Raw genomic sequence first — 57671 nt, 5'->3', positions numbered from 1 at the left:
GAAAGAGTTGCTGAAGAAACACAGGAGCTTTTTCCTCAAGCACAGTTGTTGATTCTTTCAACTGATCTTCAAGGTGGGATTGGTCAGTTGCGGCGCGAATTACAGGCTATTGCCAATGGCGAAGTGGACATTATTATTGGAACACAATTGGTTGCCAAGGGGCACCATTTTCCTAGACTATCGTTGGTTGGGGTTATTGATGCCGATCTTGGTCTTGCCAATGGTGATTTACGTGCGGGAGAGCGTACCTTTCAACTTTTGTCTCAAGTGACTGGGAGGGCAGGGCGTATGGGGTTGGAAAGTCTGGGACTTTTGCAAACTTATCAGCCTGATCATCCGGTGATAAAAGCTCTGCTTTCACAAAAAGGTGAGGATTTTTATGCACATGAGATTGCTATGCGTGAGCATTATCATCTTCCACCTTATGGGCGGTTGGCTTCTTTGATTGTTTCTTCAGAAAAACGTCAAATGGCAGAACATTATGCACGCGCATTGCGCCAAATTGCACCACGAGATAAAAATATTTCGGTTATGGGACCAGCAGAGGCTCCATTGGCTCTTATTCGGGGGCGTTATCGTTTTCGGTTGTTACTTCAGGGACAGCGTTGTTTTGATATACAAGGGTTTATTCGTGTAATGCTTGCGAATGCTCCCAAAATGCCTTCTTCTGTTCGGGTTCAGATTGATATTGATCCACAAAGTTTTCTTTAGAAAAATACAAGAGAGTATTTTCTGCAAAGACGTTTTGGGTTGTCTCTATGGATTGTGTTGTTTAGAAAAGCATTAAACAGCAGAATATTATGTGTGGGGAGTATGCCAAGTTGCTTGGGGGATAAAATCTTAGTCATGGTGCTAGTAGAGGCTCCACTGGCTCTCATTTAAGGGCGTTATCATTTTTGGTTGTTACTGCTTTTTTGTTTTTTTAGGGGAACAGCGTTGTTTTGATATACAAGGGTTTATTCGTGTAATGCTTGCGAAATGCTCCCAAAATGCCTTCTTTAAGTTCGGGTTTATATGGTACTGGTATTTTCTCAAAACAATACGCTTTAGCAGGGGGATTTGCTTTAAGAATGCGTTTTAAAAGAAAAGAGTTGGTGGGATATTTTTAGATAAAGAAGGGAGATTAAAAAAGATCCATTTTTTCTTTATTGTAAGGTGAATATCCGTTATTATTGCTTGCTTATAAGTTTGAAATAACACATTTTTGCGGTAGCGGTAGCCATCCGCCCTAATTTTGCTCTTGATGTCAAAAAAGAGACTTGAAAAATTGAGTAAAGAATGGCAAAAAGAAACATAGGCTAACTGTAGTAATAACCTGTCTATTCTGAAAAATCCTTTTAAAAAATATTTTGAATATTTTCGTTGAAATTTTCAGAAAGCATCAATTTGGAGTGTTGCGAGTCGGTTATGTCTATGCTAGAAACCAAAAAGTTTTTTTATTCTGGGTTTTAAGAAGGGCATTCTTAGAATTTGGAGTGTCTGTTTTATTTCATCTGATAACTATCAGAGAGTCGCTCAAGGGAAAGAGGCGGTATTTCGTGTCGGATTCATTTTCTCTTATACCGCTGCCATTGGTAGATCAACGCTATGCGCAAGCGCTTTTTGATTTCGTACAAGAAGCAGGAGCGGTGGAAAAGGTTGAAAAGGCAGTCGCATCTTTTTTGCTTGTCTTGGATCAAAATGAAGACTTAAAACGCTTTGTGCAAAGTCCGTTCTTTTCAGTAAAAGAGCAGGTTGAAGTGGTGCGTTCTGTTTGTCAGAGCATCAAATTTGCTGATAGGAGCGCTGGTCAGATCATTGAAAACTTCTTGCATATTATCACAATAAATCGTCGGCTTTATGCCTTGTCCGGTATTCTACATGCTTTTCAGCGTCGTGTTGCCCTTTCTCGCAGAGAAACTGCGGCGCAGATTATTTCTGCTCGCCCTTTAAGTTCTCACCAAGAAAAACAGCTGCGTGTGGCTTTGGAAGGTATTGTGGGGGGAAAAGTTTTGCTAAATATCTGTGTCGATCCAACAATTCTTGGTGGATTAATCATTCGTGTGGGGTCGTCTCAAATTGATACGTCTCTTGTAACAAAATTGTCTTCGCTTAAGCTTGCATTGAAAAAAGAGGTCAGCTGATGGATATTAGACCATCTGAAATTTCAAAAATTCTAAAAGAGCAAATCAGAAACTTTGACCAAAAGGCTGAAGTTTCAGAAATCGGTTGGGTTCTCTCTGTAGGGGATGGTATCGCCCGTGTCTATGGTTTGGATAATGTCCAGGCAGGTGAAATGGTTTCTTTTTCAAATGGCGTACGCGGTATGGCTTTGAATCTGGAAATCGATAATGTCGGGGTGGTGATTTTTGGTTCTGACCGTGATATCCGTGAAGGTGATAGTGTTAAGCGGTTGGGAACTATTGTGGATGTTCCTGTGGGACCTGCTCTGCTTGGTCGTGTTGTCGATGCACTGGGAAACCCTATCGATGGAAAAGGTCCGCTTAAAGCAACAGAACGTCGTCGTGTTGATGTAAAAGCACCAGGAATTATTCCCCGTCAGTCTGTGCATGAGCCTATGTCAACCGGATTGAAAGCTATTGATGCACTCATTCCCATTGGACGAGGACAGCGTGAATTGGTAATCGGCGATCGTCAAACAGGAAAAACAGCGATTTTGCTCGATACATTTTTAAATCAGAGACCTTTCCACGAAAAAGATTCTGGGCGCGAACAGGATAAGGTTTATTGTATTTATGTTGCTATCGGTCAAAAACGCTCAACAGTCGCACAGTTCGTGAAAGTTTTAGAAGAGCGTGGTGCGCTTGAATATTCCATTATCGTTGCGGCTACTGCTTCTGATCCTGCTCCCTTGCAATTTCTTGCTCCTCTTGCGGGATGTGCAATGGGTGAGTATTTCCGCGACAATGGGCAACATGCTTTGATCGGTTATGATGATCTTTCTAAACAAGCAGTGGCTTATCGCCAAATGTCTCTTTTGCTTCGTCGCCCACCAGGCCGTGAAGCTTATCCCGGTGATGTCTTCTATCTTCATTCACGCCTTTTAGAGCGAGCGGCAAAGCTTAATGCAGAGAACGGTTCTGGATCTTTGACAGCTTTACCAGTCATTGAAACACAGGCAAATGACGTTTCCGCTTATATTCCTACCAATGTCATTTCTATTACGGATGGGCAGATTTTCTTGGAAACCAATTTGTTCTATCAAGGAATTCGTCCTGCGGTGAATGTTGGGCTTTCTGTGTCGCGGGTTGGTTCTGCTGCGCAAATTAAGGCGATGAAGCAAGTGGCTGGATCGATCAAAGGGGAATTGGCACAATATCGTGAAATGGCAGCTTTTGCACAGTTTGGTTCTGATTTGGATGCTTCAACGCAGCGTCTTTTAAATCGTGGTGCACGTTTGACAGAGCTTTTGAAGCAACCACAATTTTCTCCTTTGAAAACAGAAGAGCAGGTTGCTGTCATTTTTGCTGGGGTGAATGGTTATCTTGATCCTCTGGCTGTCTCCGATGTTGCGCGATTCGAACAGGGGCTTTTAACACTCTTGCGTAGTGATCACCAAGATCTCTTAAAAGCAATTGCTGAGCAAAAACAGCTAACCGATGAGCTTAAGGATAAGTTGCTTACTGTTCTTAAGTCTTATGCGAAGAATTTTTCGTGATGAAGTGATGGAATGCTTAAATGGCATCGTTGAAGGATCTTAGAGACCGTATCGCCTCGGTTAAGGCAACACAGAAGATTACCAAAGCTATGCAGATGGTTGCAGCGGCAAAGTTGCACCGTGCACAAGAGGCCGCTCGGTCCGCGCGCCCCTATGCACAACGGATGGCGGATGTTTTAACCAGTGTTGCTGCTGATGTAGATAATATTGATGCTCCTCCCCTTATGCGGGGAACTGGTCGGGATGATGTTCATCTTTTGGTGGTTTGTACTGCTGAGCGTGGATTGTGTGGGGCTTTTAATGTGCAGATTGCACGCCGTGCACGTGAGCAGATTAAGACTCTGCTTGCTGCTGGTAAAATCGTTAAGATTTTAACCGTGGGGAAAAAGGGCGCAGATATTTTATCGCGTGATTATAAAGCTTTGATGGTTGATCACATTGATTTGCATGCTGTAAAGCGGGTTGGTTTTAATGAAGCAGCAATGATTAGCCAAAGGATTGTTGCGTTATTTAATGAGGGTGCTTTTGATGTCTGTACGCTATTTTATTCGGAATTTGTTTCCGTGATTAATCAGCGTCCAACGGCTTTCCCTTTGATCCCGATGGGTTCTACCAAGGGAGCTATGGAGACAGACAATGTTGTTGAAAAGGCAGATAAAAACAAGAATTTACAGTCGATTGTTTATGATTATGAGCCCGATGCTGCTTCTCTTTTGGAGGCGCTTGTACCATGCAATCTTTCCGTGCAAATCTTTCGCGCTTTGCTAGAGAATGTCGCTGGTGAAATGGGTGCGAAGATGACTGCTATGGATAATGCATCGCGCAATGCGGGTGAAATGATTAATAAATTGACGGTGGCTTATAATCGTCAACGTCAGGCACAGATTACAACTGAATTAATCGAAATTATTGCGGGCGCTGAAGCGCTTTAAAGTGAAAAGGTAAAGATTGATGGTAAAAGCAGTGACGTCAAGTAAGGAAGCAGCAAAAGTTGAGAAAAAGAAACCAGCTGCTCGTTCGGGCGTGAAAAAAGCCGCCTCGAAATCTCAAGTGGATGTAAAGGATTCCTCTGTGTCTGCGCAGGGCTCTTCTAAAAATACCCCTGTAAAAGAAGAGAGGCATGTAGCAGGTGGTGTTGGTGAGATCAAACAGGTTATTGGCGCTGTTGTGGATGTGCAGTTTGAAGGTGCATTGCCTAATATCCTTAATGCATTAGAAACCGATAATTTAGGGAATCGTCTGGTTTTGGAAGTTGCTCAGCATTTGGGCGAAAATACTGTGCGTACTATTGCTATGGATACCACTGATGGTCTTGTCCGTGGCCAAAAGGTTTTTGATACGGGAACACAGATCAGTGTGCCGGTTGGAGAGGCAACACTTGGTCGTATTATGAATGTCATTGGGGAGCCCGTTGATAATGTGGGACCAATTGTGACAGCCAAAAAACGCTCTATTCACCAAGATGCTCCTGAATATGTGGAACAGTCGACGGTCTCAGAAATTCTTGTCACTGGTATTAAAGTCGTTGATTTGTTAGCACCTTACTCTAAAGGTGGTAAGATTGGTTTGTTCGGTGGTGCTGGGGTTGGTAAAACCGTGCTTATTATGGAGCTTATCAACAATATCGCAAAAGCACATGGTGGATATTCTGTGTTTGCTGGTGTGGGAGAGCGTACACGTGAGGGAAATGATCTTTATTATGAAATGATTGAAAGCCGCGTAAATGTGAATCCAAAAGAAAACAACGGTTCAACAGAAGGGTCAAAATGTGCACTCGTTTATGGGCAAATGAATGAACCACCAGGAGCACGTGCTCGTGTGGCGCTTTCAGGATTGACTATTGCAGAAAGTTTCCGTGATGAGGGACAAGATGTTCTTTTCTTCGTGGATAATATCTTCCGTTTTACCCAAGCAGGAGCTGAAGTGTCTGCCCTTTTAGGGCGTATCCCTTCTGCTGTGGGATATCAGCCAACTTTGGCAACGGATATGGGGGCTTTGCAAGAGCGTATTACCAGTACAAAAACAGGCTCTATTACCTCTGTTCAGGCTATTTATGTTCCAGCTGATGACTTGACAGATCCAGCACCCGCAACGTCTTTTGCCCATTTGGATGCAACAACGGTTCTTTCCCGTTCAATTGCAGAAAAGGGAATTTATCCAGCTGTTGACCCCCTCGACTCTTTCTCGCGTATGCTAGATCCATTGATCGTGGGCGATGAGCATTATACGGTTGCTTGTCAAGTGCAAACCATTTTGCAACGTTATAGAGCACTACAGGATATTATTGCCATTCTTGGAATGGATGAGCTTTCTGAAGATGATAAGTTGCTGGTGGGACGGGCGCGTAAAATTGAACGTTTCCTTTCGCAACCTTTCCATGTAGCGGAAGCTTTTACCGGCTCACCTGGAAAACTCGTGCCTTTAGAAGAAACAATCAAAGGCTTTAAGGGCCTTTGTGCTGGCGATTATGATGATTTGCCAGAAGCAGCTTTTTATATGGTTGGTTCGATTGATGAAGCCATTGAAAAAGGAAAGCGTCTCATTGCAGAGGCTTCTTCATAAGAAGAAATCTGTAATAAATGCTTGGTGTAAAGAGGATAAAAAGTCCTTGTAGCAGGCCTCGTGGAGATTTTTGTGGAATACAATAGAGAAGAGCATTTTTTGTTTGAACTGGTATCGCCTGAAAAAATTGTATTTTCAGAGCAGGTGAATTCCGTTGTTCTTCCTTCAGCATCAGGTGTTTTGACGGTGATGGCGAATCATGCACCGCTGGTGGCGAGCGTTGTGTTGGGGAGTGTGCTTGTTCGCACCCCTTCAGGAGAGAAGCTGTTTGCTGTTTGTGGGGGCGTTGCCAATATTACCTTTTCAGGATGTTCTCTTTTGGTGGAGCATGTTGTTGTTGTCGAGCATCTCTCTTTTGAAGCGCTAGAACAGCAGATTTTGCAAGTTCGAGCAACGTTAGATGCCGGGACAAATGATGAAACAAATTATAAGCTTGAAGAATTTTTTGATCAATTGACAGCTGCTGGGGCTGGGGTGACAGAGGCGTAAAGGGTTATACGGGAAAGGCGACATGGGCGGAAAAAAAAGTACGGTTATGTCTGCTAAAAGAGGAGGTAAGCCTTTTCCATATCCAGGCCGCGTTTTTGCGGGTCCTTTGCCAAAGTGTTTCGTCTATATTTTTGCCTCTTTTATCTTGCAATGGGCTTATGGTCTGGGGGCAAATGTTGTTCAGTCTAATATTGTCCATCTTACCGGTGATTTCCATGCAACTTTGACCGAAACAACGTGGTTGGTTGCTGCCTATATGGCACCAAATGTAAGCGTTGCCATTATGTTGATCAAAATTCGCTACCAATTTGGGTTGCGTGCTTTTGCTGAATTATCAATTCTTGGTTTCGTTTTGGTTTGTGTCTTACAACTTCTTGTTACAGATTTGCGTTCTGCACTGATCATTCGCTTTTTTGCTGGTATTGCTGCAGCGCCTTTGGCTTCGCTTGCACTGCTTTATATGATGGAGGCTTTTGCACCAGCAAAGAAATTTACCATTGGTCTTAGTTTGAATTATATGAATGCTGCTCTTGCTGCACCCTTATCACGTTTGATCTCGCCTGGATTGCTGGAAAATGGTGGTTTTTCAAGCCTTTCAGCAATGGAAATGGGGTTGGTTCTGATTAGTTTGGGATGTATTTATGCTTTGCCACTAACCCCTGTGGTACGCAATAAGGATATTCAAAAATTAGATTGGCTTAGTTATGGTTTGATTGCTCTTGGTCTTGGACTCAATGCTGTAATTATGTCTGTTGGTATCTTGTATTGGTGGTATGAAGCACCATGGATTGGCTGGGCTTTTGCACTTGCTGTTTTTTCTTTGGTCATTGCAATTATTATTGAACTTAATAGAGAAAAACCATTGATTGATTTGCGCTGGATTTTCAGTAAAGAAATGATACAATCTGTTCTCATTTTATTGGTCTTTCATGTTTTCCTCTTAGAACGATCAACTTTAGCAGTGGGTTTTTTTAATCTGTTTGGTTTGTTAAATCGTGAGATGGCACCCATGAATCTTGCGATTATATTGGGTGCTCTTTTAGGAGGAGCGGTTTGTGTGTTGTTCTTACGTGTTGGGCGCGAGGATTATTTTTATCTTGTCTCTCTGGGCTGTTTGGCGCTTGGGACTTATTTAGATAGTCATGTGAACCATTTAACACGTCCACAAGATATGATGCTCAGTCAAGGGTTGGTCAGTTTTAGTTATGCACTTTTTTTACCGCCTGCTCTTTGTCGCGGATTTGTGGTTTCCGGTGAGCGAGGGCCACGTTACGTTTTGAGTTTTATTGCCGTCTTCCTGCTTACGCAAGTGACTGGCGGATTGATGGGATCAGCCCTGTTTGGCAGTTTGCAGTTTTTTTTCGCCCATAAGAACTTTGAGTCTTTAACACAAAATATTGTTGTTACGGATCCTCTTATTTCAGGAGAGGCTAACACCTTATTTTCTCCTTCTTATGGTGCTTTTGTTCCTCATATTTTGGGAGATGAGCAAAGCACATCTGGAGTGATTGAAAAGTTTAAATTAACAGCAAATATTTTGGCTTATGATGATGTTTTCCGGCTTTATTTTTATATTGCTGTGGTTGTATTCACTGTTTTTCTTATGAAAATATCTGTACAGTTATGTTCTATTCGTGCATTCAAAAAACAGTCTTATGTTGGTGAAGAGGGGTGCAAAAAATGATAAAAGCATTACGCGCAAGAGCAACACTTGTTGCATTCCTCTCAGGAATTACAGGTATTTTGTTAATCTTGTGGGCTTGGAAGCTGCCGCCTTTTATAAGTAATATTCAAATCACTGATAATGCTGCCATTAAGGGCGATGTTACTCTGGTGAGTTCACAAATTTCTGGGGTTATTGCACGGATTTATGTGCAAGATTATCAACGTGTTGAAAAAGGAATGCTGCTCTTTGAACTCGATGCTGCTCTGTTTCGCCAACAGTTGGCACGTGCACAAGCTGTTCTCGATTCAAAAAATGCAAAACTTGCAAGTGTTATATTGCAGGCTCAAATTCTACAGGGAGAAGTTAATGCTGCAGAAGCAGAATTGGCGCGCTCAAAAGCATTTTCCAATGTTCTTCCTGAAAACAAAAAGCTAGGCTTTGGGGATAGTTCGAATATTGTTTCTCGTCCTCTTTCACAATTGTTGACGGCGCTTGAAACAAAACGCCAATTGCAAAAACAATTGGATCTTGAACGCCAAAGTTTGCAGTCAGAGGTCGCAGGAGCAAAGGTTGGTGTTGAATTGGCTAAGCTTAATCTTGATCGTACGAAGATTTTATCTCCTAAAACGGGCTATATTGGTTTGGTTGGTGCGCGGGTGGGACAATATATTTTGCCTGGTGCGCAATTGGTGTCGGTTATTTCAGATGATATTTGGATTATTGCCAATTATAAGGAAACGCAACTTTCTCAGATGCGTGTTGGGCAACCGGTTATTTTTTCTGTTGATGCATTGAATAATAAAAAATTGACAGGACGTGTGGTTCGTTTCGCACCTGCGACGGGTTCAGAATTTTCTCTATTAAAAACGGATACGACAATTGGTAATTTTATTAAAATTGCACAACGTATTTCGGTGCGTATTGCTTTAGATCCTGGACAAGAGGGGGCTGAAAAGCTTATTCCTGGTATGTCTGTTGTTACGTATGTGGATACTTCCCAGCGTGCCGATTCTGGAGGGTGAATTTTGGGTATTTTCAGTTTGATTTTTATACCTTTTTCTTATAGCAAGTGGGCATTTACTTTAGAGGATTTCGTTTGGTTTGTCATGTTACATCTCTTTAAACTTTTATCTGTTCTGCTGTAAGAGAGTATCCTTCAGGAGAGTGAGATATATTCATTGCATAGGAAAAATAACAGGAGCGCTTTTTACTGATTTTAGTTTTCTTTTGCATCAATGAAGGGAGAAAGTGTTATATTGAGGAGAATATTTAAAGCAGGGCTGGTTCAGTGAGCTGATAAGCGAATTATATAAAATTGTCAAACATACAGGAAATCTGCTTTTAGCAGGGGTTTTCTGTAGGTTATTCTATAATAAGATCTTTATGAATATGACAAAACAATTGGTGTAATTACTTGTAAGAATAGGTAAATATAATACCGGATATGCTTGTTGTCTTGCAAAGTGTTGTACAAAAAGTTGCTCTATTTTCTAATTTATGACAGGGAAGTTTATGGCTTTATGATGTTGTTATGCCTCATAAAGAGCTTATTGCCGCTGATAAAGCGCTGTCTTCATCTAGTGCCGTTGCATGTTTGAGACAAAGATTGAGATGGTTTAGTACTTTACGCATGATAGCAGCTTTTTTATGCTAAATGAGGACAATATAGTGCATCAATCTGTTTTTGTTATCCCTGAAATGGGGAAGTATCTTCATTAGGGGGGCGGGTGTAACGGTGTAAACAAGCTTCTCTTTTTGCTGCGTTTTTTTATTCGCCCTTTATGGTTTGTAAAAGGGTTTAAAGCAATATCTTTTAAATAATGGAGGTTATATATTGCCTCATGCTTTTGTGGCTGTTATTCTTAAATGGGATTATATTCCTCACGTAAAATGGAATGCTCGCATGTCGCTCATGCGTGCGTTTTTTTAAAAAGCATTTCTCAATGTTGTTAAATCCATTTCACGACGGTGTGTATGAAGAGTATAAAGCTGTACCATCATCTTTATGCTTATGGATACTATCATATTATCTAGCTGTTTCCAATGTTGCGATAGATTTTGTCTTTGAAAGCGTTCAAGCATATTTCCTTTTTTCTTTATGGTTTTTATTCACATGCTCATGCTGCTTATAAGGTGCAAGAAAGCAATTTTAATGGGGCTAATATAAGAAAATTCAGGCTGAAACTTATCGGATTCATGGTGATGATAAAAATTGAAAATGATGATTATAGTATGATGATAATTCAGTCTATTATATATTTTAGCATTATCTTCTTATGCCGTAAAATAGCGTCGTTCGAGCTGTTGTGGTATAAAGCATATAAGATTTTACGCATTCAGTATTTCTAGAGTGTATTTATGTGTATTCAAAGCAGGATTTTTTCATAGAGCCTTATAGAAGTGGATCATATAAATAGTTAGCAGATGGAATCTACTCGACAAGAAAACATTGGATTTTTGCAGACCGGTATAGGTGAGAATCTTTATCTTTAAGGTGTGAGGAGGAGGGCGATAGCAAATTGACAGCTTGGAGGCTTTGTCAATCTTTTGGAAATGTGGGGAGGTTATTTAAGATGCCGCTGCTGGTTTCTTATGTTTCTTAAAGTTGTCGTCTGTAAGCTATAAAAGAATGCCCGATTTAAAGCGGGCATTAAAGGGAGGAATATTTTAATTTTTGCGTATCAGCAAGAAGCCAGCCAAAACTAATCCTGCCGCTAATGCGAGGGTTGTTTTAGGGTGTTCTTTTGCTTTTTTCTTCAATTCCGTAGCATGCTCGTTGAGATGGTAAAGCGCATGGCGCCCTTTTTGTTTCCATGTGTCAAGCATGTCAGAGATGTTTTCAAAATTGTCACTATGCGAATGCCAACGACTTACAGGGACAAGTTCACTTTTTAATTGTGCAATGCGTTTTTTAATTTTGGCATTTTTAGAGTGGGTTGAAAATAGACACATTTGTTGACTCCTTCATGTGTTATACTGTTTCACGAAAATTGGAATTATGTTGGGGCTTTGCTATAACGGCTTGAAAATTGAAAGGTTGCATTTGTGCTCTTGGTCGATGACGTGAAAGAGGAATCATCAGTGAGTTGATTTTCTCAAACCTAATGGATGGTACTTCTTCCAAGGTGCCAATTTGTGTTAGACGACTCTATGACTAAGAGGATTGCAAAGTCCAAGGATTTTTGTGGAATGAAGTGGTATCTTTTCTAAAATTGTATTGTGACAAGTGTTATCTGTAGTGCTGTAAAATATTATTTTTTAAAGGATCATATAAGACAGATAAATACAGTGTCATCTTTGTTTGATTTCAGTTTTCTTTTGAATGAACCAAGTGTAGAAGTGTAAAACTAAAGGGGATATTGAGGACAAAACTGATCTGATGATTCTATGAAGTGAATGACAGCTATGAAATAAATGACGTAAGTGCTAGCAGGTGAAAACCACTTGAGAAAAATCAATCTGTCATTAGACTTGTGGCTTGTAGAACATCTTATCCCTTGAGATTATGGAGAAAGCCAACATAAAAGATGATCGACAGGCGCTAGGTTGTGAAAATTTGAGGACTTGATGAGCACGGCATATTTTTTATCTAAACCTCTTGAACGTCGTCGATCTGTTGGTGTTGCGGTGGGCGATGTTGTGGTTGGTGGTGATAACCCCATTGTTGTTCAGTCCATGACCAATACAGATACTGCCGATGTTGATACAACTGTTGCGCAAACTGCTGCTCTTTGGCAGGCTGGTTCTCAATTGGTGCGAATTACCGTTGATCGTGATGAAGCGGCTGCTGCTGTACCAAAAATACGCGAGCGATTAGAACGATTAGGCTTTTTTGTGCCATTAGTGGGAGATTTTCATTATATTGGTCATAAGCTTTTATCAGAATATCCTGCTTGTGCAGAGGCTCTTGCAAAATATCGGATCAATCCTGGAAATGTAGGGTTTGGTGCAAAAAAAGATCGCCAGTTTGCGGAAATTATTGAGATTGCTTGCCGCTATAATAAGGCTATTCGCATTGGGGTGAATTGGGGATCTCTTGATAATGCGTTGTTGACACGGCTTATGGATGAAAATGCAAGGCAGGAAAATCCCTTATCTGTTGCTGAAGTGATGCGGGAAACTGTTGTTCAATCGGCTCTGCTTTCGGCTGCTTTTGCTGAAGAGTTGGGATTGGGGCGGGATAAAATTATTCTTTCTGCTAAAGTGAGTGATGTCCAAGATCTTATTGCTGTCTATAGCAATTTGGCAGCGCGTTGTGATTATGCGCTCCATTTGGGTTTAACAGAAGCAGGAATGGGAACAAAAGGTGTGGTTGCTTCTTCTGTGGCTTTGGGAATTTTGTTACAGCAAGGAATTGGCGATACCATCCGTATTTCCTTAACTCCAGAACCTGGTGGAGACCGGACGCGAGAAGTAAAGGTAGGGCAAGAGCTCTTACAAGTCATGGGGTTTCGGCAATTTTTGCCTGTGGTTGCGGCTTGTCCTGGATGTGGTCGTACAACCTCGACAGTGTTTCAGGAATTGGCACAAAAAATTGAAGCAGATTTACATAAAAATATGCCCATCTGGCGTGAAAAATATCCTGGTGTTGAAAGTTTAAAGGTGGCCGTGATGGGCTGTATCGTCAATGGACCGGGAGAATCAAAACATGCCGATATTGGTATTTCATTGCCTGGAGTAGGTGAAAGCCCAGCGGCACCTGTTTTTATTGAGGGGCAAAAGGTAAAGACTTTGCGCGGAAATCATATTGCTGAAGAGTTTGAAGCACTTTTAAGTGACTATATTCATACTCGCTTTGGGCAAGGTTAAAAAAATCATCACATAAACTGAAGTAAAGAAAAACTTTTTTATATCTTGTTGTCTGTGTTTTATTGTGTGGTGGTGCGTTCTTTATTGTTGCTTATTGCGCTAAAGCCGGTGGTTTATTGAAGTGGTGGTGCTTTGCTAATTTACGCGCTTGTTTTAAAGAGATATCTTTTAAGGCACCAAATCCCATTTCGCGACGACGCCCGTGAATGCTATAGCGATAAAGCCATTGAGATCCCTATATTTACGCTTATGAAGAAGCAAACCGGCACAATCATTATATTTGCCAGCTCCCAATATTACGGCAGTCCTTGCATTTGAGAGCATTCATAAAAGGTATTTTTACTCCTTTCTTGTCTAGTTTTTACCCACACACCAGCCCCGCTTTTGACGTGCAAGAAAGTGATATTGATTGATGCAACATAGACAGATTTGAAATAAGAGAATCCTACGATATTCAGCTCTCTCATTCAATATACAAAATAGTAAATTATCATTATAAATCAAAATGTTATTGCTGAAAAACGAGAAATTATTGTTCTGTTTTTTGCTTTGATTCTTCTTTATGTATGTGTCAGGTGGATGAGGCTATTAATTTTTGCGTTTTGCGCTAAAATGGGCAGCGTCTAGGAGTGGTTTTGCTTTGGCACCAAAAGGGCGTAAAAGAGCTTCTGCTTTGGTGATGAGTTCACCTCGTTTTTTTCGTGTTTCTTCAATGCCATAAAGACGAACAAAAGTGGCTTTTTGTGCATTTTCATCTTTACCAGCAGTTTTGCCTAGAACTTCGCTGTTGGCAGTTACATCAAGAAGATCATCCGTTAATTGAAAAGCTAAACCAAGATATGTTCCAAAAGAAGCAAGTTTTTCCGTTAATTCTTTAGATGCATGGGCGATGATTGCTCCTGCTTGGCACGCAAAGCTTATCAGGGCGGCTGTTTTCATGCGTTGTAGAGTGAGAATATTGCTGCTCTCTTGCAGTTTTTTTTCTGCTTCAATGTCAAGCATTTGACCGCCTATCATACCAGCAAATCCTGATGCTTTTGAGAGTGCCGTGATAAGCTTTATTCTGGTATCAAAAGTAAGTGCATGGGCTTTGTTAGCAATGATTTCAAAGGCAAATGTTAAGAGGGCATTGCCGGCAAGAATCGCTGTTGCTTCATCAAAGGCTATGTGAACGGTTGGTTTTCCGCGTCGAAGTATGTCATTATCCATGGCAGGGAGATCATCATGAATGAGCGAATAACAGTGAACACACTCTAGGGCACAGGCAATATCAAGAGCGTGTTCAGCAGGAATATCAAAAAGGGCACTACTTTCAAGCACAAGAAAAGGACGTAGCCGTTTTCCACCATTCAATACACCGTGACGCATGGCTTTAATCAAGATTTTAGGACGGGCAATTTCATCCTTTTCAACTTGTTCACTGAGCAGTGTGTCAAGTCGACTTTCAACGCTGCGCCCATGCTTTGCAAGAAGGGTAGTAAATTCGTGCATTCTTGCTTCCTTATATTTTGGCAAAATGAAATTTTCGAACTTGTAACAGAGAAAAGGTTGTTTTTCTTATTTTTTTCAATTTGCTTTGAGTGTTTGTTAAAAAATTAATTGTTCTTTTGATACTTATTCTCACTCTATGCAAGAGTCTCTATTAAAGACAAACAAAAATTGAATGAAAGAATCATGAAAAGACGTTTAATCAGTGCATAAATCTCTCAATTCTTGGTAATACTCTTGTCGTTTCTAACATCAATTTTGCTCATTGTGGTAACAGTATTGTCATTTTGACATTGCCTCTTCTGTTTAATCAGTGTATAAGGTAATCAACTTTTATAGTGTTTTTGATAGAAGCATTGTCATTTTTTGGCATTGCTTTTTCTGTTTTAATGGATTTGGAGTGTCTCTTTATGGCTGTACCTAAACGAAAAACCTCTCCATCAAAGCGGGGTATGCGCCGTTCGGCTGATGCCCTTAAGGTGCCAACTTATATCGAGGATAAAAATTCTGGTGAACTGCGTCGCCCTCATCATATTGATTTGAAAACAGGGATGTATCGTGGACGTGTAGTTCTGGTACCTAAAGATTGAGCGTTTTGTCTTTTTATTAAAATAACATCCATTTGATATGTGCATAAGTGCGCAGAGAGGTGGTTGTGCTCTTCTGTACTCTCTTCATTGAGCATATTAAGACCAAAATTTTCTCCTTTTGTGAGCTATTGGGGTTTTCTTGTTATCTAGACTGGTAGAAGAAATGTCTTGGTGTGTATTTTGTGTGATGTATGCTCATTAAAGGGAAATGCTAGAAAAGATCTTTGATGCTTTTGATGAGCCAAGTTTTTTAGAAAATTATTTGCTTTAATATGTGAAATGGGAATAAAAAGGATGTCAAGAAAGAGTGAGATATCGATTTCTTGAGATATGAAGGCACAATAATACTTATATCGCGTTCATTCTAGCAATATATTACCGAATAAAAATCCTTGGCAAATTTTCTATTCAATATTCTTCTACTATGGATAGCTTAATAAGAAAAAAATAAAACCAGCAATATGCTGGTTTTATTTTATGGATTATTTGTTATGCTGCATAAACGGCTTCATCACTTACATTTGCTTCATCTCTCTTCGCTTTCAATTCACGCTTTGGTTTGTTTGAGAGATGCATTTCTATGAGATTGATGGCTTCTGTTTCAGAAAGACCATTAATCACTGCAATTTCACGGGCCATTCGCTCAAGTGCTGCAGTATAAAGTTGACGTTCAGAATAAGATTGCTCGGGTTGTAGGTTTGAACGAAAAAGATCACGCACCACTTCAGCAATACAAATAAGATCTCCCGAATTGATTTTAGCATCATATTCTTGAGCACGACGTGACCACATAGTGCGTTTAACACGTGCTTTTCCATGAAGAATTTTTAATGCACGTTCAACAGAATCAACAGCAGACAATTTGCGCATTCCAACAGAAAGAGCTTTAGCAATGGGCACTTTAACATCCATTTTATCTTTCGCAAAATGGATGACAAAAAGTTTCAATTTATGTCCTGCAACTTCTTGATCTTCAATTGCTATAATTTGTCCCACGCCGTGGGTAGGGTAGACGATATATTCAGAGGTTGCAAATCCTTTATAATTGGAGGACGTTCCGTGTTGGGATGCCATATTTTCGTTTACTCCCTTTATGACCAACAAATGTATCGGAAAACAGGTTATAAACCTGAGGGTTGAGTGTTCTTAACCAAGTATATTACACTAATTGAATGAGCATAAAAGTCGAGTACTTTTAAATTCAACAAAAAATACATTGCTTCATTAAAAATAAGCAAAGAAAAATACTTAGAAAGAGGATCGTGTTAAAATAACATTAACATCAAAATTCAAAAGAATCAATCATTTCGCTTAAGAATTTTTATTTTTACAAGAAAATGCTCTCAATTTTTGCAGGTGCATGATGTGTGTTGTATCGTTATTTATCGACGCTTCTTGGATTTTTTTGAAAAATACTTTCTATTTCTTTTACTTGGGGTTGAAGGTCTTTACGGGTGATTAAATGAGGCCATTTGTTTGCATAATGGAGATTTAAGTTCTAACCACTTTTTAAGTTTTAGCTCTGTACCAGCTTGAATAGCTTCTGTAGATTATTTTGTAAGTGCGTGTTGTGAGGTTATTCGTCGCCGCTTCCTGGATTTTCTGAAAAATATTTTTCTAATTTGTTCGGAACACCATCCATTTCTTTTGCTTGAGGAAGAGGATCTTTACGGGTGGTTAAATTAGGCCATTTGCTTGCGTAAAGAAGATTAAGTTCTAACCACTTTTCTAATCCTGGTTCTGTATCAGGGACAATAGCTTCTGCTGGGCACTCTGGCACACAAACACCACAATCGATGCATTCATCGGGGTGAATGACAAGCATATTTTCACCTTCATAAAAGCAGTCAACAGGGCAAACTTCAACGCAATCTGTATATTTACAGTGAATGCAGTTGTCGGTTACTACGTGGGCCAAGATCGAACTCCATTGTTTATTTTAGTGATCTTTGGAGGAAACTGTGTCTTTATTATTTCTGAGTTGATCACGAAGTGCCGCTAATTTTGCAAAAGGTGAATCTGGATTAAGCTGTTTTTCTTTTTGAAAGGGTTTATGACTCGTGCGTTTGTTGTGAGGGGTGTTAGATTTATAAGAATGTTTTGTGTGTGATGTGGCTTCTTGAGGACTCTTCTCATTCGTTTTTGCCTCTTTTTTAAACGCTTTTTTTGCTTTATTTTGCCACTTATGTCCCGATTTATCACGTTTTTTTTGTGTGTGATGGTGAAATTGATGATTATAGCGCCACAATAAAATAACTTTATCTTCTGTGGTAGCGCGTTTTTGTTTGGCAAAGTCACCAACAAGTTCTGCATCTGGTAAACGACTTATAGTATTTTGTTGTGTATCATTACAAGTGGATATAGCGCTTTTTTCTTCTTGGACTGTTTCTAAGGTATGCATTGTTTGCCATTGATCGCCAACGCATTCTGCTGCAGGAACATCAAGGACAGTTGTTGTCGTACTACTGGTGTTAGAAGGTGCTTTGTCGGCAAGGAGATGTTGTTCAAAAACAGCATTGCTTATGGCATGCGATTGATAACCTAGCCCTTTGAGAATTTCTTCCATATCGCTCCCATTGGCTCCAAGAATCGACATCATTTCCGATGTAACAAAAAAGCTTTTGCCATCATAAGCGCCTTCGGGTTTAGGTTCATTGCCTTGTTTCCAATGAAGTGCGGGGCGGATTAGATTTGCAAGACGTTCTAAAATATCAATGCGTACAGCACGCTGCCCCAAAATTCGGTAACCGGCTAATTGATAAAATTGTCGGTTATAAGTAGAATCAACAACCAATGAGGTTCGTCCAGCAGATAATGCTGCAAAAATTTCTCCCAAACCAGTTTGGTCATGACCCTCGTTATGCAAATTCCATAGCAGGGTAATGGCTTGAACCGGAGCTGGTTTAAGCATTCCTGCAATATAGATATGAAAAGCGCCAAAACGCACCCCTAATCGTCGCAGAACAGAACGTGATTCTTGGTTAAGATTTTTAACCTCTTCGGCAACTTCTCGACGTGGTAAAACTCCTAAAGAGTGAACTAGTTTTAAGGCAAGACTGCTTGTTGAATCCGTTAAATTCTCAGCATTGCGCAGGTCAAACAGTGGTTGTAAAGCGATGTCAAAATAAAAAGTTACAAAGCGCTCCAAACGTTTTACTACGCTCTCACGTGCCTCCCCCGTTAATTGTGTATCTGCTAAAACAATAAGCTTTGGTTTAAAAAAATCTTCTCCTCCAACAAGTTGCCCTACCGGTTGACCAATCCAACGCACAATTCCATCAGAACTGAGGGTGAAATCTTTATTGGCACAAGCAGAAAAACGCATCGCACGTTTGGAAAAAGCAAGAATCAAATTTTCATTCTCTATCGAATTTTGCACACTTGCTGCTTGATCATTATTGTTCTTGTTGGCATAAAAACGAAAACCTTCGAATTTGCCATTACCGTGTTTTTCAATAAGAATATCATCCTGAAAAATGTTATTCTGTTGAACAATCTTGCTATCCATGATTATTTTCTTTCTCAGTGCTAGACTGGTAAAAAGCTTATTCTTAACAATTCTATCATTGTGCTGCTCCTTTAGCACGTTTGTTGCATTTTCTTCAATCATTCTTGTAGCTTTTTGGCGCTTCTTTTTGCTCCTTATAATTTGAATATTTTCTTTTTATTTATCATAGATGCTTCATAAAAGGTCATTACACGTATTGGTTGTGTTGTAAAGCTGAAAGCATAAAAGTAAGCTCTTCATTTAAAATGATAGTTAAGTAAATCATTAAACAAAACAGCATTTATTTTCTCTGATCTTATTATTTTTTCTGTTCTGTTGCTCAAATATGACAAGAAAGCTTTTTCGCATATTTTTTGCCGGCAAGAAGCATATATTATATCGCCGTTTTATAGGCAAAACTGTGTCTTGTGATCATAAGTTTTACAATTCTGATAAAAAAAACAATTGCGATTATAAAAATACACGTTAAAGTAGCGCTGTACAAACAAACAACTTTTGCGTTCTTTCTTGAAAAGAACAGTGATGTCGTTACCAAATCAGTTTTGATAATTTTAATCGCAAGGGGTTATTATGGGTAATCTTTCAAATGCTGTTTATAAAGGCAGTAAAAATTATAGCGATGCAGATAAAAGCTTAGGACGTGATATGATGCGTTCTGCTATGCAAGCGCCTTATCTTGAACGACAAAAAGAGCATGATTTGGCTCTAAGGTGGAAAGATAAACGCGATGATGAAGCTATGCATCAAATTGCAGCAGCGCATATGCGCTTGGTGATTGCGATTGCTAACCGTTTTAAACGTTTCAAAATGCCGTTGGGGGATCTGGTACAAGAAGGTTATGTGGGACTATTGGAAGCGGCAGCGCGTTTTGAACCTGATCGGGAAGTGCGTTTTTCGACTTATGCAACATGGTGGATACGCGCTTCTATTCAGGATTATATTTTACGAAATTGGTCTATCGTTCGAGGAGGAACCAGTTCTTCGCAAAAAGCACTTTTCTTTAATCTTCGTCGCTTGCGAGCAAAATTGGTGCAAGATGATAGTGCTCTTTCAAAACAGGATATCTTTCGCACAATCGCTGAAAAGCTTGGCGTTTCCGTGCGCGATGTGGAAACGATGGATTTTCGTTTTTCCAGTTCTGATAATTCTTTAAGTGGCTCTATTTCTGAAAATAGCGATAATCCTATTGCCAAAATGGATGTTCTGGTGGATGAAAATCCTCTGCCGGATGCTTTGATTGAGCAAACAATTGATGGTCAACGGCGGACACAATGGCTGTATGATGCATTGCAAATTCTCAATGAACGAGAGCTTGAAATTATCCGTTTTCGTCGCTTGAATGAAGAGGGAGCAACTTTGGAAGTGTTGGGCGAAAAGCTGGGAATTTCCAAAGAGAGAGTGCGCCAAATTGAAGCACGGGCTTTACAAAAATTGCGTTCTGCTCTCTTAACCGTTCATTCAGCAGATGCTTATGATATATAGCTATTGAAGACCCCTTGAGAGGTCAATTTGTTACGGGCTATGGTGTGTGGGAATGTTGTGATTGATGGCAAAGGCTAAACAAATTTAGGGGCGGGAAATGCTTCAAAGTTTAGGAAAAAGAGGATAGGAAGAAGGAAAAAGTGCCCAAAATAATAAAAGAGCTCTTCTTATTCCATAATAATTTTAACATCTGTACCTACGCGTAAGGTTTGAGTGGGTGAGAGCGCGTTGAGAATGCGAAAGAGTGTTTCTTTATGCGTTGCTGTTTGCATTTTATTGGCAAGGCTTGCAACGCTTTCTCCCTGCTGAACGCGTACAACACGGATTCTCAAAGGCTTTAGCTTCTTAAATTGTGATGATGAGAGAGGGTGAAAACTTTGTATCGTTTTTGTGGCAATCTCTTCAAAATTTTGAGAATGAAGTGGGGCGGCAGTCAAAAAACGAAAAACGTGGTTTTTGAAAAAAATGATAACCACATCAAATTGCCAATGCGCATTGGCTGCTTTTGCACGCGCTCCAGAAAGACCTTGAATTGTGAGGGGATGCACGGATGATTCGTCCAACCCGACAATCCATCCGCTTTTTAAATAATCACTTGCAGATATTGCAAAAGGTCGCGGTAGGGTATCAAAACGAATGGCAATATTGTCTGGTCCACTGGCCCAAACAGTGTGTGCTGAATTTTCTATGGTAAAATTATCGGGAACAGCAAAAGTGATTCCCAAATGCTGGTGAATAAATTGATTGTCTCGTACAAAACCTGTAGGAAAGCTTCCACCAAAAATCATGCCATCAATGCTTTTGAGAAAAGAATCATGGTTCGTGTTGCTTGTGTGCGCTATACTCATTTTACGTGCTTTTTCTCTGACAAGGCGAATCCGTTGCGGAGTGGTGGGATGGTTTGCTAGAAAGTCTGAGGAAGTATTTGTTCTAATCAAGAGATTATGAAAAACGCTATAGGCTTCCATTGATTGGAGAAAGCGTAGAGAGGCAAACGGATCATATCCTGCTTGTTTGAGCATTTCCAAGGCAATGGAATCTGCTTCTAGTTCCTGATTGCGTAAAAATTGTGCAAATTGTTGTTTGTCTTGTATAGAATTGTGAGGCTTGTCTTCCTCATGAGAGAGAGGAGTTGATGAGGGGGTATGCGTTGCCTTCAATTCAGCTTGTTTTTTTAGCCGTAAAATGCCATGATTGGCAGTAATATGAGCTATTTCATGCGCTAAAATTGCTGCAAGTTCTGAGGAATCATTGGCTAAGGCAAGCATGCCACGGGTGATGTAAATAGAGCCATTGGGTTGAGCAAATGCATTGATGCTTTCTGAGTTTAAGATTGTTACAGAATAGCGTTGTTGAGGATTTTGTGAAACAATAGCAAGTTTGCCTACAATCTTTGCTAACAGACGTTCAAGTTTTGCATGAGAATAAGCACCACCATATCTTTGTAAAATACGGGGGTGTTGCAGATTGCTTAATGTGACATAAATATTGTGCTTGCTGGCATGTTTGATTGTTCCAGAAGAATCTGAAGAAAGCATATCATTTGAGGAGAGATGCCTATGACAAGCAGAAAGGAGAAGCATGAGGCTTATGAGAGATGCTCTATACACTTTGGTGCGAAAGGAAAAATTTCGTTGAAAAAATTGGTGTCGTTGACTCTTAAGCACTGTATTTTCAGGGCATATTGTGGCAAATTTTATTGGCATCTTTGTATGTGTTTTTACAAGTAAAAAGAAGTTTTTTGGGAAGGAGCTTTTTGATAAGGATTCTTTTAGCTATAGCACGGTTATTGTCCATAAGAAACGGCTCTTTTTGATAAAAAGATGTGAGGAAAGATTACGGAAGGCAGAGTATAGCATGACCACATTTACAATATTGTTAAATGGAAATGTTTGTATCACGGATCGTTTGCTCACTCAAATTCATAATAGCCGTGTGATTGCTGCTGATGGTGGAATGCGTCATGCAGCAGCGCTTGGTGTGATGCCTGAGTTGTGGGTGGGAGACTTTGATTCATCAGATCAAACTTTAATCAACACCTATACGCATGTGCCTCGTGAGGTTTTTCCTTCTGATAAAGATATGACCGATAGCGCTCTGGCATGTGAGAGAGCTCTGCAAAAAGGTGCCAAACACCTTATTTTGTGTGGTGCTTTAGGAGGGGAGCGGAGTGATCATAGTCTGTCTCATATGACATGGGCACTGATGATGGCAGAAAAAGGTATTACAGTGTTGTTGACAAGTGGTTGTGAAGAAGGATGGCCGGTCTTACCAAAGCCTTTTTCATATGATCTACCTGATGGATGTTTGTTTAGTATTATCGGTTTTTCTGATTTACAAGGCTTAACACTTTCTGGTGTGAAATGGCCCCTTTGTGATAAAAATGTGTCATTTGGCTCGTCTTTGACACTTTCTAACCGTATTTGTGGAACCTTTTCTTGCCATTTAGGTTCTGGAAAAGCTATATTGTTGGCGTCTGTACCTATTCCGTAAAGCTCTTCCGGTATATTTGAATAAGGCAGAGGGGGGGGCAAAAGATGAAGTGCCGGCATGAATGATATATTTATGTATTAATGTAAGGAGAGGTTTTAATATGTTAAAATCATTTTTGAAAGTGGCAGTTGTTTCAGCCATTGGTTTAAGTACTGTGGCTTGTACTACAAATGATCAGCGCGTTGCACAGTATGGTGTAGGAGGAGCAGCAATAGGGGCTTTGGCGGGAACTGCAATTGCTGGAAGCACTCCTGGAGCAGCACTGACAGGTGCCGCATTTGGCGCTCTTGCCGGAACAGTAACAGGTGCTGCTGTTAATCAGCAAAAACAACAAAAACAACAAAGACAAATTGTTGTACATCAAGCACCGCTGTGCACTTATCATAACCGTAAAGGTCGAGTGTACCATGCACCTTGTGCACAAAAAGTGCAAACACCACAATTATGTACTTACCGAGATGGAAGAGGCGTGATGTATAAGGCACCTTGTCCGCGCCGCGTTCGTTAATGGTGCTGCCGCTCTTGCGGCTTGACCGCGTTTTTCTAACCTTTGGAACAACTCCCTTGCTCAACCAAGCTTTCTTATCGGTTGAGCAAGGGGCGCGTATTGCCTTGGTGGGACGCAATGGTTGTGGAAAATCAACGCTGTTAAAAATTGCCGCAGGAATGATTGAGCCTAGTGGTGGGGAAATTTTTCGCCACCCTAGAGTCACAATACGGTATGTTTCACAAAATCCGGATTGTTCAGGATTTGAAGATGTTCATACCTTTGTAGAAGCGGGGTTCGATAATGTCCCTGATATACCATGGATAAACACACTTCGCACCAATTTGGGTTTTTCAGGAAATGAAAAGTTAGAAACTCTTTCTGGGGGAGAAAAACGGCGTGTCTCTTTGTTGCGCGCTCTTGCCGCAAAACCAGATATTCTTCTGTTGGATGAACCAACAAATCATCTCGATTTGCCAACCATTGAATGGTTGGAAAGGACTTTATGTTCTTTGGCTTCAGCAATTGTGGTGATCTCCCATGATCGGCGTTTTTTAGAAAATGTTACACATTCAACCCTATGGCTTGATCGGGGTATCACCAAAAGATTGGAAAAGCGCTTCTCAGAATTTGAGAGTTGGCGTGATAAAGCGTTGCAAGAAGAAGCTCTCGAGCAGCATAAATTAGGCCGACAGATTGCACGCGAAGAACAATGGTTACGTTATGGGGTGAGTGCACGGCGTAAACGGAATGTGCGCCGTTTGGGAGAACTAAAAGAACTGCGAAAACTTCATAAAAACTATAAAGGACAACCGAGAAGTGCGCTTTTGACTGCTGCTCAAAGTTCTCATTCTGGCCAATTGGTCCTTGAAGCAAAGCGAATTTCAAAGTCTTACGGGGAGCGTGTTATCGTCAAAGATTTTTCTTTGCGTATTCAGCGTGGTGATCGAATCGGTTTGATTGGTCCCAATGGTATCGGCAAGACAACATTACTTTCTACATTGATCGGGCAAGAAGCCGTTGATAGTGGAACGGTGAGACATGGATATAACCTTGCCATGGCGTTTCTTGATCAACAGCGTATTCTCAATGAAGAAGAAACATTAGCACATTATCTAACAGGGGGGAGGGGAGAGACTCTTGTGATTAATGGGCAAGAGCGCCATGTGGTTTCTTATATGAAAGACTTTTTGTTTTTACCCGAACAAGCACGTACACCACTTAAAGAATTTTCAGGAGGAGAAAGAGCACGTCTTATGTTGGCGCGGTTGCTGTCGCGTCCGGCAAATTTTTTGATTCTTGATGAACCTACCAATGATTTGGATATGGAAACTTTGGATTTGTTACAGGAATTTATCGCTGATTTTGCTGGAACAGTGTTATTGGTAAGCCATGACAGAGACTTTTTAGATCGCACTGTGACTCATATGTTGGCAGCAAAAGGCGATGGACATTGGATTTTGTATGCTGGTGGTTATAGCGATATGATAGCACAAAACAAGCATGCTGTATCATTTGGGCACAAAGATAAAACGCTATCACAACGGAAAGCACCTGCAAATCCTCGTCTAAGGGAAAATGAAAATCCCATTGCAAAAGATCATGACTTTAGGGAGCGGGGAAAAATAAAACCGCGCAAACTCTCTTATAAGCAGGTTTATGCATTGGAAAAATTGCCTGAACAAATCGCTGCTTTGCAGGACGAAATCAAAAAAATTGAACAAGAACTCTCTGATCCAACACTCTATAGTAAGGATAAAGAGCGTTTCGAACATTTATTAACAGTACTAGAAGAGAAAAAAAAGAGTTGTGTGAGCAAAGAAGAAGAATGGCTAGAACTTGAATTGTTGCGTGAAGAAAATGCGTGTATACAATCATAAAAACGCTTTAGCGTTAATTCCTTGCAAGGGTATCTTTATCGATTTCAATAGTCGCTTTTTTATTTCTTCTTTGTTTTGCTTCATTCTGTATGGAATGCGTGGGTGTACTGGAGAGGAAAAAGAGTTACGGATAAAGGAAGGATGGTGAGAGTTTGCACTTTATATGTGAGAACAGTGAAAAAGAAACATTTTCACAATCTTGTGAGGCTTGATACGATTCTCTTTTAACATCTGGTGAAAAGACCTTATAACGCTTTATGTTCATTTTTTGGTCTATGGGGATCATGAATTCGAGAAGTGAGAATGTGAACTCTCCATTTTCCAGAAATCATTAGATAATCTCTCGCATAGCCTTCTTTCTCAAAATTAAGGCGTTCCAATAAGTTTCCGCTTCTGGTATTTTCAGGCATATAATTAGCCATCACACGATGGAGTTGATAAACATCAAAGATATGAGGTATCAGAGCAGATAAAATCTCGAACATGAGACCTTTGCCTTGCTGTTTTTCATCAACAGAAAAACCAAGATGACAGGCTTGAAAAACACCGCGAACCACATTTGTAAAATTCACGGTGGCGATGATTGTATTGCCGTTTTTCAATCGTGTAGCGTATCGATAGGCGTATCCTTGTGCACTCTCATGAGCGAAAACTTCTACGCGTGTTTTCCAAGATGTTAGGGTATTATAATCAGCAGATCTTACCGGTTCAAAGGGGCGGAGATGGTTTTCATTACGTAAGTAATAGGAAGACAGTTTAGCTGCATCTTCTGGACCAATTAAGGTGGAAATTGTGCGTTTTGTTGTGATAGCCATAATTTTTCCCCCATAGAAATATACGAGTTTACAACTTTCTTCTGCAATTTTTCACATAGCTTATTTTTTGCTGAATTCCATTGCTAAGTATGGGATGTTGATTATGAATTTTAGAAAAAACAATAAACTTTGCAGCAAGGTGTGGAATGGAGGGGAAAAGTTACCAATTCAGAGCTTATTTTGCAATTGATCGTCGTACTTTATTGCATTTTACAATGGTTTTTTCTTTTAAATTCCTCTTTTGCACAAAAACTATGCACGCACGCTAAAGCATAAAGCTTATTCTTTGATCATTGATATGATTTTTTCTTCCTGCACAAAGTGTTTGATAAATTATAGAAGGCAATGAATGTGGTGTGCACAAACTTGCAATGCCCAATCTGTTGCAATTTGAAGCACCATCCTGTGTTGGTGGTGTGAGGGTTCCGTGTTTTTTCCCTTCAAAGATTGTGCAATTTTTGTTCAATTATTTTCTTCTGCTTTTTCATGATATCCTGTTTTCTGGTCTGCAATTATAAGAAGTTTGCTAAGTTGTTGAGTTCGTTTTTTTACGATGAGATGTTGAGCTGCTCATGTGCCATTTGTTTTGTGCAAAAGAGGGCATGATGCATGATAGGTGCACATTGCTTTGCTGTTTTCATCTATCGGTTTCTTGGATCTTGCAGCTTAACAGTGGCATGAGGGAGAAGAAAATTTTTTGCTACAAGAGATGTGATGCTTTCTCAAACAACTAGGCATCAATGAGTCATATATTGATTTATAATGATAATTTTTTGCATACAAATTGAGAATCTTAAATATGGGAGGATTTTCTGATCGCAAATTTGTTTATGATGAATCAAGTAACATCATTTTCTTGCAGGTCATAAATGGAATTGGCCTGAGGAGTGAAAGTAATTATAGATAAGGGCACTTGTTATGAATATTTTCAGGAACCAAGGTTATCTGCAAGATTGGGGAGGAAAGAGTATGATGGTGCGGGTGCAAGATTGGTGTCTCGTGGTTTTATCGTTATAGCCTTGTTGTGAAATGGGTATGAGTGCATTGAGAGGAGCTTGTTTAAAACAAGCGCGTAAATTGGCAACATAAGAGCATTTTGTGGTGGCTCTTTTGGCTAGCACTTTTTGTGGCGCGCTGTTTTGTATCAGAGGCGTAAAATACAACATGTCTCTGATATTATCGTTACAAGCTCCATGCACCGCTCATTTCTGATAAGAAATTGAGGAGTATGATCATTTTCTCTGTCATTTTGAGAAAATATCTGACGTCATTATTGTTATGAATGGTGTTAACTCATTCCAAGTGCATCTTTATAGAGTTGGATGATGGCTTCTTCTTCTATACGTTCATGCTCTTCTTTTTTACGTAATCGTATAATGCTTCGCACAGCTTTACTATCAAAACCTGAGCCTTTCAGTTCGGCATAAACTTCTTTAATATCATCAGAAATCGTTTTTTTCTCTTCTTCTAATCGTTCAATACGCTCAATAAAAGCGCGCAATTGATTTACGGATATCGCATGTGTTTCATCGGTTACTGTGTTCATTACATTTTTCTCCGGACTTCATGTTTTAAGCTATTGTTATTAGCGATAAATTTTTATTGAAAAAGCTTGAAAAACAAGAGATCAATCAAGCTATATTGTTTTTTACAAATTGACTTTAAATATTTTGTAAAATTTTTAAGATATATGCCTTGATAAAAAGGCACTAAGAAGCCAAAAAGAAAAAAATATATTTTTATAGATTTGTGGAGAGATGTAAAAGACTTTTGAAAAAGAAAAGGGCTTTATGCTTTGTTTTAATCGCTTACATAATAAAGGAAGTTTTGTGGTTGCCAAAAAACAGGAATGGTTTTTATTGAAAAAACTAAGAGTTTTTTTCTTGAGTGTTCTGTTGTCGTGCTCATTTGTTGGTTTGGCAAAGGCTGATTTTAGAGTTTGTAATTCCACTCAACAGTCTGTTGGTGTTGCCCTTGGCTATCGTACATTTTCAGGTTGGGTGAGTGAAGGGTGGTGGGTTGTCCCTGTGACAGAGTGTAAAACTTTAATTGAGGGACCACTTTCTTCACGATTTTATTATTTTTATGCGGAGGGTGCACAGAAAAAAGGCAATTGGGCAGGGTCTATAACGATGTGTGTGCAAGATAGCCAATTTACCATTCAGGGAGTTCATGATTGTTTTCCACGAGGCTATCAAAAAGCGGAGTTTAAGGAAATTGATACGGGGAATCAAACCAGTTGGATGGTACAATTAACCGATGAGTCCTTGTTGGGGGATTCGATTATACATTCTCCTTCGCTTTTAGGAGGTTCTCCACCGTGAAGCGTGCACGTAAAGTAAAAATTATTGCTACTCTTGGTCCGTCTTCTTTTTCCATTGCGATGATTGAAAAGCTTTTTAGGGCGGGAGCTGATGTTTTTCGTTTGAATATGAGCTATACGGACTGTGAAACAATGGCTGATTTGGTTCAGCGCATACGCGAGGTTGAAAAAATTGTTTGCCGGCCCATTGGTATTTTAGTGGATCTCCAAGGACCAAAATTGCGCGTTGGATCTTTTGCTAAAGGGCAAGAAGAACTGCATATTGGGCAAAGCTTTACATTGGATAGTCATAATGATCTAGGGGATGGACAGCGTGTTTATTTTCCCCATAAGGATGTGTTGTCTGCTGTGAAACTAGGGGATCGGTTGTTGATTGATGATGGAAAGCTGGAACTGCGTGCACAATTGTGTGGTGGCCATTTTGTTGAATGCTGTGTGGTTGCTGGAACCCATATTTCTGATCACAAAGGTGTCAGTTTTCCCGATACCATTTTGCCTTTTGGTTCGATGACTTCAAAGGATAAGGCTGATCTTCAAGCTGTTTTGCAACAACCTATTGATTGGATTGCTCTTTCTTTTATCCAGCGTCCAGAAGATATTATAGAGGTGCGTCGGTTGACGAAAGGCAAAGCGGCTTTGATGGCTAAAATCGAAAAACCTCAAGCTTTGGAGCACATAGAGAAAATTATTGATGTTTCTGATGGCATTATGATTGCACGGGGAGATCTTGGTGTAGAAATGCCCTTGGAAAAGATTCCTGCACTGCAGATAGAACTCATAAAAGCCTGTCGTTTAGCAGGAAAACCCGTGGTAGTGGCAACACAAATGCTTGAGTCTATGATCTCCTCTCCTGTTCCAACACGTGCAGAAGTTTCTGATGTTGCTACAGCGGTTTATGCGGGGAGCGATGCAGTGATGTTGTCTGCTGAATCGGCTTCTGGTCTTTATCCTGAAGAAGCTGTGCTTATGATGGATCGCATTGCTCGACAAATTGAACAAGATCATACTTATGAGGTTATGGTTGGAGCACAGCATCCTGCACCAGAGTCAACGGGAACCGATGCCATTTCTCTGGCAGCGCGGCAGATTGCTGAAACACTCGCATTAGCAGCTATTGTTGCTTATACCGCTTCGGGCACAACGGGTGTGCGTGCTTCACGAGAGCGCCCAAGCAGACCCATTATTGCTTTGTCACCCATTGTCGAAACAGCGCGGCGATTGGCTTTGGTGTGGGGGCTACATTGTGTGGTGAGTGATGATGCACGAAATTTAGAGGATATGGTTGACCGTGCCGCAGCCATTGCTTTTCAAGAAGGCTTTTGCAGAAGTGGAGACCGCTTTCTTGTCACCGCTGGTGTTCCGCTTGGTACGCCTGGTGCGACAAACCTGTTGCGTATTGCGGCTGTTTCTCAAGACGGTACAAAGGGCGTGTAATAAAAACGTTGTGGCGTGTTGTTTTGGAGAGCAGACATTGTTCGTTATCTGTCTGATATGTGCAGAAATCTCTGATGTTACTATAGTAATTTATGCGGGCAGAGCCATGGGATAATATTATCTCTTAAATCAGCATCAGATCTTTATTGTAAAAAAAAGCAGTGTCAAGCGATGCTGTTTAGACAATCAAGATATTAGGTTGATAATAATTCAGTATTTTGTCCTTTTAAAAGTTCTAAATAAGCAATGTTTGCTTATTTTAAATCCTCTTGGTTTAGAGGAGAAAAATGTTTGCTTTATTGTTCATTTCATGAAGAGCTGGTGGGTGAAGCCAATGGGTTGAAAAAACAGCCAATGTCTTTCTTATAAATCATTTAAATGCAAGAGCCGTGATGAGATTGTTAAAAGAGAAAGGAGGAACGGCTAAAGAGAATGGTGATGTTGGTCTTTTTCTTGATAAGTGTAAAGACGGAGCTGTTCAGAGATTTTTCATAATATTCTTCATGAGAGGTGTTTGCTTGTGAGACAACAACAGTTTATGCAAAATACACACTGCTTTTTAGAGCAATATAGCTTTTGTTTGTTGTTGCAGTATGCGCGATTCTTTACAATTATATTGATTTTTTACAGGTGTTATTGTTGAAAAATAGAGTGCTGGTTAGTTTGAGAACGAGCGCGTGTTTATGGGTTTTCGAGTTCTTGAACATCAACACTCGTTTGATTATCTTTGAGTAATTGATTGGTGAGCTTTTCAATACGTTCTGTTGTATTGCGTACAATTCTTCCCATGGTGCGGTCTCTTTCATTGTGTAGCCGCAAAAGAGCGTCGTAATCTTCTTGTAGTTTTTTATTTTCTCGTTGGATTTCTTCCATTTCATCGATAATCATAATGCCAGCCATGACAGATAAACGATGATCGCCAATTTCACCAAAATTTTTCTTCAAATGGGCGATATATTGGTCTAATCGAGCCGCAAGTTCAATAAGATGGCTTTCTTGTCCTTTATTGCAAGCCATGCGATAAACTTTACCATCAATGGTGACGGAAACAGTTTCCATAGATTCAAACCTTTATCTATCAATGACAACGCGAATTGTTTCCATCGCTTTAACTAAACGTTTGGAAACTTCTTTGTTTACTGCCTCTAACCGCTCAACTTGAGCTTCAGCTTTGTCAAGTGCTTGGGCAAGATGGCTACGATCAGTGTTCATTCGTTGAATTTCTTCTTCCCATTCGTTATTTTTATCAATAACGGCATTGCGGTTTATAATGGTGATCTCTAAGGTTCTTAGTGCTTTTTCTAATTGCTCTAAAGCGTGTGGAAGAACCGTAGTTTCTTGATTCATGATATTTGTATCCTCCAAGTGATTGTATCCTTTATCAGTTTTTTATACAAAAACGAATCACTCATTTTCTTTTTTCATGTGAATTTTATTTTTAAGTATGTAGGACATTTTAGCAAGCATGGCAGAGAATACATATTTAATTAAAGGCTAGATTTTTTAAGAGTATTGGCATAAATGATATGTGCACAAAGGATGTGTGAGGGGAATGGTATTGGTATTACTTACGTGGCGATAAAAGATCTTACCCTAGGAATGAAAAAAGTGTTTCTCAAAAAATTTAAGAGAATACGCAAGAAACAACAAAATAACCTGTTTAACGAAATGGTTTATCATTTATGACAAATACTGAACAACAAAATCAGATGGCTAATGCTATCCGTTTTCTTGCGATTGATGCAATTGAAAAAGCAAATTCTGGTCATCCTGGCTTGCCAATGGGCGCAGCCGATATTGCAACCGTTCTTTATACAAAGTTCCTTGCCCATGATCCTAAAAATCCTTACTGGCCCAACCGTGATCGCTTTGTGTTATCGGCTGGGCATGGGTCTATGTTGCTTTATGCCTTACTCTATCTTTCTGGTTATGAAGATATCTCTCTTGAGGATCTTAAAAATTTCCGCCAACTAGGCTCAAAGCTTGCTGGGCATCCGGAATATGGACATGCTGTGGGAATTGAAACAACCACTGGGCCGCTTGGACAAGGGTTGGCAAATGCTGTGGGGATGGCACTTGCTGAGCGTTTGCAAAATGCGCGTTTTGGTGATCTCATCAACCATTATACTTATGCCCTAGTTGGGGATGGCTGTCTTATGGAGGGGATTTCTCAAGAAGCACTCTCCCTTGCTGGTCATTTGAAACTCAATAAGCTTATTGTCTTGTGGGATGATAATAATATTTCTATTGATGGTGAAATCTCTCTTGCTGATAGCACAGATCAGATTGCCCGTTTTAAAGCGTCTGGATGGAATACACATAAAGTCGATGGGCATAGCCAAACAGCTATTGCCAATGCCATCAAAGAAGCACAAAATTCTGATAAACCAACTTTGATTGCTTGTAAAACAACCATTGGCTTTGGAGCACCAAATAAAGCGGGAACCAATAAAGTTCATGGTTCCCCTCTGGGAGCACGGGAAATTGCTGAGACTCGTATCGCTTTGAAATGGGGAGCCCAGCCTTTCGTTATTCCCGCTGATATTCTTGATAATTGGCGCTTGGCTGGTCTTAGTGCTGCTAAAGGGCGACAAAAGTGGGAAGAAAAATTGGCTGCTCTTCCCGTGTCCGAACGCGTAGAATTTGAAAGGTTGATGCGAGGCGATTTGTTGGGTGGATTTGACAGCGCTATCGATGCTTATAAACAAAAAATCGTCGAAGAACGCCCTGTGGTTGCTACCCGTAAGGCTTCGGAAATGGCTCTTGAAGTGATTAATGGAGTTGTTACGGAAACCATTGGTGGTTCTGCTGACTTAACTGGCTCTAATAATACAAAAAGCAGTCAGATGAAAACCATCTCTGCTGAAGATTTTTCAGGACGCTATCTCCATTATGGAATTCGCGAACATGCCATGGGCGCTGTGATGAATGGTCTTGCTCTTCATGGTGGCTTTATTCCTTATGGGGGAACTTTTTTATGCTTTTCTGACTATATGCGTCCTGCCATGCGCCTCTCTTCTTTGATGGGATTGCGGGTGATTTATGTCATGACTCATGATTCCATTGGTCTTGGTGAGGATGGACCTACCCATCAACCTATAGAACATTTGGCTTCTTTGCGCGCAATGCCAAACCATCTTGTTTTCCGCCCCGCTGATGCTATGGAGACAGTGGAATGTTGGCAATTGGCTTTGAAAGCGCGTGGCACGCCTTCTACTTTGGCTTTAAGCCGGCAAAATTTACCGCTGTTGCGTCAAGAGTATGAAGAAGAAAATCTCTGTATGCTTGGCGCTTATGAATTGCTCACCGCGGGTGATGATGCGAGGGTGACCCTGTTTGCTTCGGGTTCAGAATTGCAAATTGCCGTACAAGCACATGCGCTGTTGGAAGAAAAGGGCATTCCAACCCGTGTGGTTTCTGTGCCTTGTTTTGAACTCTTTGCTCAGCAATCTCTCTCCTATCAGCGGGCTCTTATTGGTGATGCACCGGTTAAAGTTGCCATTGAAGCTGCTGTGAGGCAAGGATGGGAGCGTTTTATTGGCTGCGATGGTGTGTTTATCGGTATGGATGGTTTTGGTGCAAGTGGAACGATGGAGGCGCTTTATACACATTTTGGCATTACTTGTGAGAATGTGGTGGCTCACGTTGAAAAAAAACTGGAAGAAATTACTAAAGAAAATGTCAAATGAGTCTTCATGGTGCAATGAAGAGTTTTGATCATATTGAATATAGTCTTTATTTTTTGCACAGTTGTGGATTACGTGATTGGTTAAGATATTGAAGTTGTGGTTATGAATCATTAAGGACTATTGAAAGTAAGTGCCCATTTGTTGCGCTCTAAAGAGAAATAAAAACAATATGAAATGACAATTCGCGTTGCAATGAATGGCGTTGGTCGTAATATTTTACGGTCATTTGTTGGTTAACTGATTGATAAAGATATGGAATTTTGTCTGTGCATCATTAAGGACTATTGGAAATAAATGCCCATTTGTTGCACTATAAAGAGATGAGGAAAATGTGAAATGACGGTTCGCGTTGCAATTAATGGGTTTGGTCGTATTGGTCGTAATATTTTACGAGCAATTGTAGAAAGTGGACGCAAAGATATTGAAGTCGTGGCGGTTAATGATTTGGGATCAGTGGAAACCAATGCCCATTTGTTGCGCTATGATTCCGTCCATGGGCGTTTCCCAGGTCATGTGAAGGTGGTTGGTGATGCTATTGATGTTGGGTGTGGTTTAATCAAGGTATTAGCAGAGCGTGATCCAGTACGGTTACCATGGAAAGATTTGGATATTGATATTGCGTTGGAGTGTACCGGCATTTTTACGGCGCGTGATAAAGCAAGTGCTCACTTGGATGCGGGGGCAAAACGTGTTCTGGTGTCCGCTCCCTCTGAGGGCGCAGATCTCACGGTAGTTTATGGAGTTAATCATCACTCTTTAAGCAAAGAGCACCACGTTGTTTCAAATGCTTCTTGTACAACTAATTGCTTAGCGCCTGTGGTGCAAGTTTTGCACAATACAGTGGGTATTGAAAAGGGCTTTATGACAACAATTCATTCTTATACGGGTGATCAACCTGTATTGGATACAATGCATCGTGACCTTTATCGAGCACGCGCGGCAGCTCTTTCTATGATCCCTACCTCAACAGGAGCGGCAAAGGCTGTGGGATTGGTCTTGCCAGAATTAAAAGGTTTGCTCGATGGTGTGTCAATTCGTGTGCCAACGCCAAATGTGTCCGTGGTGGATTTGACATTCACTGCTAAGCGTTCCACAACAGTTGAAGAAATTAATACGGCCATTTGCACTGCTGCGCGCGGTTCACTCAAAGGTGTTTTAGATTATACGGAGGAAAAGCTTGTAAGTTGTGATTTTAATCATAATCCACATTCAGCTATTTTCCATAATGATCAAACCAAGGTAATCGATGGTCAGCTTTGTCGTGTGTTGGTTTGGTACGATAATGAATGGGGGTTTTCAAACCGCATGGGTGATACCGCAGTCGCTTTTGCTAAAACCATATAAAAGAGGGCCTCAAGGCCCTCTTTTATATTAAAAAATTGAATTTTATGATAAAAATAACAGCGCATTTTTTTGAAAAAAAGCGCGTCAAAATTGCTCTTAGTGTATGAGAGACAAGATAATGTTCAAATAATGGATGATGTGTTTTGTGTTTGTACAGCAAGGGTTGTTTTTTAAAACTTTATGAGAGAGAAGAGTTTGAAAAATTGTATTTGTTAGTGAGATAAAGTGTGAACAAGCAAAGTGTGGGAAAATAGAGTGACTGTTCTCTTTTTAGTAAAAGCAAAGCGAAAGTTTTGTGAAACAAAGGTTGTTGATGCATTTTTGTTTAAAACAATGGAAAATAAAAGGAAAATAGTGGATGGATTTTCATAGTTCTTTGATTGCAGATTGAGATGATTACGTAGAGCAAAGGTTGTTGATGCGTTTTTATTTAAAACAACAGAAAGTGAAGAGGAAATAGTGGATGGGTTTTCATACACTTGATGATGTTGATGTTGCTGGAAAGCGTGTTCTTGTACGAGTGGATTTTAATGTCCCCATGGCGCAGGGTAAAGTTTGCGATGAAATGCGTCTTCAACGACATAAAGAGACGCTCATTGAATTGCAAAAGCGCGGTGCTAAGCTTATTCTTCTGTCTCATTGTGGGCGCCCCAAGGGAAAAGTGGAGGCAGAATTCTCACTCAATCCGGTTGTGGAAGTGTTGGAAAAAATCATCAATCAACCAGTGACTTTTGCATCAGATTGTATTGGTCCAGCAGCGCAGATAGCGGTTGAGGCATTGCAAAACGGGAGTGTTTTACTGCTTGAAAATGTTCGTTTTCACTGTGGTGAAGAAAAAAACGATTGTTCCTTTGCTGAGGCTCTCGCCCATAATGGGGATCTTTATGTTAATGATGCTTTTTCCGTCTCTCATCGTGCCCATGCTTCGGTGGAGGGAATAACACATTTGTTGCCTTCCTATGCGGGGCGCTCTCTACAGCTTGAATTACAGGCATTGGAAAAAGGGCTTGGCAATCCAACGCGTCCAGTGATTGCATTGGTTGGAGGGGCAAAGGTTTCGAGTAAGCTTTTTGTGCTCAATCATTTAGTGGAAAAGGTTGATCAGTTGGTGATTGGCGGTGGTATGGCCAACAGTTTTTTAGCCGCCCAAGGTATATGTATTGGAAAATCACTGTGCGAAAATGCACTGATGGAAACGGTCAAAAAGATTATAGGAAAAGCGCGGGAATGCCAATGTAAACTTTTGCTTCCTGTGGATGCTATTGTGGGTTTTCGCTTTGAAAAAGATGCTCCCCATCGTCTCTATGATATTGGAGATATTCCAGAGGAAGGCATAATTTTGGATATTGGGACACGCTCTATTGCTCAGATCAATGCTGCGATTGATGAAGCTGCTACCCTTGTTTGGAATGGACCCCTCGGGGTTTTTGAGATGTCTCCCTTTGATCAAGGAACTATAACAGTGGCACGTCATGCAGCAGAACGAAGCTTGACAAAAAAATTGGTTTCAATTGCTGGAGGGGGAGATACGGTTTTTGCACTTAATCATGCTGGTGTTGCTGATGATTTCACTTATCTTTCTACCGCAGGGGGTGCTTTTTTAGAATGGATGGAAGGCAAGGTTCTTCCTGGTATTCTCGCTCTTATGCGAGCTTAAAGGCTGTATGGTCATGGGTTTTGTTAAGTGTATTGGCCGTATTACTGGTTTTGGAAATACGATAAAATAAAGAGGAATTTTTTATGAGTGAACGTCTTGAAGATATAGCTTTTGCTTTGGTGCATGCTGGTAAGGGTATTTTGGCTGCCGATGAAAGTACTGCAACAATTGGCAAGCGTTTTGAAAGCATTGGTGTTGAATCCAATGAGGATAACCGGCGCGCTTATCGTGAAATGCTTTTTAGTGCAAAAGAAGCCATGGAGAGTGCTATTTCGGGTGTCATCTTATTTGATGAAACTATTCGTCAAAAGGCATCTATGGGGAAAATGTTAACAGATGTTATCCGTGATGCGGGCGCTTTGCCAGGGATTAAAGTGGATACCGGTGCTAAGCCGTTGGCAGCTTTTCCCCACGAGACAATTACCGAAGGGTTGGATGGACTTCGTGAACGTTTAAAAGAGTATTATGCTTTGGGAGCGCGTTTTGCTAAATGGCGGGCGGTGATTGCCATTGATGCACAGACGCTGCCAACAAGGGGGGCTATCAGGCAAAATGCACAGGCTCTTGCTCGTTATGCTGCTTTGTGCCAAGAGTTGAAGATCGTGCCGATTGTTGAACCAGAAGTGTTGATGGATGGGGCATCGCGCGGGCATTCTATCGCGCGCTGCTTTGAGGTGACACAGGCTGTCTTAAATACAGTGTTTACGGAGTTGTTTGAAGCTCGTGTTGTTCTCGGGGGTATGATTTTAAAACCCAATATGGTGATTGATGGTAAAGATGCGCGCAAAGCTTCTATTGAAGAGGTGGCAGAAAAAACCGTTCAAGTGCTCAAACAGACTGTACCTGCAGCTGTACCAGGAATTGCTTTCCTCTCTGGAGGACAATCTGATGAAGAAGCGACTGCTCATTTATCGGCGATGAATGCTTTGGGGGCATTGCCTTGGAAATTGACCTTTTCTTACGGGCGGGCATTGCAAGCAGCGGCCTTAAAAGCATGGGCTGGTAGACATGAAAATATTGCCGCTGCGCAAAAAGCTTTTCGTCACCGTGCTCGCATGAACCATTTGGCTGCTTTGGGACAATGGACAAAAGAACATGAGCAGTCTTGTGCTTAGAAAAAGATAAATTTTCCATAAAATTTCGGTAAAGAGGTGGCAGAAAAAACCGTTCAAGTGCTCCAACAGATTGTGTCTGCGACTGTTGTAGGAATTGCTTTTCTTGTTTTGCGGATAATCTGATGAAGAAGTGGCAGCTCATTTATTGGCCCTATTTGTTCATGATGAATGCTTTGGGGGTATTGCCTTGGAAATTGACCTTTTCTTGATCGACGGGCATTGCAAGAAGCTGCCCTAACAGCATGGGCTGGTAGACATGAAAATATTGCTATTGTCCAAAAGGCTTTTTGTCATCGTGCTCGCATGAACCATTTGGCTGCTTTGGGAAAATGGACAAAAGAGCACGTGCAACTCTTGTGCTTAAATAAAAACAAATTTCCATTAGCGGCTTTTGCTTGATGAGATGATGCGCAAAAGGGTGGATGTGTTTTACCGAAGATACTTTGCACTTCTAGAGTGCGTTTTGATCAATGATTGTAGAAGTGATTGCCGTTGATGCGCAGATGCTACCAACAAGGGGGGGAGCAAAATGCACCCACTCTCGTTCGTTTGCTGCTTTGTGTCAAGCAATTAAAAATTATGCCGATTATTGAACTGGGAGTGCAATTACAATGCATTCATTGATAAAGACAATTCACCATTTTGCATATTGAATGAGAGATTCGCATATCATCAGATTCTCTCATTTCAAACCTCTTTCTATTGAAGCAACCAAAACCATTGGTTCGCCTGTCACAAGCGGGGGTAGTATGTAGATGAAAACCTTTACAAAAAAGCTTTAAAAAAGCTCCTCGTAAACCGTTTAAAATGCCAAAGGCTGTCGCAACACTGGAAGTTGCATATATAAGGACGGGTCCCTTTTTAAAGAATTCCATCGTGCGCTGTTTTGAGGTGACACAGGCTATAGTACAGTGTTTACAGAATTGTTTGAAGCCCATGTTATTTTTAAAGCTATGATTTTAAAGCCTCATAGGCCGATTGATGGTAAAGATGCGCGGAAAGCTTCTGTTGAAGAGGTAGCGGAAAAAACCGTTCAAGTGCTTAAACAAATTATACTTCCTGCTGTTCTAGGAATTGCTTCTCTCTTGTTTTAGGGAGGAGGCTCTGTTGTTTTTTCTCTGCATTATCACAGTCAAGTACAATCAACCGTTATTGTTCATCAGACAAGCAAAAAGCCCCGCATTGTAAAGCAGGGCATCTTTCCTTGGTAATTTTATACGTGCTTTTTATAAAAACTTGAGTTGTAAAAGCTGTGAAATTTTGTTCTGTTTTTGTCTCAAGCAGTTCATTGTTTTCAATGCGCTCAGATTTTATGAGACATTTTTCACTTTTTACAATAATAGGCTTTTACATGCCAAGATTACCAAAACGGTTTTTAAATTTAGAAACACGACCACCACGGTCTACGAGGGTTTGAGACCCACCTGTCCATGCTGGATGAGTTCTTGGGTCGATATCCAGATTAAGGACGTCCCCTTCTTTTCCCCAAGTGGAGCGCGTTGTATATTGGCTACCATCCGTCATAACGACGGTAATTCTGTGATAGTCGGGATGAATATTCGCTTTCATGCGTCAAACCTTTTGTGTCTACAAAATGAAATGGCACTTTTTCACTTTTTAAGTGCGCTTCCTTTGTCTTTTTGATAAGTTGTTTAAAATACCATTTCTATAACCGAGCACGCATCAAAAAACAAGTGTTCAAGATACATCATTGTATCAAGGGTTATGGACAATCTAATAGAGTGAGCGAATCCTTATGAATCTTTTTAATCATTCAGAAAAATCTACCACACCTTCTATAAAAAACTCTTCATTTTCTTCGCTTAAAACTTTTGGTCCTTATCTTATCCGTTATCGTTGGCTGTTTATTTTTGCTTTTTTCGCTTTAACGGTTGCGGCTCTTGTTACACTCGCTTTGCCCGTTGCTATTGGCAAAATGTTTGATCATGGTTTTTCTGCTTCAAGCCACGGGCATATTAATTTTTATTTCTTTATGTTATTTCTCTTGGCTTTGCTTCTCGCCCTTGCTTCGGCTTGCCGTTATTATTGTGTCATCACCTTGGGAGAACGGATTGTTGCCGATTTACGGCGTGATGTTTTTGTTCATATTATGAAACTTTCACCCGCTTTTTTTGATAAGTCTCATTCTGGTGAACTTGTCTCAAGGCTGCTTACCGATACAACGCAAATAAAATTAGCCGTTGGCTCAACCGCCTCGACAGCTTTACGCCATCTGATTGTGGTGATTGGCGCAATCGTGATGATGGTGATTACCAATGCGAAATTATCCGCACTGGTGCTGCTTGCTATCCCCTTTGTGGCTATTCCGTTAGTTATCTTTGGGCGCAAGGTGCGTACACGCACATGTGCGGCACAGGATCGTGTCGCAGATGCTAATGCTTTGGCAACCGAACAGGTCAGTGCTATTCGTACAGTACAAGCTTTTACCGCTGAAAAACTTGTTGCAACGCGTTTTTCACAGTTGATAGAACGCGCTTTTCAGACAGCGCGCGCTTCTGTGATCTTGCGTTCTTTTTTTACTGGCTTTGCCATTTTTCTGGTTTTTAGCAGTGTGGTTGCTGTGTTATGGATTGGTTCTCGAGATGTTTTAAATGGCACTATGACGGCGGGAGCTTTAGGTCAATTTGTGCTCTATGCCGTTTTTGGAGCAACTACTTTTGCACAATTATCGGAACTTGGCGCAGAATTAATCCAAGCTGTAGGGGCTGCTGAACGGCTTGCCGAATTGCTACAAGAACAGCCTACTATCTTAGCACCTCAAAATCCGTCACCTTTGGCAAAGCCTGTTCAAGGCGCACTTGTTTTTGATCAGGTGGATTTTACTTACCCTTCTAGACCAGAAGATAAGATTTTGCGTTCTCTTTCTTTTTCTATCAAAGCAGGTGAAACGGTTGCTTTTGTTGGTGCTTCAGGGGCGGGGAAAAGCACAATTTTTTCTTTAATTCTTCGTTTTTATGATCCAACAAGTGGAAAAATTTGCTTTGATGGTGTCGAGACTAATCGCCTCTCTTTGCAGGATTTACGTGGTGCAATTTCTTATGTTCCACAAGATGTTGCCATCTTTGATGGTACATTGCGCGATAATATTATTTTTGGGACAGAAAATGTCACCGAAGAGCAAATTATTGCTGCTGCTCAAGCCGCGAATGCCCTTGAATTTATTGAAGCCTTACCAAATGGTTTTGATACCGAAGTGGGAGAACGCGGTACGATGCTTTCTGGTGGACAAAAACAGCGCATTGGTATTGCGCGGGCGATTTTAAGAAATGCTCCCCTGTTATTGCTTGATGAAGCAACATCCGCTTTAGATGCAAACAGTGAAAAGCTCGTACAAGAAGCCTTAGAGGGATTGATGCAAAATCGAACAACATTGGTGATTGCTCACCGTTTGGCAACAATTTTAAAAGCCGATCGGATTCTCGTGATGGATAAAGGCGCCCTTGTGGAAGAAGGAACCCATGCAGAGCTTGTGGCAAAAAATGGCGTTTATGCTTACCTTGCTAAATTGCAATTTTCACCCGAATAGGCTCTGATGATACAAGAGCCAGTAATTTTAAGGGTATAAACACTCTCTTTTCAAGCAGGCTTATGCGTTTTAAGGACTTTTGAAAAAAGACAGGGCAAGAGGCGTTTAATTCTTGAATAGCTTTTTATTGTGTGAGAGAGAGCATTTTTTATAAAAAAGCTTTTTTGTACAGAATATCTTGTCTGTATAAAAATAAAATGATCCAAGCCAAAGACGCTCAATTCTTTCGTATTGTTGTAAGTTTGCAGAGCTGATAAATGGGAAAATAAGCGCTTTTTGTTGATGTAACTCAATAGGGTAAACAGAGCAGGTAGCATGTTTTGCTGTGTTAAGATTTTTAGTCTTTTGCTCCCTGTTTTATGGATTATGCTTTTTGAGGGCTTATAAGGCTTTTTTAGAGTGCATAAATCATCAGAGCAGTATAATTAAATACAAATTGTTATATTTTGCCAATGTAATCATCTCTATTTTGTGTATTATTTTTATTAAAATAGAATATATAGCTTCCCATAAAGCCGATATACACATAATGATACAATATCGATAAATCGGTAAGCGAGCTGTATTCAATGTTGGTGAGGATAAAAGAGAGCAAGAATGCTTGAAGAGATAAAAGAGGTAAAAGAGCTAATTAGTTTCATAGTAGAGGAAATGATTGCCATAATAGCTATAATTAAGTTCATTCGTGGGAAGAAGAAGAAATATAGGGTTTTAGGATTAAGCGTTATGATTTTAATCGCCATAGCGATAGGAGTGTGGTGGTGGTGGAATCTTAATATTGGTAGTCGCAAATCATAAGAATCAGAAATTATGCAAGATATATAAAAAGACCATTACACAAGAATAACAAAGGATTTTTTTAGAGTGCATAAATCATCAGAGCAGTATAATTAAATACAAATTGTTATATTTGCCAATACAAGTAGCTATATATTGTGTATTGTTTTTATTAAAATAGAATATGTAGTGCTTCTCAAAGCAGATATACACATAATGATATAATATCGAGAAATCGGTAAGGGAGCTGTACTCAATGTTGGTGAGGATAAAAGAGAGCAAGAATGGGTGATCACGATACTTTCATAGTTATAGTAGGAATAATCATAGCAGGGAGCATAATCTATAGCCTTTGGTTAGCAAATCATCAGAAAAAGCAATTAAGTGAACAACTTGAGCAATGTGAGAAATTACTGCAGATACGATATCGAGAGTGCGCGATATATCAAAATATTCTTGCACAAGGAGAGCAAAGGCTTTTTCAAAAAACGCAAAAAATATCAAAGGAATGGATTGCGCAATGGGATGAGGTAGTAAGGCAATGGGAAAGGAGTATACTGGAAATAAAAAATCCTGGGTATTTTTCTGAAATTAGTGACAAGCAGTATCCGGTGGTGGTGGCAGATATTTGTGCTCACGGATATGCAGATACATTTCTTCTTTATGAGGATGCGCTGAGAGTAAAATTTACTGCAGAGCAGATTGAAAGAATAAATGAAGTAATGAGGCGTACACTTTTTAAGGAAGCTTATCCTAAAGTCGTGCGATTAGTGAAACAGAATGGCATTAAATTGCGAAAGTTTGTGGATCCTTTGACGAAAAAAAGCGCTATAAGCCTACAATGATGTTGCTTCATTGGTGGTTATATATGATTGATGATATGATTACAGCTGAATATGAACAGCAACAAAAAGATAAAGCTTCAGGGCACTATAAAGAGCTAGCATCTATGGAAATCTACTTTGAAGATATACCTAAATACACAGAATATGAAACGCTAGAAAAGATATTGAGAGGATTTGGTAGTCTGCCTTGTAGCGGACTATGCATTTGTAAAAAGGTGCTTCTCTCATTATTGTATGATATTTCTAGTGATTATAAGGCAGCAAGAGAAACTTTTATTTACTATAAGATGCTTATTGATACGGTGAAAGAAGGATATATTGCCTTTGATGAAGATTGTTGTTACTCTACGGTTGAATGGGCAATGCAGGTTTGTAGAAAGAGAGATAAAGAAGAGAAAAAAGCCTTAGTATTTCTGAAGAGATGCCAACATTTGAAGAAGCTTACAAATTAGGTGTTGAAGCATGGATGAGGTCATCAAATGAGACATGTGATAACCAGTTGATCTTTTGGGAGAAGCTTATCAAATAAACAAAATTAGAAATTATCTTCGGTGATAAGAAGGTACAAGCATTGCAAGAGGCTATTGATAAAGAAAAAGAACGGTTTGAGAATGAAATACAATCAGCAACTCTCGCAAATAAATATTTGAATTACGATCAATCTTGTGCGCATTTCATAGGTTATTTGAAATAGTGGTTTAATAAGGGGGATAGGGGAATGCTGTATAAATCAATGAATTTGCCGGAATCTCTGTCACTGCGCAGTGGTGAAAAAGAGTGAAAAGTAATGAGAGACATATGTGAGAGCCCTTAGCAGAGAGAAGAGGCGTTTGGAGACAATCTTTTTCTTTTTGCGTAGTATCAAGAAAATATAAGAGGTAGGGGAGGCTTTTTCCTTGGATATTGCTTGTGAGAGCGTTTTGTTGTGATGGTGCTTTTTCTCTTATAGTTTATTTGTAGGGGAAATGAGGGTAACAGCAGGACTAGTAATATTTGCTCAGCTGTCATTGCATCTTTTGAAGTTTATGGAGGCATTGATTGTTAGTGATGGCTTTTTGTCACCATCTTATCCGTTATTTCCTATCGTTTCTATAAAGAAAGTTGAAAATCCTCCTCTCCATTGTTTTTCGAATTCTAAGGGGCTTTTTAAAACACAGTGTTAAGGCTATAAGGTTTAAATGCCTTTTTGAGAGCTCTTTCTCATTTGGTGGGGATGTGTTTATTGGCTAGCAAGAATATTTTTTTGCCAAAGATATCGTTTCCAACTTCTTTATCGGTGACAAAACCACCGATTTGGCCGACCATTCATATTCCAGCAGCCATATGCTAAATTTGTGAGCTATCTTCCCAATAACCATCGGTTCGACCAGAAGCGACATAAGCACAATCAAGAGCAGCAGCGCCAAAACGGCGAAGTCCAGAAACCTCCATCATTACATTGCAAGAGTGCAATGAGAGAGGTTGTATGGCTTGGGCGATCAAAAATGGGAGTGCCCATGGTCATAGCACATTTAAAATTATTCTTTTGAGGCTTAAATGCCTTTTTTGAGAACTCTCTCTAGTTTGGTACGAATAAGTTCATTGCCGGCAAGAATATTTTTTTTGCCAAGGATATCATTACCGCCGTCCTTATCGGTGACAAAACCACCGGCTTCGCGAACCATTAATATTCCAGCAGCCATATCCCAAATTTGTAGGTTGTCTTCCCAATAACCATCGGTTCGACCAGAAGCAACATAAGCTAAATCAAGAGAAGCAGCACCAAAACGGCGAAGTCCAGAAACCTCCATCATTACATTGTGCAGTTCAATGAGATAGTCCCCATGACCTTTGCGACCCAAATGAGGCATACCTGTGGCAATGACACAATCTTCTAACCTGCGTCGTGCAGAAACACGACAACGCCGGTCATTAAAAAAAGTACCACCACCACGTTCAGCAGTAAAGAGTTCATCACTTACCGGATTATAAACGACACCAGCAACAATTTTTCCTTGACTCTCCAAAGCAATGGAAACGGCAAAAAAAGGAATGCCATGGAGAAAATTTGTCGTACCATCCAGAGGATCAACGATAAAACGGTGTTGTGAATCTTCGCCAATGATTTCCTCAGATTCTTCCATCAGAAAACCAAATTTGGGGCGCGCTTTGCTTAATTCATTAAAAATAATTTTTTCTGCTTTACGATCTGCTTGGCTTACATAATCTGCTGGTCCCTTCAAAGACACTTGCAAATTTTGTACCTCACCATAATCACGCACCAGCGAACGTCCTGCTTTCATTGCGGCTTGCACCATGACATTCATAATTGCAGAATGTGCCATGTTTTGTTCCTTTATTTATCTTTTTCATTTGCACGACGCAAATAAGTTAATTCGTTGGTATCGACAATGACACGTTCACCAGAATTAATAAAGGGAGGGACAAGAATACGAATACCATTTTCAAGAATGGCGGGTTTATAAGAGGATGTGACCGTTTGTCCTTTAATGGCGGGGTCAGCTTCAGCAATCGTCACCACAACTTGATCAGGGAGCGATATGCCAATGGGCTTTTCTTGATAAAGTTCAACTGTAACAGTCATCCCATCTTGGAGAAAAGCAGCGCGCTCGCCAACAAAATCCTTTTGTAATTCAAGCTGTTCATAAGATTCTGAATCCATAAAAATGAGAGCATCACCTTGTTGATAAAGAAAGGTAAAGTCCTTTTGTTCAAGGCGCACGCGCTCAACTGTTTCAGCAGAACGAAAGCGCTCATTGAGTTTTGTGCCATCAATGAGGTTTTTCATTTCAACTTGATTAAATGCACCACCCTTTCCTGGTTTGACAGCATTGCATTTCACAGCAACCCATAGGCTGCCTTGATGCTCAATTACATTACCAGGGCGAATTTCATTGCCATTAATTTTCATCGTCTCTATCCAGTTCTATTCCTACAAAAAGAGCTCTCTTCTTGTCCTTATGGCTCTTTTTCTCGTTGTTTTGGCAGCGAGCTTTCATGTTGTTTTTAAGGTAAGCCCCCTTATTATTCTTGCGGTAGGCTCCTCTCGTCATCTTTGCGGTAAGCTCTTTGCTTGTCTTGGCGGTAGACTTTTTTACACTCTGAGAGAAAAGCCTAGATAAGTGCCGCAAAAAAGAGCTTTTCAACCCTCTGCAAGATCATAAAAAATGCCAAGACGCAAGCCTTTTAAAAATTTACACAAAGATTTTTGCATAAAGAGTATTATGGGGAATGTATTAAGGGGGATGAAAATTTATTTTTTGAAAACAAAAGGGCGCTTTGTTGCTTCTTTGCGTGTTTTTCCAATTGTATATTGTTTGATCTTTCATAAAGCAAAGCTGTCGTCATTTTTATTGTAAATACTTTCAAATTACTTTATGAATTGAAATATGCTTTGGTCGCATACGCGGCGACCAAAAGGGATTCAAAAACCCTAAATCCGAGCGTAAATCCGAGCGTAAAAATGAACCCGCTTTGTGGGTGTCCCAGAATTCCGAGAGTTTTTGCCATGTCCAAGTGCTTCCAAGCACTAAAAGCAAAAAAGCTGACTCGGATTCAGTGTTTTTGACTCCCGGAATACCAATGCGAGGGCGCTTGCAACCGGCAGGGGGAAAATGCAAGGTGAAAATCCTCATAACAACATTTTCAATGACAAATTCATTGGCAAAAAAATTCGCTTTAAACGAAAAATGCTGAAAATGTCTCAGAAAACCTTAGCGGATCACTTGAGAGTCAGTGCCCAACAAATTCAAAAATATGAAACAGGATTAAATCGTGTGAGTGCGGGGCGTTTAAAGGAAATTGCTGTTATTTTAAATGTTTCCATTGCCTTTTTTACGCTGATCTCTTTACAAAACAACACACCCATCATGATGAAGTCGCATCCAGCAGAGAAGAATATTTGCTTTTAAAAAATTTTAGAGTCCTTGCTAAAGTAAAACAAAGAGCAATTTTACAATTAATCTCTGAGCCAAATGAAATCTAAAGAGAGGGCACTACACACTCTGTTTCTCTGCATATAGGGATCGTTTAAAAGGGCGGTCTCGGAATGCTTGAAAGTTTATTTGGTCAATCTGGAGTAGCGCTTAGCGCATCATTTTATTTTGTATGTTTTAAGCATAAGCCTTAAATGCTGTGGGAGATAATGGTCGTTTTTAACAATGCGTAAAAATTGATGACTTAATGCTTGATTGGATACCTATATGTGGTAGTACAGTTATCAAAAAGTTGCTTTTCTTTCTTGTGTGAGAGTTTCTTAAGAGAAAGTAAAAATAAAGGGGGGAAAGAAGTTGTTAAAGTATTTATTGCTATCACCGCTTGTGTTGGCGGCGGGGTGTGCGTCTATAGGTCTTTCATAAAATTATGTTGGTCACGGTGTTACGAAGAACACTGCAAAATTCATCGCTAATGATTATATTCACGTTATCAAAAGACCCTTACCACCAGCAACAAGCACAGTTATTATAAAGAAAAATAATACAGCAGACAATTTTACTCCTTTGTTTATTGATCTGTTGCGGGAAACTGGATATAATGTAATTTATACAGATCAGCCCCAAAAGCAGAAAAACATGGGGGTGAATTTGTTTTACACACTCACACCACAAAATGATGGACGTATAATATCTGTTCTTCAGTATGAGTGGGCTGGAGAACCAAGTTATTATCTACGTATTTATCTGAATAAATGAACCCGCTATTTAATGGGGACATTTTCTATATTTGAGACGTAAAGACTTAAAAATTCTTGCGAAAAACAAAGAGCTTTACGCCTCAATAAAAAACCTCATTTTTAGTAAGAATGGAATAAATTTTTTCTGTCTTCATAACGATACGAGAGTTATGACTTTAAAAACAACGAAAAAAGCTCTATACTTCCATGCGTTCATTGGGTGAAACATGATATTTAGATAAAACCAACAAGTTATGTAAAGATGAGAGAAATTTGATTCCGTTGATTTTATTAGCTTATTTTTCTATTTACCCTGAACCTTTTATTTAAATATGTAACCAGATTTTCCAGTATGATGTTTGATCTTATTTTTATTGACCGTATAGTAAGAGTATACAATAAGGCGTGCGAAGGGCAATAGTGCGTTTCAAACATAAGGGCTTAAAATTGTTTTATACAATAGGTTCTACAAAAGCTATTCGACCAGATCACGTAAAAAATTACGCGTTATCGTAACGATTTTAACAAGTGCTACTACGCTTGAAATATTGAAAGCACGTGGCCTTTAAAATGCATCCTCTTAAAGGTGAACAGATACTATTCCATAGGGGGGAATGGAAATTGGCGTGTTACTTTTCGTTTTATAGGAACAGATGTGGAGCTTGTTGATTATCAAGACTACCTTTGATGAAAGAAACAAAAACAAATGATGCATAATCCTGCACATCTGAGTGAAGTTCTCAAAGCCGCTTTCTTAGAAGGAATGGGGTTATCAATACAAAAATGAGTTGATCACTTCCATATGACAAGAGCTTCTCTCTCAAGAGTGATTAACGGACATGCTTCTATGAGTACCGAGTTTGCCGTTAAATGAGAGTTGGCTGGTTTTAGTAAAGCAAAATTTTGGTGAGATATGCAAATAAACTATAATTTATGGCAAACAATGTAACAGCTACAACTACCTATTACTCCTCTGGTTTCTGATACACTTCAAACGCTCCTTTGATTTCGTTGATCATTGTGCGCTGGTACTTTGTTTTTAGCTGCTAGCTATTCCCCTCGTTTTTTTAAGTTTTTTAATTGCTTCTATTGTTAAGCGTTTTCTATCGACTATTTTGATATAAAAGGGGTGTCATTTTGTCTTCCTTATTCAATGAATACGGCAGCAAACAAAGATGATAAAAGCCTCAGAGTTGTTCAAAGGCAAAGCAATTTTATACCCCTTTATAAGGTGATAAAGTCCGCTTGTGAATTGATGACCATTAAAGAAAGCTCTTTGCAGACAATAATCCCTTGATTATACTTGATATGATGAAAGAAAAATGTAAAAACTTCTTCTTATTGATGGGGAAGGAGCATTCATGATAAAGCAAGGCATGATGAAAAAAAACGCAGCGCTTTTCACTCTAATAATGATTTATTTTGCAAGTGTTGTCACTGATGCAAATTCTACGAAAACATCTGAAGAAGCCGTTAATCTTGAGCGTTCTTTAAATACTATTCAAACAAATTCAAACTCTAACAAACCTTTCCAACCTTTGCAGGCTGGAGAATATGATAAAGCTTATGATTATTATATCCAAGGCTATTATCTGAAAGCTTTTCGTGAGGCACTCCAGCGCGCTGAACAAAATGATCCCTTTGCCCAAACTTTGGTTGCTCGAATTTACATGGAAGGGTGTGCTGTTCCCATTGATGGTGCACGCGCTGCTTTGTGGTTTGGACGTGCAGCAAAACAAGGCGATCCACAAGCGCAATTGCGTTATGGGCTTATGTTATTTGATGGTAACTTTATTACCAAAAATCAAGAACTTGGTGAGGAATTTATTCGCAAAGCGGTAGATGCTGGTGTTAAAGAAGCTTATTTTTATTATGGCGAATTGCTTCTTTATAAAGCCGCCCGTGAAAAGCAAATTCTTGCTGGTGTTAGCAGACCAAGTCGTGAAAATGAAGTAATAGAACAAGCACTCAAATGGTTTTTAAAAGGGGCTGCTCTTGGTGATCCTGAAGCTGCTTTTGCCGCGGCAAAAATTCTTTCTCTTGGAACTTTAACGCGACCAAAAGATGACCGCAATGCACGTAAACTCATGGAAGTTGCGGCGCAAAACAACCATACCACAGCACAAATTCTCTTAGCCCAATGGCTCGTACAAGGTCGTGGAGGAGAAACTGATTTTCAACGTGCTTTTCATTTGCTTCTCAGCAACGCCCGCAACATGATCGCACCAGCACAAGTTTCTCTTGCCAGACTTTATCGAGATGGCATGGGCACAAAAGCCGATATAGTCATGGCAGCGGCATGGTATATGCTCGCACAGCAAGCAAAAATACAAGCACCCGATCTTGAAATGATGCTTGAAGGAATGGATGATACACAACTAGAAAAAGCACGCAAAGAAGCAACCAATCTTCTTGTTATTTTTTAAAACACAAACCTATCACGTTTTTTCGGGCCTTTTAAACTTTATGTCCATTCTTCAAAATCATGACGTTAGATCCGCATTTGTTGAGGGGGGCCCTTAGTTATTGAGACGCGCTTACACATTTTTCTTGCATTTTTTTAAGAAGTGGCAAGGGATTGTTGCTCCCAAAGATAACTTCTTCTACGGCGATAAATTCACAGGCGGTCTTTAGAACCTCATCAAAGGTCGAAAAATCACTGCCCGCTTGGATAATAGAAGGGATTTCCATAATCTCTGCCCACCACCCTGCAAGCTGCAAATTGCGCGGATGAGCATGCGGCTTTCTATCTGCACCAAGTTTGCCAAAAAAGAGATAATCAACACCAGCTTCTCCAGCAACCATCGCACTATGGCGATTGCGAATATTGCCAAAGCCGATGATCTTTTGTGCTTTTTTCTGATCATATAACTGTTCGAGAGTGGTAAGATCACCCTCTCTATGAAAACCATCAGCCTTTACCCGTTCAGCAATGCGACATTCACCAGCAATGAGAAGGGCTGCGCCATTGTTTTGAATATCTTGCGCATAAGTTTGGGCTTGTTTTTGTAAAAAAGCTTCATCCCCTTTAGAGTCATAAATAAGAACACTTACAAAAGCGTTCGTTGCCAAAATTTGTTGTAAAAAAGCAGGGGTGAAAGTGCGTCGAACATCTAATGTCAAAATCAATTGAGCAAAAGAGGGGGAATCAATCCGTTTATCTTTATGTTCTGTCATACAAAACCTTTGTTTTTTTATATAAAGCAATTTAACACTTAAAAATTAAAACTTCATCTTATAAATGTTCTTTGTTACAATAAAGGGTTACTTTTATGACTGATGGGAGTTCCTTTATGGGATACAAAAATATTTTGAACCATAAGATGCATCCTGTTCAACGTGATACACGCATTGATGTGTTTCGTTCTTTAGCTTTATTGACGATTTTTATCAATCATATTCCCGGAACTCTCTATGAGTTTTTTACCCATAGAAACTTCGGTTTTTCTGATTCAGCAGAAGCATTTGTTTTGCTTTCAGGCGTTTCTCTTGGATTAAGCTTTCATGCGCGCTTACAGTACAAGCCTTTTACTTTCATGGTACGCAAACTCTGGTACAGGGCTTTGCAGCTTTATGGGGCATATCTTTTTACCACATTTGCAACTTTAAGCCTTTTTGTTGGTGCTTTTCTACTCTGTCGGACAGAAAAACTCTTAACTATGAATAATATTGGTCTCTTTTTCACACAACCGTTCATGGCATTTTTGAGCACTTTCAGCTTTGGGCACCAATTGGGATATAACAATATTTTACCACTTTATATTATTTTGATGCTGTTTGCGCCTCTTGCTCTTTATTGGAGTTGTAAACATAAAGGCTTGCTGCTTTTGGGCTCGTTCATGCTCTATCTGATCTGCGGATTTTATGAAATTGCTCCACCTTCTTACCCCATAGAGGGAAAATGGTTTTTAAACCCCTTATCTTGGCAACTGTTATTTGTTATAGGGTTGACCACCACTTTGTCTCTCAAACAAGGAAAAACTATCGCCTTTCAGTCTTTTTTCGTTGTTTTGGCAGCTTTGTATCTTCTGCTTTCATTGTTATGGGTGCGTTTCAATTGGTGGGGTGTTTTGGGATGGCTTGGTTGGTCTTCCCCCTTGCTTAATTTTAATAAAACTTTTTTAAGTTTACCACGTCTTTTCCATATTGTGGCACTTGCAGCTCTCATCCTTTGTTGGCCCCGCTTGCATAATTGGTTTTATGTCTCCAAACAAAACCCCTTAGCAATTTTAGGAAAACACAGCCTTCCTGTCTTTGTAACCGGAACTGTTTTTGCTATGTTTGGACAAATTTTAAAAACACTGATGACGGGAACGTTTTTTTCCGATACTCTCTTGATTATAAGTGGCATTGTTCTGCAGTTTGGGGTCGCCTACTATTGTGAAAAACGTCGAGCTCTTCAACGGTTTTCTTTGGGGAAGATCATCCATTCGTAACGCTGTCTTATAACGCGTTAACCTTAGAATAAGAAGCGCGTTGCGTAAAAGTTTTAAAAGAGGTAGTCAAATTCAAAAAATGCATTCTAAACAGCAAAAAAAGAAACTTTTTCATTCTCTTTTCGTTGAGTAGCATAATTTTTGTGCTGATATTTGGAGTATAAAAGCGTGAGTGCACATAAACGTCCCTATGATGAACCCATTATCATGATCGAGCATAATGCTTTTGAAAATGCTTTTAACCGTCTCTATGAAGAGACCATGAAGCTCATTGAAGAAACAGCAACTTATATTGATACCGAAGGTAAATTAGCAGTACGCGCTCTTTCAACAGAAATGTCTGCGATGTACGCCAAAGAAGCTATGTATTTAAGTACACGACTTATGCAAATTGCTTCTCAACTTCTGCTTCTTCGTGCTGAACGCGAAGGAGAAATGTCACAAGAACAAATACAAAAAGAAATAGCTAAAGTATCCCTTCATACACCAACATTGCAATTAGAAAATGTTCATTGGCACGAGTTGCCAGAAGTGTTCCGCGGCTTTGTCGATCGTTCACTTCGGCTAGAAGCTCGTATGCAATATATGCGCATTGGCAAAGAAGATGGTTCTATCGATGTTTTGGAAGAGGATAATCCGGTGGGCAAACAAATCGAATTGTTGAAAACCGCATTTGGTCGTTCTTAACAAATTTTGCCGCATAGTGCTTTTTCATTTGGTGCTCTATTCGCTCTTTTGAGGCATATAGGCAGATGTCGATTAACTGCTTTACTTAATATTCGTTTGCTTTTGTTTTCTTTACTCTCTAACCTCTTTTAGAGCATGGCAAAAGTGTATAGGTTGGAGAATATGGCAGAGACGATTCGTATTATAGGTATTGATCCCGGACTACGGCGTACAGGGTGGGGAGTGGTCGATATCTCCGGTAATCGCTTCCAATTCGTTGCGGCAGGGACGGTGTCTTCTGATGTACGCTGTGATCTTGCTTCCAGACTTTGCCAGCTTTACAAAGGGCTTTCAGAGATTGTTCATCGTTTTATGCCCCATGAAGCCGCCGTGGAGCATGTGTTTGTGAACAAAGATGCTACCGCAACTTTAAAACTTGGTCAAGCGCGTGCTGTCGCTTTGCTTGTTCCAGCACAAGCAAATCTTCCCGTTTTTGAATATGCTCCAAATAAAGTCAAAAAATCGGTTATTGGTGTTGGGCATGGTGATAAAGAACAAATTCATATGATGGTAAAAGTTTTGCTGCCACGGGCTGAATTTGATAGTAGTGATGCGGCTGACGCCCTTGCTCTTGCGCTATGTCATAGTATGCACCGCACCAGCCTCTCTGATCGTGCAAGGGTGGTGGCATGATAGGTAAGTTGGAGCGTCTTTTTAAATGCATCTTTGCTGATGATATTCTGATGATGATTTTGCTGCCACGGGCTGAATTTGAGTGCAGTGATGCGGCTGATGCCCTTGCTCTTTTCTGGTTTGTGCCTCATAAGAATGTTCATACCTCTTATCATGCAAAGGTTGTGATATGATGAGAGTTTGCGATATGATCGGACTTATAGCATGATTGGTAAATTAAAAGGTACTCTTGAACATATCTTTGATGATCATATCCTTGTGGATGTTCATGGGGTGGGCTATGTGGTTTTTATCTCAAATCGGCTGCGTGCTTCTTTACCAGCTGTGGGGGAGGCGTTAAACCTTTTTATTGAAACCCATGTGCGTGAGGAAGCCATTCGCTTGTTTGGTTTTGCGACAAGAATTGAACAAGAGTGGTTTTGTATGCTGCAAAATGTTCCTGGTGTGGGAGCCAAAGTTGCCTTGGCAATTTTAGGGACTTTATCACCAGATGAATTAGCACAAGCGATTGCCTTAAACGATGTGACAATGATTAGTCGTGCTCCAGGCGTTGGTAAAAAAGTTAGTGAAAGAATTGTTCGTGAACTGAAAAGCAAAGCTCTTCCCTTTAACGAAAATGCTCTCCATAATGTTTCTATTCCCCATTTGGAAGAGACCAATCAACCAACAAATGAGGCGCTTGCTGCTTTGATCAAGCTTGGTTTTGAACGTGATCAGGCAGCACGGGCTCTTGCTTTAGCGATGAAGGCTCTTGAGGGGGAAAATATTTCCTCGGCACTGCTTATTCGTCATAGTCTCAAATTGCTTTCTCCTCCTACTTAAGTATAAGGTAACAATGCATAAAGATGAAGATCAACGCCTTTTGGGGGCTGCACCCCTGCAAAACGATCCAGATCGTTCCTTAAGACCACAAGTGCTCGATGACTTTATTGGTCAAGAAGCAGCGCGGGCAAATTTGAAAATATTTATTGAAGCAGCTAAAGCACGTCATGAAGCACTCGACCATGTGTTGTTCGTTGGACCACCTGGTTTGGGGAAAACAACGCTCTCACAGATTATGGCTAAAGAATTAGGCGTTAATTTTCGCTCTACTTCAGGACCAGTTATTGCTAAAGCAGGAGATTTAGCAGCTCTCTTAACCAATCTAGAAGAACGTGATGTCTTGTTTATTGATGAAATTCACCGTCTCAATCCAGCAGTGGAAGAAATTCTTTATCCAGCCATGGAGGATTATCAACTGGATCTTATTATTGGCGAGGGACCAGCGGCACGTTCAGTCAAAATTGATCTTGCTAAATTTACACTAGTGGCTGCAACCACACGTTTGGGACTTTTAACCACGCCACTACGAGACCGTTTTGGTATCCCCATTCGTCTCAATTTTTATACTATAGAGGAGCTGGAATATATCGTTCAACGTAATGCACGGCTTTTCTCAGTACAGATTAGTGATGATGGGGCTCATGAAATTGCACGTCGTGCACGTGGTACGCCACGAATTGCTGGGCGGCTTTTACGACGGGTTTGTGATTTTGCACTGGTGAGGCGGGCAAAAAAAATTGATCAAAAAGTGGCTGATGAAGCGCTTTCACGCTTGGAAGTTGATCATCTTGGTCTTGATCCACTTGATCGCCGCTATTTGTTACTCATTGCTGAAACTTTTTTAGGGGGACCGGTGGGCATTGAAACCATTGCTGCGGCTCTTTCTGAACCGCGTGATGCTTTGGAAGATATTGTTGAACCCTATCTGCTCCAACAAGGATTTATGCAACGCACTGCCCGTGGGAGAATGCTTACAGAAAAAGCTTGGAGCCATTTAGGGCTTTGTCCTCCACCATCTCAGACTTCACCTCAAAAACGTTTCGACACAAGGGAGAGTGCATCACTTCAGGCAACTTTATGGGATGGGGAAGATGACTAAAACATCTTTTTAAAAGATAGCTATAACGTGTTTTTCTATAATAGATGTATCATAGGTGGGCGAATGCTTACAGAAAAACCTTGGGGGCTGTAAGGGCTTTGTCTAAAGATTCCACTATTTTACCACAAAAACACGTTCAACTGCTCCATACACAATGAATGATTTTAGACAATTTTATAGGATAGAGCAGATGACTGAAACAAATTTTTTAATAAGCACTCCTACGAATGAGTTTCATAATTTTCAAGTGCGTGTTTATGTTGCTGATACAGATTTTTCTGGCGTGGTTTATCATGCGCGTTATCTCGAATTTTTTGAACGGGGACGTTCAGAATTCTTACGCGTTACCGGTTTTAATAACAAAATGTTAGCAGCAGGTGTGGAAGGGGAAAAATTGTTTTTTGTCGTCCGCCATATGGAGCTTCATTTTTTACGACCAGCACAGATTGATCATCTGTTAATAGTTAAAACACGAATTCATCGTGTGCAAGGGGCTCGCTTTTTTATGGAGCAACAGATTTTCCATGAAGATATGATGTTGGTAAGGGCAAAAGTTGAAATTGCTGTTATTAATGAAACAGGAAAACCACGTCGTTTACCCAAAGAGCTTTTTGCAACACTTGTTGTTTAATACTGTATTCACTTTAAAAACAGATATTGTATGAACTCTTTGCCTAAAGAGAGAAGGGAATTTGTTTTTTAGATTTAGAAACTATAAAATAATCTGCTTTATTCTATTTAATAAACGAACCTTTCAGTTAGAGGGACAAAAATTATGCAGCATGTAGAACTTACGAATCCAGAAATTATTGGGATATTGCATTTGTTTATGCAAGCGGGTTTCGTTGTGAAAGCTGTGATGATTTTGTTGCTGTTGGCTTCGGTATGGAGCTGGGCAATTATTTTTGATAAAATCTTCACTTATCGCAGAATACGGCGTGAAATCAAAAAATTTGAACGCATATTTTGGTCCGGAAAGGCACTAGAAGATCTCTATGCAGAATGTAAAAGTCAGCGCACTAATAGTATATCAGCGGTTTTTATGGCAGCGATGGTGGAGTGGAAAAAGTCCCTTGAAAAAGGAATCCATACATCGATAAGTTTGCAGAGTCGGATTGATAAGGCTATGGATCTGACTATAGGGCGCGAAAGTGCAAAAATAGAATCAAAATTAGGCTTTCTTGCAACACTTGGCTCAGCAGGACCTTTTATCGGTCTTTTTGGAACCGTTATTGGTATTATGGGATCCTTTCTTTCTATTTCAGCCTCTCAAAATACTTCGCTGGCCATTGTGGCACCAGGCATTGCCGAAGCACTGTTGGCCACCGCTATTGGTTTGTTTGCAGCAATCCCAGCCGTGATTGCCTATAACAAATTGACCAGTGAAAGTGCACGGATTATTGCACAAATAGAAAATTTTGCTGATGAATTTTCGACAATTATATCACGGCGTCTCGATGAAACACGTACAACAAATTCATCATTATAAGGGGGATTGCTTATGGGCGTTTCTGTTGCTTCTTCTTCGCAAAAAAAAACACGCCGGCGGCGTCGTTCACACAGTCAACTAATGAGTGAAATCAACGTTACACCCTTTGTGGATGTTATGCTAGTTTTGTTGATTATTTTTATGGTTTCTGCGCCACTTTTGGTCAACGGTGTTCCCCTCGATTTGCCTCATAGCCAAGCAGGACCTGTGCGAATGGAGAAGACACCACTCACAGTTTCACTCGATGCGCGAGGGCGCTTGGCTATTAATCAAGAGTATTATGAGACAGCTGAAGCTTTGATTGCACAACTCAAAAACCAATTGGAAAAAGATCCTACACAAAAACATCAACGTATTTTTGTGCGTGCTGCTAAAACTGTTGAATATCAACAAGTGTTAAAGCTACTCGCTGATATTCAAAAAGCAGGTTTTTCACAAGTAGCGTTAGCTAGTCTCGCACAATAAAATGATTATAAACTGTCACATGTTGTTTGCAAAACAATATGTGAGTGATTAAAAATAAAAAATGCAAGGTAGAGAGATGAACAAAGACTCTTATCATAGTATGAAACGAGGCTTGGCTTTATCCCTTGCGCTACACGTTATTTTTCTTAGTTGGGGGGCTATTACCTTCATTAATCCCGTTTCTTTGCCACAACAGTTGGAAGCTATTCCCATCACCCTTGCTCCTTTGACACAAGAGTTTTCTTCTCAGCAAGGCTCTGTGGAGGCTCCCCTGCGGGCAATTCCCGCAGTAAAACCAACTACTAAACCGCAAGAAAAAGAGTATGCACGCCATGTAGGAGAGGGACAGATAGACAGTTCTGCACCTTTTAAACCAAAAGAAAAACCCCGACTTGTTGAAACAACATCCACACCATCAGGAGAAGAGAAAGCGCCGGAAAAACCTTTCCCAGAATTGACTAAACAAGAATTATCAAAAACAGAAACACCTTTGAAAAGGCAAGAAGATACGCCAAAGATTACGCCTGAAGTGCCTTTGGAAAAGCAAGAAGATACGCCAAAGATTACGCCTGAAGTGCCTTTGGAAAAGCAAGAAGATACGCCAAAGATTACGCCTGAAGTGCCTTTGGAAAAGCAAGAAGATACGCCAAAGATTACGCCTGAAGTGCCTT

General features: G+C 40.1%; 50 protein-coding genes and 7 pseudogenes (1 of these 57 cut by a window edge). 42 read left to right on the top strand and 15 right to left on the bottom strand.

Features of this window, described 5'->3' with window-relative positions; genetic code table 11:
- The 8 genes from ABD917_RS00405 to ABD917_RS00370 form a co-directional block, all read left to right on the top strand.
- Window positions 1-711: the 3' portion of a primosomal protein N' gene (locus ABD917_RS00405; RefSeq protein ID WP_345118117.1), read on the top strand. It extends 1482 nt beyond the left edge of the window; the window shows 711 of its 2193 coding nt (coding positions 1483-2193); its start codon lies beyond the left edge, outside the window; its stop codon occupies window positions 709-711.
- A gap of 827 nt (window positions 712-1538) precedes the next feature.
- A complete protein-coding gene (atpH, locus tag ABD917_RS00400; RefSeq protein WP_345118116.1) occupies window positions 1539-2123 on the top strand; it encodes an ATP synthase F1 subunit delta in 585 nt (194 codons plus the stop codon).
- On the top strand, window positions 2123-3658 hold the full coding sequence (gene atpA, locus ABD917_RS00395; protein ID WP_345118115.1) for a F0F1 ATP synthase subunit alpha: 1536 nt from the start codon (window positions 2123-2125) through the stop codon (window positions 3656-3658). The genes atpH and atpA overlap by 1 nt, the downstream gene beginning before the upstream one ends.
- Window positions 3659-3678: 20 nt before the next feature.
- Window positions 3679-4590, top strand: a complete 912-nt coding sequence (locus tag ABD917_RS00390; protein WP_345118114.1) for a F0F1 ATP synthase subunit gamma — start codon at window positions 3679-3681, stop codon at window positions 4588-4590.
- A 19-nt stretch (window positions 4591-4609) separates the two neighbouring features.
- A complete protein-coding gene (gene atpD, locus ABD917_RS00385; RefSeq protein WP_345118113.1) occupies window positions 4610-6220 on the top strand; it encodes a F0F1 ATP synthase subunit beta in 1611 nt (536 codons plus the stop codon).
- 72 nt (window positions 6221-6292) lie between these two features.
- Window positions 6293-6709 carry an ATP synthase F1 subunit epsilon gene (gene atpC, locus ABD917_RS00380; RefSeq protein WP_345118112.1) on the top strand — a complete coding sequence of 139 codons (417 nt, stop codon included), beginning with the start codon at window positions 6293-6295 and terminating at the stop codon, window positions 6707-6709.
- A 22-nt stretch (window positions 6710-6731) separates the two neighbouring features.
- A complete protein-coding gene (locus tag ABD917_RS00375; protein ID WP_345118111.1) occupies window positions 6732-8393 on the top strand; it encodes an MFS transporter in 1662 nt (553 codons plus the stop codon).
- Window positions 8390-9397 carry an HlyD family secretion protein gene (locus tag ABD917_RS00370; RefSeq protein ID WP_345118110.1) on the top strand — a complete coding sequence of 336 codons (1008 nt, stop codon included), beginning with the start codon at window positions 8390-8392 and terminating at the stop codon, window positions 9395-9397. Before ABD917_RS00375 ends, ABD917_RS00370 begins: the two co-directional genes overlap by 4 nt.
- Before the next feature lie 1645 nt (window positions 9398-11042).
- Here the strand turns inward: ABD917_RS00370 and ABD917_RS00365 are convergent.
- The gene (locus tag ABD917_RS00365; protein ID WP_345118109.1) at window positions 11043-11327 is read right to left on the bottom strand and encodes a hypothetical protein; all 285 of its coding nucleotides are present in this window, start codon (window positions 11325-11327) and stop codon (window positions 11043-11045) included.
- 615 nt (window positions 11328-11942) lie between these two features.
- On the opposite strand from ABD917_RS00365, the gene ispG reads away from it, so the two are divergent.
- Window positions 11943-13184, top strand: coding sequence for a flavodoxin-dependent (E)-4-hydroxy-3-methylbut-2-enyl-diphosphate synthase (gene ispG / locus ABD917_RS00360; protein ID WP_345118108.1), 1242 nt, complete (start codon window positions 11943-11945; stop codon window positions 13182-13184).
- A 133-nt stretch (window positions 13185-13317) separates the two neighbouring features.
- Here the strand turns inward: ispG and ABD917_RS00355 are convergent.
- Together ABD917_RS00355 and ABD917_RS00350 are read right to left on the bottom strand one after the other, a co-directional pair.
- A pseudogene (locus ABD917_RS00355) lies at window positions 13318-13512 on the bottom strand (Arm DNA-binding domain-containing protein); the annotation flags it as partial.
- A gap of 260 nt (window positions 13513-13772) precedes the next feature.
- The gene (locus ABD917_RS00350) at window positions 13773-14675 is read right to left on the bottom strand and encodes a polyprenyl synthetase family protein (protein WP_345118107.1); all 903 of its coding nucleotides are present in this window, start codon (window positions 14673-14675) and stop codon (window positions 13773-13775) included.
- Between the two features lie 407 nt (window positions 14676-15082).
- Between ABD917_RS00350 and rpmF the strand changes: the two genes are divergently transcribed.
- Window positions 15083-15262: a 50S ribosomal protein L32 gene (gene rpmF / locus ABD917_RS00345; RefSeq protein ID WP_345118106.1), complete on the top strand. Its 180-nt coding sequence runs from the start codon at window positions 15083-15085 to the stop codon at window positions 15260-15262.
- 489 nt (window positions 15263-15751) lie between these two features.
- On the opposite strand, the gene ABD917_RS00340 is transcribed toward rpmF, so the two are convergent.
- The 3 genes from ABD917_RS00340 to ABD917_RS00330 all read right to left on the bottom strand — a co-directional run bounded on the left by ABD917_RS00340 (window position 15752) and on the right by ABD917_RS00330 (window position 18770).
- A complete protein-coding gene (locus ABD917_RS00340) occupies window positions 15752-16336 on the bottom strand; it encodes a CarD family transcriptional regulator (RefSeq protein WP_345118105.1) in 585 nt (194 codons plus the stop codon).
- 502 nt (window positions 16337-16838) lie between these two features.
- Window positions 16839-17180, bottom strand: a complete 342-nt coding sequence (gene fdxA, locus ABD917_RS00335) for a ferredoxin FdxA (protein ID WP_144751437.1) — start codon at window positions 17178-17180, stop codon at window positions 16839-16841.
- A gap of 21 nt (window positions 17181-17201) precedes the next feature.
- Entirely contained in the window at window positions 17202-18770 is a 1569-nt protein-coding gene (locus ABD917_RS00330; RefSeq protein WP_345118104.1) for a hypothetical protein, read from the bottom strand.
- Between the two features lie 570 nt (window positions 18771-19340).
- On the opposite strand from ABD917_RS00330, the gene ABD917_RS00325 reads away from it, so the two are divergent.
- Window positions 19341-20252 (top strand): RNA polymerase factor sigma-32, encoded by a 912-nt coding sequence (locus tag ABD917_RS00325; RefSeq protein WP_345118103.1) that lies wholly within the window; start codon window positions 19341-19343, stop codon window positions 20250-20252.
- A 167-nt stretch (window positions 20253-20419) separates the two neighbouring features.
- Here ABD917_RS00325 and ABD917_RS00320 read toward each other — a convergent pair whose 3' ends face one another.
- The gene (locus tag ABD917_RS00320) at window positions 20420-21952 is read right to left on the bottom strand and encodes a M48 family metalloprotease (protein WP_425548539.1); all 1533 of its coding nucleotides are present in this window, start codon (window positions 21950-21952) and stop codon (window positions 20420-20422) included.
- Between the two features lie 157 nt (window positions 21953-22109).
- On the opposite strand from ABD917_RS00320, the gene ABD917_RS00315 reads away from it, so the two are divergent.
- From ABD917_RS00315 to ABD917_RS00305, 3 genes are all read left to right on the top strand, one after another.
- A complete protein-coding gene (locus tag ABD917_RS00315) occupies window positions 22110-22745 on the top strand; it encodes a thiamine diphosphokinase (RefSeq protein WP_345118100.1) in 636 nt (211 codons plus the stop codon).
- A 100-nt stretch (window positions 22746-22845) separates the two neighbouring features.
- Complete coding sequence (locus ABD917_RS00310) at window positions 22846-23253, top strand: hypothetical protein (protein ID WP_345118099.1); 408 nt, start codon at window positions 22846-22848, stop codon at window positions 23251-23253.
- Window positions 23253-25112: an ABC-F family ATP-binding cassette domain-containing protein gene (locus tag ABD917_RS00305; RefSeq protein WP_345118378.1), complete on the top strand. Its 1860-nt coding sequence runs from the start codon at window positions 23253-23255 to the stop codon at window positions 25110-25112. The genes ABD917_RS00310 and ABD917_RS00305 overlap by 1 nt, the downstream gene beginning before the upstream one ends.
- A 245-nt stretch (window positions 25113-25357) precedes the next feature.
- Here ABD917_RS00305 and rimJ read toward each other — a convergent pair whose 3' ends face one another.
- Window positions 25358-25927, bottom strand: coding sequence for a ribosomal protein S5-alanine N-acetyltransferase (rimJ, locus tag ABD917_RS00300; protein ID WP_345118098.1), 570 nt, complete (start codon window positions 25925-25927; stop codon window positions 25358-25360).
- 1288 nt (window positions 25928-27215) lie between these two features.
- The gene (locus tag ABD917_RS00295) at window positions 27216-27473 is read right to left on the bottom strand and encodes a DUF2312 domain-containing protein (RefSeq protein ID WP_144751416.1); all 258 of its coding nucleotides are present in this window, start codon (window positions 27471-27473) and stop codon (window positions 27216-27218) included.
- 244 nt (window positions 27474-27717) lie between these two features.
- Between ABD917_RS00295 and ABD917_RS00290 the strand changes: the two genes are divergently transcribed.
- Both ABD917_RS00290 and pyk read left to right on the top strand, forming a co-directional pair.
- Entirely contained in the window at window positions 27718-28251 is a 534-nt protein-coding gene (locus tag ABD917_RS00290) for a DUF1036 domain-containing protein (RefSeq protein ID WP_345118096.1), read from the top strand.
- A complete protein-coding gene (gene pyk, locus ABD917_RS00285; protein ID WP_345118095.1) occupies window positions 28248-29684 on the top strand; it encodes a pyruvate kinase in 1437 nt (478 codons plus the stop codon). Before ABD917_RS00290 ends, pyk begins: the two co-directional genes overlap by 4 nt.
- Before the next feature lie 681 nt (window positions 29685-30365).
- Here the strand turns inward: pyk and ABD917_RS00280 are convergent.
- Together ABD917_RS00280 and ABD917_RS00275 are read right to left on the bottom strand one after the other, a co-directional pair.
- A complete protein-coding gene (locus tag ABD917_RS00280; protein WP_345118094.1) occupies window positions 30366-30743 on the bottom strand; it encodes a cell division protein ZapA in 378 nt (125 codons plus the stop codon).
- Window positions 30744-30755: 12 nt separating this feature from the next.
- Entirely contained in the window at window positions 30756-31031 is a 276-nt protein-coding gene (locus ABD917_RS00275) for a DUF4164 domain-containing protein (protein ID WP_345118093.1), read from the bottom strand.
- Between the two features lie 335 nt (window positions 31032-31366).
- Here ABD917_RS00275 and tkt point away from each other — a divergent pair, with 335 nt between their 5' ends.
- From tkt to ABD917_RS00240, 7 genes and pseudogenes are all read left to right on the top strand, one after another.
- Window positions 31367-33373 (top strand): transketolase, encoded by a 2007-nt coding sequence (gene tkt / locus ABD917_RS00270; RefSeq protein WP_345118092.1) that lies wholly within the window; start codon window positions 31367-31369, stop codon window positions 33371-33373.
- Between the two features lie 336 nt (window positions 33374-33709).
- Window positions 33710-34717 carry a type I glyceraldehyde-3-phosphate dehydrogenase gene (gap, locus tag ABD917_RS00265; protein WP_345118091.1) on the top strand — a complete coding sequence of 336 codons (1008 nt, stop codon included), beginning with the start codon at window positions 33710-33712 and terminating at the stop codon, window positions 34715-34717.
- A gap of 463 nt (window positions 34718-35180) precedes the next feature.
- Window positions 35181-36374: a phosphoglycerate kinase gene (locus ABD917_RS00260; RefSeq protein WP_345118090.1), complete on the top strand. Its 1194-nt coding sequence runs from the start codon at window positions 35181-35183 to the stop codon at window positions 36372-36374.
- 83 nt (window positions 36375-36457) lie between these two features.
- On the top strand, window positions 36458-37489 hold the full coding sequence (locus ABD917_RS00255; RefSeq protein WP_345118088.1) for a class I fructose-bisphosphate aldolase: 1032 nt from the start codon (window positions 36458-36460) through the stop codon (window positions 37487-37489).
- A 30-nt stretch (window positions 37490-37519) separates the two neighbouring features.
- A pseudogene (locus ABD917_RS00250) lies at window positions 37520-37888 on the top strand (class I fructose-bisphosphate aldolase); the annotation flags it as partial.
- A gap of 71 nt (window positions 37889-37959) precedes the next feature.
- Window positions 37960-38082 (top strand): hypothetical protein, encoded by a 123-nt coding sequence (locus tag ABD917_RS00245; RefSeq protein WP_345118087.1) that lies wholly within the window; start codon window positions 37960-37962, stop codon window positions 38080-38082.
- Between the two features lie 277 nt (window positions 38083-38359).
- A pseudogene (locus tag ABD917_RS00240) lies at window positions 38360-38574 on the top strand (class I fructose-bisphosphate aldolase); the annotation flags it as partial.
- A gap of 262 nt (window positions 38575-38836) precedes the next feature.
- Here the strand turns inward: ABD917_RS00240 and rpmE are convergent.
- Window positions 38837-39058 (bottom strand): 50S ribosomal protein L31, encoded by a 222-nt coding sequence (rpmE, locus tag ABD917_RS00235; protein WP_345118086.1) that lies wholly within the window; start codon window positions 39056-39058, stop codon window positions 38837-38839.
- 187 nt (window positions 39059-39245) lie between these two features.
- Between rpmE and ABD917_RS00230 the strand changes: the two genes are divergently transcribed.
- From ABD917_RS00230 to ABD917_RS00215, 4 genes are all read left to right on the top strand, one after another.
- A complete protein-coding gene (locus tag ABD917_RS00230) occupies window positions 39246-41036 on the top strand; it encodes an ABC transporter transmembrane domain-containing protein (RefSeq protein WP_345118085.1) in 1791 nt (596 codons plus the stop codon).
- Between the two features lie 597 nt (window positions 41037-41633).
- Window positions 41634-41834, top strand: a complete 201-nt coding sequence (locus ABD917_RS00225) for a hypothetical protein (RefSeq protein WP_345118084.1) — start codon at window positions 41634-41636, stop codon at window positions 41832-41834.
- A gap of 263 nt (window positions 41835-42097) precedes the next feature.
- Window positions 42098-42658, top strand: coding sequence for a hypothetical protein (locus tag ABD917_RS00220; RefSeq protein WP_345118083.1), 561 nt, complete (start codon window positions 42098-42100; stop codon window positions 42656-42658).
- 23 nt (window positions 42659-42681) lie between these two features.
- Entirely contained in the window at window positions 42682-43110 is a 429-nt protein-coding gene (locus tag ABD917_RS00215; RefSeq protein ID WP_345118082.1) for a hypothetical protein, read from the top strand.
- Between the two features lie 1080 nt (window positions 43111-44190).
- Here ABD917_RS00215 and ABD917_RS00205 read toward each other — a convergent pair.
- Window positions 44191-44982 (bottom strand): inositol monophosphatase family protein, encoded by a 792-nt coding sequence (locus ABD917_RS00205; RefSeq protein ID WP_345118081.1) that lies wholly within the window; start codon window positions 44980-44982, stop codon window positions 44191-44193.
- 11 nt (window positions 44983-44993) lie between these two features.
- A complete protein-coding gene (gene efp / locus ABD917_RS00200) occupies window positions 44994-45569 on the bottom strand; it encodes an elongation factor P (protein WP_345118080.1) in 576 nt (191 codons plus the stop codon).
- Between the two features lie 49 nt (window positions 45570-45618).
- On the opposite strand from efp, the gene ABD917_RS00195 reads away from it, so the two are divergent.
- The 5 genes and pseudogenes from ABD917_RS00195 to ABD917_RS00175 all read left to right on the top strand — a co-directional run bounded on the left by ABD917_RS00195 (window position 45619) and on the right by ABD917_RS00175 (window position 49756).
- Entirely contained in the window at window positions 45619-45780 is a 162-nt protein-coding gene (locus tag ABD917_RS00195; RefSeq protein WP_345118079.1) for a hypothetical protein, read from the top strand.
- Between the two features lie 460 nt (window positions 45781-46240).
- A pseudogene (locus ABD917_RS00190) lies at window positions 46241-46643 on the top strand (helix-turn-helix domain-containing protein).
- A 304-nt stretch (window positions 46644-46947) separates the two neighbouring features.
- Window positions 46948-47349, top strand: a pseudogene (locus ABD917_RS00185) (hypothetical protein).
- 687 nt (window positions 47350-48036) lie between these two features.
- Window positions 48037-48279: pseudogene (locus ABD917_RS00180) on the top strand (HigA family addiction module antitoxin).
- Window positions 48280-48691: 412 nt separating this feature from the next.
- Window positions 48692-49756, top strand: a complete 1065-nt coding sequence (locus tag ABD917_RS00175) for a tetratricopeptide repeat protein (protein WP_345118078.1) — start codon at window positions 48692-48694, stop codon at window positions 49754-49756.
- 97 nt (window positions 49757-49853) lie between these two features.
- Here the strand turns inward: ABD917_RS00175 and ABD917_RS00170 are convergent, their stop codons facing one another.
- A complete protein-coding gene (locus tag ABD917_RS00170) occupies window positions 49854-50507 on the bottom strand; it encodes a thiamine phosphate synthase (protein ID WP_345118077.1) in 654 nt (217 codons plus the stop codon).
- Window positions 50508-50623: 116 nt separating this feature from the next.
- Here ABD917_RS00170 and ABD917_RS00165 point away from each other — a divergent pair, with 116 nt between their 5' ends.
- The 10 genes and pseudogenes from ABD917_RS00165 to ABD917_RS00120 all read left to right on the top strand — a co-directional run.
- On the top strand, window positions 50624-51766 hold the full coding sequence (locus ABD917_RS00165; RefSeq protein WP_345118377.1) for an OpgC family protein: 1143 nt from the start codon (window positions 50624-50626) through the stop codon (window positions 51764-51766).
- Between the two features lie 168 nt (window positions 51767-51934).
- Entirely contained in the window at window positions 51935-52453 is a 519-nt protein-coding gene (locus ABD917_RS00160) for a DUF1465 family protein (RefSeq protein WP_345118076.1), read from the top strand.
- 162 nt (window positions 52454-52615) lie between these two features.
- Window positions 52616-53125: a crossover junction endodeoxyribonuclease RuvC gene (gene ruvC / locus ABD917_RS00155; protein WP_345118074.1), complete on the top strand. Its 510-nt coding sequence runs from the start codon at window positions 52616-52618 to the stop codon at window positions 53123-53125.
- Window positions 53122-53298 carry a hypothetical protein gene (locus tag ABD917_RS00150; protein ID WP_345118072.1) on the top strand — a complete coding sequence of 59 codons (177 nt, stop codon included), beginning with the start codon at window positions 53122-53124 and terminating at the stop codon, window positions 53296-53298. Before ruvC ends, ABD917_RS00150 begins: the two co-directional genes overlap by 4 nt.
- 31 nt (window positions 53299-53329) lie before the next feature.
- A complete protein-coding gene (gene ruvA / locus ABD917_RS00145) occupies window positions 53330-53947 on the top strand; it encodes a Holliday junction branch migration protein RuvA (protein ID WP_345118071.1) in 618 nt (205 codons plus the stop codon).
- 13 nt (window positions 53948-53960) lie between these two features.
- Entirely contained in the window at window positions 53961-55046 is a 1086-nt protein-coding gene (gene ruvB / locus ABD917_RS00140) for a Holliday junction branch migration DNA helicase RuvB (protein ID WP_345118070.1), read from the top strand.
- 190 nt (window positions 55047-55236) lie between these two features.
- Window positions 55237-55677, top strand: a complete 441-nt coding sequence (gene ybgC, locus ABD917_RS00135; RefSeq protein ID WP_345118069.1) for a tol-pal system-associated acyl-CoA thioesterase — start codon at window positions 55237-55239, stop codon at window positions 55675-55677.
- Window positions 55678-55821: 144 nt separating this feature from the next.
- On the top strand, window positions 55822-56535 hold the full coding sequence (gene tolQ / locus ABD917_RS00130) for a protein TolQ (RefSeq protein ID WP_345118068.1): 714 nt from the start codon (window positions 55822-55824) through the stop codon (window positions 56533-56535).
- A 12-nt stretch (window positions 56536-56547) separates the two neighbouring features.
- Window positions 56548-57000, top strand: coding sequence for a protein TolR (gene tolR / locus ABD917_RS00125; protein WP_345118067.1), 453 nt, complete (start codon window positions 56548-56550; stop codon window positions 56998-57000).
- A 76-nt stretch (window positions 57001-57076) separates the two neighbouring features.
- A pseudogene (locus ABD917_RS00120) lies at window positions 57077-57671 on the top strand (cell envelope biogenesis protein TolA); the annotation flags it as partial.

This window comes from Bartonella pachyuromydis, from assembly GCF_039543065.1.
Taxonomy (GTDB): Bacteria; Pseudomonadota; Alphaproteobacteria; order Rhizobiales; family Rhizobiaceae; genus Bartonella; species Bartonella pachyuromydis.
Note: the sequence above shows the minus strand (reverse complement) of the source record. Positions and strands in the feature narration are given on the sequence as shown.

What these genes read in the sequence shown, in the direction of transcription:
- ABD917_RS00150 (WP_345118072.1), top strand. Translation starts at nt 53,122, where the DNA reads ATGATAGGTAAGTTGGAGCGTCTTTTTAAATGCATCTTTGCTGATGAT.
- ABD917_RS00310 (WP_345118099.1), top strand. Translation starts at nt 22,846, where the DNA reads ATGTTAAAATCATTTTTGAAAGTGGCAGTTGTTTCAGCCATTGGTTTA.
- ABD917_RS00205 (WP_345118081.1), bottom strand. Translation starts at nt 44,982, where the DNA reads ATGGCACATTCTGCAATTATGAATGTCATGGTGCAAGCCGCAATGAAA.
- rimJ (WP_345118098.1), bottom strand. Translation starts at nt 25,927, where the DNA reads ATGGCTATCACAACAAAACGCACAATTTCCACCTTAATTGGTCCAGAA.
- rpmF (WP_345118106.1), top strand. Translation starts at nt 15,083, where the DNA reads ATGGCTGTACCTAAACGAAAAACCTCTCCATCAAAGCGGGGTATGCGC.
- tkt (WP_345118092.1), top strand. Translation starts at nt 31,367, where the DNA reads ATGACAAATACTGAACAACAAAATCAGATGGCTAATGCTATCCGTTTT.
- atpD (WP_345118113.1), top strand. Translation starts at nt 4,610, where the DNA reads ATGGTAAAAGCAGTGACGTCAAGTAAGGAAGCAGCAAAAGTTGAGAAA.
- ABD917_RS00365 (WP_345118109.1), bottom strand. Translation starts at nt 11,327, where the DNA reads ATGTGTCTATTTTCAACCCACTCTAAAAATGCCAAAATTAAAAAACGC.
- ABD917_RS00370 (WP_345118110.1), top strand. Translation starts at nt 8,390, where the DNA reads ATGATAAAAGCATTACGCGCAAGAGCAACACTTGTTGCATTCCTCTCA.
- ABD917_RS00390 (WP_345118114.1), top strand. Translation starts at nt 3,679, where the DNA reads ATGGCATCGTTGAAGGATCTTAGAGACCGTATCGCCTCGGTTAAGGCA.
- ABD917_RS00195 (WP_345118079.1), top strand. Translation starts at nt 45,619, where the DNA reads ATGGCTCTTTTTCTCGTTGTTTTGGCAGCGAGCTTTCATGTTGTTTTT.
- ABD917_RS00215 (WP_345118082.1), top strand. Translation starts at nt 42,682, where the DNA reads ATGATTGATGATATGATTACAGCTGAATATGAACAGCAACAAAAAGAT.
- ABD917_RS00260 (WP_345118090.1), top strand. Translation starts at nt 35,181, where the DNA reads ATGGGTTTTCATACACTTGATGATGTTGATGTTGCTGGAAAGCGTGTT.
- ABD917_RS00330 (WP_345118104.1), bottom strand. Translation starts at nt 18,770, where the DNA reads ATGGATAGCAAGATTGTTCAACAGAATAACATTTTTCAGGATGATATT.
- ABD917_RS00165 (WP_345118377.1), top strand. Translation starts at nt 50,624, where the DNA reads ATGGGATACAAAAATATTTTGAACCATAAGATGCATCCTGTTCAACGT.
- ruvA (WP_345118071.1), top strand. Translation starts at nt 53,330, where the DNA reads ATGATTGGTAAATTAAAAGGTACTCTTGAACATATCTTTGATGATCAT.
- ABD917_RS00290 (WP_345118096.1), top strand. Translation starts at nt 27,718, where the DNA reads ATGCTTTGTTTTAATCGCTTACATAATAAAGGAAGTTTTGTGGTTGCC.
- ruvB (WP_345118070.1), top strand. Translation starts at nt 53,961, where the DNA reads ATGCATAAAGATGAAGATCAACGCCTTTTGGGGGCTGCACCCCTGCAA.
- ABD917_RS00325 (WP_345118103.1), top strand. Translation starts at nt 19,341, where the DNA reads ATGGGTAATCTTTCAAATGCTGTTTATAAAGGCAGTAAAAATTATAGC.
- gap (WP_345118091.1), top strand. Translation starts at nt 33,710, where the DNA reads ATGACGGTTCGCGTTGCAATTAATGGGTTTGGTCGTATTGGTCGTAAT.
- ABD917_RS00375 (WP_345118111.1), top strand. Translation starts at nt 6,732, where the DNA reads ATGGGCGGAAAAAAAAGTACGGTTATGTCTGCTAAAAGAGGAGGTAAG.
- rpmE (WP_345118086.1), bottom strand. Translation starts at nt 39,058, where the DNA reads ATGAAAGCGAATATTCATCCCGACTATCACAGAATTACCGTCGTTATG.
- ABD917_RS00245 (WP_345118087.1), top strand. Translation starts at nt 37,960, where the DNA reads ATGATTGTAGAAGTGATTGCCGTTGATGCGCAGATGCTACCAACAAGG.
- ABD917_RS00255 (WP_345118088.1), top strand. Translation starts at nt 36,458, where the DNA reads ATGAGTGAACGTCTTGAAGATATAGCTTTTGCTTTGGTGCATGCTGGT.
- ABD917_RS00295 (WP_144751416.1), bottom strand. Translation starts at nt 27,473, where the DNA reads ATGAACACAGTAACCGATGAAACACATGCGATATCCGTAAATCAATTG.
- ABD917_RS00340 (WP_345118105.1), bottom strand. Translation starts at nt 16,336, where the DNA reads ATGGCATCCCAACACGGAACGTCCTCCAATTATAAAGGATTTGCAACC.
- atpA (WP_345118115.1), top strand. Translation starts at nt 2,123, where the DNA reads ATGGATATTAGACCATCTGAAATTTCAAAAATTCTAAAAGAGCAAATC.
- ABD917_RS00305 (WP_345118378.1), top strand. Translation starts at nt 23,253, where the DNA reads ATGGTGCTGCCGCTCTTGCGGCTTGACCGCGTTTTTCTAACCTTTGGA.
- ABD917_RS00350 (WP_345118107.1), bottom strand. Translation starts at nt 14,675, where the DNA reads ATGCACGAATTTACTACCCTTCTTGCAAAGCATGGGCGCAGCGTTGAA.
- ABD917_RS00170 (WP_345118077.1), bottom strand. Translation starts at nt 50,507, where the DNA reads ATGACAGAACATAAAGATAAACGGATTGATTCCCCCTCTTTTGCTCAA.
- efp (WP_345118080.1), bottom strand. Translation starts at nt 45,569, where the DNA reads ATGAAAATTAATGGCAATGAAATTCGCCCTGGTAATGTAATTGAGCAT.
- tolQ (WP_345118068.1), top strand. Translation starts at nt 55,822, where the DNA reads ATGCAGCATGTAGAACTTACGAATCCAGAAATTATTGGGATATTGCAT.
- ispG (WP_345118108.1), top strand. Translation starts at nt 11,943, where the DNA reads ATGAGCACGGCATATTTTTTATCTAAACCTCTTGAACGTCGTCGATCT.
- ybgC (WP_345118069.1), top strand. Translation starts at nt 55,237, where the DNA reads ATGACTGAAACAAATTTTTTAATAAGCACTCCTACGAATGAGTTTCAT.
- ABD917_RS00175 (WP_345118078.1), top strand. Translation starts at nt 48,692, where the DNA reads ATGATAAAGCAAGGCATGATGAAAAAAAACGCAGCGCTTTTCACTCTA.
- ABD917_RS00280 (WP_345118094.1), bottom strand. Translation starts at nt 30,743, where the DNA reads ATGGAAACTGTTTCCGTCACCATTGATGGTAAAGTTTATCGCATGGCT.
- ABD917_RS00220 (WP_345118083.1), top strand. Translation starts at nt 42,098, where the DNA reads ATGGGTGATCACGATACTTTCATAGTTATAGTAGGAATAATCATAGCA.
- ABD917_RS00225 (WP_345118084.1), top strand. Translation starts at nt 41,634, where the DNA reads ATGCTTGAAGAGATAAAAGAGGTAAAAGAGCTAATTAGTTTCATAGTA.
- tolR (WP_345118067.1), top strand. Translation starts at nt 56,548, where the DNA reads ATGGGCGTTTCTGTTGCTTCTTCTTCGCAAAAAAAAACACGCCGGCGG.
- ABD917_RS00315 (WP_345118100.1), top strand. Translation starts at nt 22,110, where the DNA reads ATGACCACATTTACAATATTGTTAAATGGAAATGTTTGTATCACGGAT.
- ABD917_RS00275 (WP_345118093.1), bottom strand. Translation starts at nt 31,031, where the DNA reads ATGAATCAAGAAACTACGGTTCTTCCACACGCTTTAGAGCAATTAGAA.
- ABD917_RS00230 (WP_345118085.1), top strand. Translation starts at nt 39,246, where the DNA reads ATGAATCTTTTTAATCATTCAGAAAAATCTACCACACCTTCTATAAAA.
- ruvC (WP_345118074.1), top strand. Translation starts at nt 52,616, where the DNA reads ATGGCAGAGACGATTCGTATTATAGGTATTGATCCCGGACTACGGCGT.